Origin of the sequence: Sporosarcina cascadiensis (genome assembly GCF_009650995.1) — a bacterium.
GTDB classification, from domain to species: Bacteria; Bacillota; Bacilli; order Bacillales_A; family Planococcaceae; genus Sporosarcina; species Sporosarcina cascadiensis.
On the sequence record NZ_WHVV01000007.1, the window covers coordinates 115,344 to 164,952 of the forward strand.

Here is a 49,609-nt window from a genome sequence, read left to right on the forward strand (position 1 = left end):
TTTTCATTGGCAGTGGAAGCGGCAGTGCAGATGAAAGCTATTTTCGACCAATTTCAATTACAGGCATTTGTCAAAACCTCGGGAAATAAAGGGCTCCAGCTGTATATTCCCTTACCGTATGATCAGTTCAGCTATGAGGATACACGCGTGTTTACGAAATTCGTTTGTGATTTTCTGTGCGAGCAGGAGCCGCAATGGTTCACAACGGAGCGGCTGAAGAAAAACAGAGGAACAAAATTGTATTTAGATTATGTGCAGCATCAGGAAGGCAAAACGATTATCGCGCCTTACTCACCGCGCGGAAATACGGACGCATTGGTTGCGACCCCACTGGATTGGAGCGAAGTCACTCAGTCGCTACAGCCAAGTATGTTTTCCATATACTCTGTATTAGAGCGGCTGGAGACAACTGGTGATTTGTTCAGGAATTTCAGTGAAGCGGGGGAGAAGCAGCCGTTTCAAGACGTGTTAAACAACTTAAAAGGGTTGATGTGAAGAGGGATTCTGCAAAATGAAAGGGGTCTGACGGGAAGCTTGCCGGGACAGTTCCTTCTTTATTCGGCGATGATCATAAAACATCCGCTTATTTATGCTCATAGACGCTTTTGATGCCTGTATGTTTTCTATCATTCGGCAAAGGGTAGATAACTAATAAACAAATAGGCAGGGGACAATGAATGATGAAACTGCATATGGGGTCTTTATATTGGGAGTCGACATTTGAACGCACAGACTATGAAAACAATGAAAAAAAAGAAGTGTACGATGTAGCAATCATCGGAGGCGGCATGTCAGGAGCTCTTTGTTCCTATGTGCTGTCGCAAGAAGAGTATTCGATAGTTTTATTGGAACAGGAAAGGATCGGATCCGGCAGCACCGCGGCAAATACCGGTTTGCTGCAATTTTCCAATGATATTATGCTCCATGAATTGATCGGGCAGATTGGAGAAGAACAGGCTGTGGAGTTTTACCGGTCATGTAAACGTGCGCTTGAACAGCTGCAGAGTACGGCGGAGCATATGCCGTTTGATGTGCAGTTCCACACGCGTCAAAGTCTCTATTATGCCAGTACGGAAGCAGACGTACCGAAATTGCGCCGGGAATATGAGGCGCTCAGGAAGCATGGTTTTCCAGTCGAGTTTTGGGAGCGGGAAGATATTGAATCTCATTTTTCATTCTCCAAGCCGGCTGCTATTGTGACGAAAGGCGATGCGGAAGTAAACCCTCTCCGTTTATGCGCGGGAGCTGTCCAGTATGCTTATGAAAAAGGCATGCATGTCTGGGAACAGACAGAAGTTTTAGAGATTCAGGAAGCGGATGAAAACACAATCGTGAAAACCACTGCAGGAGATTTTTATGCACGTACAGTTGTCGTCACGACAGGATATGCACCGGCGCCGGAAATGAAGATTGAACAAAAAGATTTGAAAGTTACCTATGCTGTGGCAACCGAACCTTTTGAAGATCTTTCATTCTGGAAGGACCGCATGATGATCTGGGAAACTGAGCGCCCTTATTTATATATGCGGCTGACAGATGACCAGCGCATTGTGGCGGGAGGGCTCGATAAGGACACCGATCAGCTGCCGAAAACAGAGGAGCAGACAGCAGAGAAATTTAATGAATTAAGGCAAGAGCTGGAGAAACTTTTCCCTAATCATCCAATCAGGCTGGAGTATGAATGGACCGCATTATTCGGTGAATCGACCGATGAACTCCCGGTTGTCGGACATCATCCGGAAGAGCCACATGTTTATTATTTAATAGGCTTGGGGGGCAATGGGACGGTTTACAGTATGCTGGGCGCCCATTTAATCCGTGATGAAATGAAAGGGAAACAAAATCCAAATGAACCTATATTGGAGCTGGAACGCTGAAAACAGCAGGCCATGATGAATCTCATCATGGCCTGCTGTTTTTTCACAGACTAGTAGAATTGTTATTTACTTACAACATTACTCCGATTGTCGGGCAACATCAATATATATAGTCCAGTTACTCTAGATAATTATATCTTTTTGTCGAATTATATAAGTATATTGTAGGAGGGTGAAAACAATATAACGACACCTGCTTTTCAACGAGGATACAATTTTGCTTATACAGCCTTCACAATGTTCTGTTAAAATAAAAGAAGATCAAAGCACACTGTGAGAGGAAGATCATCGAATGAGCCGAATATCACTGCGAATGAAAATGTTCATTTTTTCATTTATTCTTGTATTCTTCTCCGTTGTGACGAGTGGAGTAATCATGATTCACAATATATCCGGGGCGTTTGAGAAAGAACTGGGGTCACGTGCTATTGCAATTGCACGCACTGTTGCTCAGCTGCCTGACATTAAGCAGGATATCGGAAAAGCGGACGGTGCATCCAGCATCCAGCCGATTGCTGAGCGTGTGAGACTGGCGACAGATGTCGATTATATAGTGGTATTTGACATGGATCGCATTCGTTATTCACATCCGTCCGAAAGCAAACTGGGTACCGTTTTTGAAGGCGGTGACGAGCAGGCTTCACTGTCAGAACATGAGTATGTCTCAAAAGCCCAAGGAGTAATGGGGTTTGCGATTCGTGCTTTTGTTCCTGTCATGGATCAAGAAGGGGTAAAACAAATCGGGGTGGTTTCGGTAGGGATACTTTCACCGACCTGGCAGAGTTTGTTGAATGATTATAAGAATGATATTTTGTTTTCATTGATGAGCGGACTGCTGATCGGCCTGATTGGCTCTCTGTTCATTGCCAACCATCTGAAAAAGCAGACATTAAATATGGAGCCATATGAAATTTCACGCTTGGTGGAAGAGCGGTCGGCCATGATGCAGTCGATGGACATCGGTATACTGGCAACGGATGAACAGGAAAGGATTGTCTTTTTGAACCGGCTGGCACAGGAATACACCGGTCTGGAGAATGAAATGATTGCTGTCGAGGAGGCATTCCCAAATACATGGCTGACGAAGGATGCTTTGCGTAAAGAGGAAGAAGTCGCATATCGTCCGTTACTGCTGCATGGAAAGATGATGCTTGTGAGAATTTTTCCGATTATCGTCAATGACAGGCGTGCAGGTTCGTTAATTATGATGACTGGTCAGAAAGAAGCGCATTCATTGGCGGAGGAACTGACCGGAATCAAGTCACTCGTAGATTCCCTGCGCTCGCAAAACCACGAATATATGAACAAACTGCACAGCATCGCAGGTTTAATACAGCTGGACCGTTCTCAGGAAGCGCTAAAGCTGATCATTGATGAGACGTCTGATGAGCAGGAAGTGATGCAGTTTTTGAAGGAACGGATTGCAGACTATTCCATTCTGGGGATACTCATCGGCAAGCGTTCCCGTGCAAAAGAGCTGGGGGTTTTATTTACCATTGATGACGAATCCTATTTATCGGAAGTGATGACCGGATTTTCAAGCGGGGATCTCGTGACGATACTCGGGAATTTAATCGATAACGCGATGGAAGCCTGCCTGCTGGAAGAGGAAAAGAACATTACTATTTTGATAGAGGGAGATCGGGATTTCCTGTTTATTGAGATAGAAGACAGTGGCTGCGGATTGCCGGCTGAAGCGGAAAAGATGTTTGACTACGGATTCAGTATGAAAGGAAAAGAAGGCAGGGGAATCGGTTTGGCTTTAGTGAAACAAATCATGGATTCCAATAAAGGAACGATTTCTGCGCGTTCACAATCTGTTGCAGGATCGATCATTACGTTGAAAGCGGGTGAACAAAATCATGGCTGAATTGGCTGTATACATCGTAGAAGATGACCCAATGGTGCTGGAAGTGAATAAGGGTTTTTTGCAGAAGCTGAATGGTTTTAAATTAATTGGAGAGTCAATGGAAGGAAAGCCGGCGATCGAACAGATTCGCGAGCTGCAGCCTGATTTGATATTACTGGATATGTATTTGCCGGATATGACAGGAATGGAACTGCTGAAACTGATTCGGGCGGAAAATGTCGCGAGCGATGTGATCATGATTACGGCAGCACGGGATGCCATTACTATTCGGGAAGCGCTCCGGTTTGGTGCCGTTGATTATTTAGTGAAGCCCTTCCGTTTCGAGCGGTTTCAGGAAGCGCTGTTGAAATTCAGTAAAAATTATTGGAAATTTCATTCGGTTGATAAATTGAAGCAGGAAGATATCGATGTATGGATGGGCAGTACAGGGAAAATTTCTGATCTGCCCAAAGGACTAAATGAATTTACAATGGAGCAGGTTTACTCAGGACTGAAAAGTGAAGGAGTGCCGCTCACTGCTGAACAGTTGGCTCAAAAAGTGGGAATGGCAAGGGTAACTGTGCGAAAGTATTTAGAATTTCTTTCGATTGATGGAAAAGTGCATATTGAGCTTCAGTATGGAAATATAGGACGTCCGACACGGTATTATTCCTCTAAATAGAATGTAAGGGCACAATAGGGAAATACCATAAAGACCATAATGTCCATTAACTTCTTAATATTGTATTTTGTCTAAAATTACTTAAAATAAAAATTATCAGATTAATGGTGATTGGGGAAGGAGCATGAGTTTCGATGTATGCTCTGAAAAGAACTTTTTTCATTGTCATGAGTTCGCTTGGAATAATCGTAATGCTTGCAGGCTGTCAGCAGACTCGGTATCCTGTCGATCATGAACAATTAAGTGGGGAAGAACGGCTGGTTATTCGCTTTTCACATGTAGTGGGCGAAGATACCCCGAAAGGTCTGGCAGCCAGAAGATTCGCCAGTCTGATGAAAGAGCGCAGTGATGGATATATCGAGGTGCAAGTCTTTCCGAACAGTATGTTGTACAAAGACGGCGAGGAAATGGAAGCGCTTTCGGATAATGATATCCAAATGATTGCACCTGCCACATCGAAAGTGACATCGATTGTACCGGAATGGTCTGTAATGGACCTGCCTTTTGCCTTTGACAGCTATGAAGAAGTCCATGCTTATATAAAGGGCAAGACCGGACAGGAACTGATCAGTAAGCTGGATCAGCAAGGTTTAGTTATGCTGGGGATGTGGGATAACGGTTTCAAACAACTGACAAATCGTGATTTTCCAATTAACGAGCCGACAGATATTAAAGGCTTGAATATGCGGATCATGCCGAGTGATATCATCGAGCAGCAATTTAATCTGTTCGGAGCATCCGCTGTGAAATTGGACTTTGATAATGTATTTCAGTCATTGGATGAGGGTTTGATCGATGCACAGGAAAATACGATGTCCAATATTACGAGTAAGAGTCTGCACTACAGGCAGGAGTATATGACTGTCAGCAATCATGGGTACTTGGGATATGTGCTGCTGATGAACAAGGAGTTCTGGGAAGACCTTCCTGATGAAGTTCGTTCATTGATTGAAGAAACACTGTCCGAAGTGAGTGAATGGCAGCAGGAAATTGCCCATAAGTTAAATGATCAGGAACTCTCCAAATTGGAAGAATGCAATTGCATTGAGATTACTCATCTCTCCGATGAAGAGAAACAACAGTGGGAAGAAGCTTTCAGCCCGGTTTACGATTTTTATCGGGGGCGGTTTGGGGCTAAAAATATAAATTCACTTCCGAAAATAAAAGGGGGAAATAAAGAATGAAAAAGTTTCTATTACTGGCGATAATCAGTATGTTTGCTATCGTAGCGGCAGCTTGTTCATCTGACAAAGAGTCTTCATCAGGTTCAGGCGACGGCGAAAAAGATACATCTTCTGATAAGCCGATCATCATCAAGTTTTCACACGTTACAGCAATTGACAGTGTGAAGGGGAAAGCAGCTGACCGCTTTGCTGAGTTAGTAGCAGAAAAGACTGACGGGAAAGCGAAAGTAGAAGTATATCCGTCATCACAGCTTTATGGGGATGCAGATGAGCTGGATGCATTGGTTTCCGGCAACGTTCATATGATCGCGCCGTCTGTTACAAAAATGGTGAAATTGGACCCTCGCTGGCAGTATGTTGATATGCCTTTCTTGTTTAAAGATCAAGATCACGCTCGCAAATTTTTCGAGAGTGACGTAGCACAAACGATTTTAAACAGTGATCAGCTGAACAGCAACGACATTATGGGATTAGCATTCTGGGAGAATGGCTTCAAACATTTCTCTAATAATAAGCACGAAATGAAAACACCTGAAGATCTTAAAGGATTGAAGTTCCGTGCACAGGCAGGAAAAGTACTTGAGTCTCAGTTCAACGCACTGAAAGCAGGAAGCGCAACGATTTCATTCGGTGAAACGTATGCAGCTCTTCAGCAGGGAACTGTTGACGGACAGGAAAATACATTCAACAACTTTGATACGCAGAAATATTCTGAAGTACAAAAACATTTGACAGTAAGTGAGCACGGCCGTTTGGACTACGCAATATTCGTTAACAAATCATTCTGGGACGGTATGCCGGAAGATATCCGCGGACAAGTGGAAGAAGCTTTGAAAGAAGCAACAGAGCTTGAGTGGCAGCTGGCTGATGAAGAAAACGCAGCAAGCTTCGAAAACATCAAGAACTCTGGAAAAGTGGAAGTTACGGAGTTGTCTGAAGAAGAGCGTCAGAAATTTGTTGATGCATTGCAGCCGGTATACGATGAGTTTTCAGATGACATCACGCCTGAATTGCTTGATGGGATCCGTGACTTAAAATAAGAAGTATGAACATCTTTGTGGGAAAGCGGAGATCATAATGCCTGTTATAAACAGGAATATGCATGCCGATCTGATAACCGGATCGGCATTTCTCTTTTCATTGGCACAGTGCATTACTTGTCGTCTTTTGAATGTGTTTTCCAAACGGGAGTTAAATTTGGAGGGACGACCAGTACTGCACTTGCAATTGTTTAATAGGTAAAGAAGGGGTGTGCTAGATAATGAAAACATTTCACAGGATTTGGAGAGGCATTGAAGAAATTTCAGCAGGAACATTTTTCTTTGGCGGTATCACACTCATTTTTTACGGTGTCATCATGCGTTATGGCTTCAACTCGCCTAAAGCATGGGTAGAAGAAGTGGTGCGTTATGTAATTATCTGGGGTGTGTTTTTAGGGTTTTCGATTGCGTTGCGGCATAATCAGCATATTCAAGTAGATCTGCTGTATGATAAGCTGCCTACGAAAATACAGAAAGTCGTTGATATATTTGCAACAAGCGTCAGCATTTTCTTCTGTCTGGCGTACACATACTACGGATACGTACTGGTAGAATCCCGTTTTCATTCGGGTATGGTATCGCTTGATGTAGGGATTCCAATGTGGATCATCTACTTGATTCTGCCGATTTCGGGTCTATTATTCACGTTGCGTTTCATTGAGAGACTTGTTCATCAGATACGCGGAAAGGATGTAAAATATGATAATCCTCTTACTTAGTATTTTCTTTATTTTGCTCCTTCTGCGCGTTCCGATTGCGATCAGTCTGGCTTTATCGACGATGGTTGTGCTGTGGCAGATCGACTTTAATATGACCATGGTGCCTCAGCGCATCTTTACCGCGCTTGACTCATTCCCAATGATGGCGATTCCAGGGTTTGTGCTTGCGGGAGTATTGCTTGCGCGAGGCGGGATTTCAAAGTATTTAATTGAGGCTTTGAAAACATGGGTTGGACACTTGCCGGGAGGCCTTTCGGTCGTAACCATTCTGGCTTGTATGATTTTCGCTGCAATTTCAGGATCAAGCCCTGCAACTGCCGCCGCTATTGGTTCCATCATGATTCCTGCGATGGTGAATGCAGGGTATGATAAAAAATATTCTATGGGACTCATCGCAGCTGCCGGTACGCTGGGCATCTTGATACCGCCAAGTATTCCATTGATCATCTATGGGATTACCGCAGAGGTTTCTATTGGTAAATTATTTATGGCCGGCATTATCCCGGGCATCCTTTTAGGAGGAGTCCTGATCGTTTCTGCTATTTTCTATGCTAAGAAAAACGGCTATAAGAGTGAGAATAAAGCGACTTGGGAAGAGAGAAGAAAGAGCTCGCTTAAAGCAATTTGGGGAGCATTCCTTCCATTCTTGATCTTGGGAAGTATTTACAGCGGAGTCGTAACACCGACAGAGTCTGCTGTTATTGCAGTATTTTACGGTATTGTAGTTTCCGCATTTATTTACCGTGAACTTCATTTCCGGGATATTCGCCCGATTATTATTGAATCGATCAATATAACTGCGATGATTTTCTTGATTATCGGTGCGGCAAGTCTGTTTGGCCTGTATTTGACAAATGCACAGATACCGCATCATATCGGTGCCTGGATTGCAGAAAGTGATATGAATAAATGGGTATTTATTTTAATCGTCAACTTGCTGCTGTTCGTGCTCGGTATGTTCTTGGAAGCTGTATCCATTATTTTGATCACGCTGCCGATCTTGCTGCCGATGCTGGTGCACTTCGATATCAACTTGCTGCACTTCGCGATCATTATGACAATCAACATGGAGCTGGGTATGATTACACCGCCGGTTGGTCTGAATTTATTTGTAGTGAGCGGGATAGCAAAGGAAAAACTCGGGGATGTTGTCCGGGGAGTCATTCCATTCATTTTCCTGATGATTCTCGTATTGGTGCTCGTCGTACTATTCCCGCAGCTTTCGTTGTGGCTGACAGAGCAAATGGATTAAAAAGCAGGTCCTTCAGTGCAGTTTTGTACTGGAGGGCTTTTTTGAATGCAGAAAAAGTTTAGTCATACAGTCAGGAAGGGAACAGTAAGGGCAGAGGAGTGACAAGAGATGGAGATCTATACGGTTGGACATTCTACACACACAAAGGAAGAGTTTTTGAAGCTTCTGGATGATGCAGGCATAGAAAAACTAGTCGATGTGCGGGCCTTTCCCGGCAGCCGGAAATTTCCTCATTTTCACGAGGATCGAATGAAAGAATGGCTTCCTGAACATCAGATTGCGTATGAACATTTTGGCAAGCTTGGCGGCCGTAGAAGAAAGTCGAAAACGGTTGATCCGGAAATAAATGATGGCTGGAATAACCAATCATTTCATAACTATGCGGACTATACGCTGTCGGACGAATTTCTAGAAGGAATCGATCAGTTAATGAAAGAAGCGAATGATGACAGGATTGCAATTTGCTGTTCTGAACGTCACCCGGCCAGGTGTCACCGGATGGTCATCAGTAATTGGCTTGCAGAACATGGCTGGAAGGTGAAACATATTATCGATGGTCCGAAAGAAAAAACACTTATTGAAGACCACGAGATCGGAAAGTGGGGTCCCCACGATGTTGTGCTTGAAGATGATGGCTCCGTTACGTATCCTGCAGAGCCGGATGAGGAAAAGGAATGATTCATAACTGTCGGGATGAAGGTCCGGGCAGTTTTTTGCGTCGTGAGTCTGGCGGAGTAATGAAAATCGTCTAATACGGAGGGGGGCGCTCCAAAAGCACGCCGGCCGCGCGTAAGTCATCGCTGAGCGAGCGAAACGACGCCGGACCCGCGCGTAACTTGAGCTTTCGCGCAACAAAACCCTCCTGCCGCGCTCCAAACTCCGTGTTTGCCACACCAATCGCGCTATCAGACGGAAACTCATCGCGTAATTTTGGCACGATGATCATACTACCTTCGTGCCTGATCATAGATGTCATCTGCGTGCTCATATTGTCGGGCGAACCGCTCATTCAGCACCCGTTCGCGCTCATGCCATTCTCCCACTTGATCATACATACCTTTCGCGTGATCATAGGACATTATAAAATTGTCGCGCTGCCGAAAAAGTTGCACAAAGAACAGGGCTGCCTTGGAAATCAGACGGAATGATTTCCAAGACAGCCCTGTTCGATTATTCATACAGCGTTTATCTGTCTTCAAAACAGATAGAATGCCGTCATGTTACATATTCATGTGCTTGAACAGTTGAAGACAAACTTTTATTTTGCTTTAAAATTATCCTATGCCAGAAACTCCGGGCTTACCGCGAGCACAGAGTTTCTGGACACTCATTTATCTTTTTTATATATTCAGATGAACTAGAAAATGTCTTACTGGCGATTATTCAAGTACTAGTTCCAGCTCCAGTTCTTTCATATATCGGTAAACAGGCACTTCATCTTTCACATTTACAGGAATAAAGTTGAATGCAACATAGCTGTCTACTGATTCAGGTTCTAGTGAGAGTGCAACGAGATTTGCAGTTGGTTGAGCCATGCTGATTACGTAACTGCCTGCTGGGAAAAAGATTGTTTTCTTGGATAGTTCAGCATCCACATTTGCAAGCATATGACCTTCATATAGGTTAGTATCTACTTTTTTATCTGTAATGACATAGCGCTCAACCTCAAGCCTTTGAGCATTTTTTGTTTTAGCTACAGTTGCCCCCTGCAGTGTAAGCTTGTCCGCAATATGATGGTAAGCGGGCGGTAAAATATAAGCGGTAGGACGGATTCTTTCTAAAGTTGGGACTCCATTCGTTGCGCTATTATAGCTGACAGGTATTTCTTTTACGGTTCCTGTAGCGACATCTACAACTTCAAGTGATTGATTTTTAACTTCTGTTCGGTCGCTTCGTAAAATAACTGTATCTTGGTCAGAGACTGATTTTCCTTTAGTAACGATTTCATCACGGGCGTCTTGTATCATCTTCTTAACGCCCTGAGCATTTTTTGCTGTTGTCTTTAAAATACTTGAATGTGTTTCAACTTGCGAAGCGACTCGTCGAACAAAGTTTTCTTTGCCAATGCCAATGCCACGGCTTTCAACTAGGAAAGAAAAGCTGGGCTGTAAACCATTTGCATTACGTCCGATTCTAGCTTCGGCACCGCCTTCATTTAACGTAACATGGCCATTCTTAGAGCCATCAGTAAAGTATTCTCTGTTTGAATAACCTTTTTTATCAAGTGCTTCAAAGACATTTTTACCGAATAAATCATCGGATTTGTCCCGTATTTGCTTAGGAATATTTAAGTTTTTACCTGATAATAATAAAATATCATGGTACTTGATAGAACCTTTTTCTCCGAAGCTCTTGAATACTGATTCACTTAATCCATATTCATGTGCGTCAACAATGACTTCGGGATTAATCTGGTTGATTGCTTTATGAAGAGCCTGTGTTTCAGGAAGTTCTAATTTCACGTGGTCCCGGTTCGCATCTAAGCGCAGAGCTGTTTGCCGCTGGAAGTATTGGGCGCCATCCGGGTTAATACGTGGATAAATGATGACGTTTATATCATCGAGTACTTCATTTCCGAGATTACCATTGGCTAACTCATTGGCCATAACGAGCATCGATTCACCGCCTGCCGGCTCATTTCCATGTACATGTCCTTGCAGCCAAACAGTTGGCTTTGCCTTAAACTCTTCTGTATCTTTGCTGCCGGCAGTTGTGAAGATCAACATAGGCAACTCTTCGCCTTCAAGAGAGTGACCTGCAATTTCCATCGTGACATTTGGATTTGCTTCCGCAATACCTTGTAAATAACGCATCATATCCGGATTGTTTGTCATCCACTTGTCTTTTTTCATACCTGGCGTTACTAATTCCATTTCAGGTTCCTTATACAACTCTAAGATCTCAGAAGACTGTGCATAAAAAGTGCTTGGCGCATAAGGTGTATACGGGAACGTTTGGCCGGCGGCTGGAGGAATGGAAGACTCGGTGGTTGCAGCAGATGAATATACAGGTGCTGCGACAAGAGTTGCTATGAGTGCTGGTAGTAATAGTTTTTTCTTTAACATGAAAATCCCCCTTAGTTAGTTAATTAGCTGGTAAGCGCTTACAAATTCAATTTATATTAGAAGCATCATGGATTCAATATAAGATACTTATATTCGAAAAATTTCGTCCAATTAGTCTAGATTATTAAAATACCATACTACTCTTATCTCATAGTATTTAATTATTTCGAGTGTGGAGTAATAATTGTATAACTTTAGTAATATTTGAATGAAAAGTAATTGGTGCACGAGTTAGATGGGAAACCAGTAATCCGAACGGTAAACCATAAAGTTACTAACAACTCAGGCATGACTTAAGGAGCGGTTTCTACCCTTTATTCAAAAAGTGTGGCAGTGAGCAGTGGCCTTATCTTCCATAGTCTGCTATATGAAATGGAATAGGGAGGAGTTTGAAATATCGACGGAAAAATTTACAAGGGGAAAGGAAGAAAATCTTAATACGAACTTAACTAGCGCGTAACTAAGGCTTCCGAACACCAAAACACCTCTTTGGCGCTCAAAGCTCCGTATTTGCCATACCAATCGCACTGTCAGACGGAAGCTCATCGCGTAATTTTGTCACGATGATCATACCACCTTCATTCCTGATCATAGATGTCATCTGCGTGCTCATACTGTCCGGAAAAACCGCTCATTCAGCACCCGTTCGCGCTCATGCCATCCTCCCACTTGGTCATACATACCTTTCGCGTGATCATAGGGCATTATAATATTGTCGCGCTGCCGAAAAAGCTGGACAAAGAACAGGGCTGTCTTGGAAATCAGACGGAATGATTTCCAAGACAGCCCCTGCTTGATTATTCATACAGCGTTTTTTCATGTGTTCCATCTGTCTTAAAAACAGATAGAATGCCGTCATGTTCATTTACATATTTTTTCGCTTTATCCAACAGCTCCGTTTTAGTGTCACCTTTGTAAATCACGTGGTCACTATTCGGCTTTTTGAATACCCATTCGTCATCGCGCGGCTTTACTTCATAATGGGGACGGCTGTCACTTTTACCTTCTACGTATTCATGTGCTTGGGCAGTAGCAATCGAGATGGCACGGCCTTCTTCATAGTTTTCCCTCAACAAAGCATTGGCAATTTCAATGGCTTTATTACGCACATCGGAATCCAAATTTTTCATGGACGGCGGATAATCATTTTTACTCCATGGCATGAATCGTCACCTCCTTCCATATAAATTCCCTTTTTTAGTAGAATGTAAACGCGTAATATGAATGACAAGCAGCTCTCTAACCGCACATTAATTTCTCGGAAAATAGAAGAATTATAGTACTTATTTATCAACCTATTCTAATTAGTTTGATAACTAACAAATTAAATGATAAAATCTATTTGATAACTAAGTAAGTTTGATCTCACTAGGGTATTCCTATGAAGATAAATAAAACAAAAGGAGTGAATGCATTGTCTCTATCCGTTAAGCAACTACTAGAGAACAAGGGGATTCAGGCTAAGCCGGAACATTTGGAGATCTTGGAAAGTCGCTGGAAGGGTATGCAAGAATTAAGAGGGACATTAGAAAATATGAATATCGAGGACGCTGACATAGGGCTTCGTAATATTCCTGGAGGTGATCATATTGGCTAAAGAATTGATTCGGAAATCTGTAGAAGAATTGGCCCCGTTATTGCAAAACGGCTCATTGTCACCGGTTGAACTGACTGCGGCGGTTTTGGATCATGCAGAAGAGACACAGGATACGATCAATGCCTATATGACATTTTACCGGGAAGAAGCAGAGCAATCAGCACGTGAAGCAGAAAAAGAAATTAAAGACGGCAACTATCGAGGCATGTACCATGGAATTCCAATGGCCTTGAAGGACAATCTGTATTTTAAAAATAAAGTGACTACGATGTCATCCAAGATTCACAAAGATTTTGTTCCGGATGATGACGCGACGGTCGTCAGCAAGCTGCGTGAAGCAGGAGTGATTTTTACCGGTAAGCTGAGTATGCATGAATACGCTTGGGGAATCACGAACAATAACCCTCATTACGGGGCGGTCCGCAACCCGTGGGATACGGATAAGATTCCAGGCGGTTCGAGCGGAGGATCCGGAGCGGCGGTTGCGATCGGTTCAAGTGTTGCATCGCTGGGAACGGATACTGCTGGATCCATCAGAATTCCGTCTTCCATTTGTGGAATTATCGGATTGAAGCCGACACATGGACGAGTCAGTAAATACGGCTGTTATCCGCTTGCCTGGACGTTGGATCATATTGGTCCGATGACAAAGACAATCAAAGATGCGGCAGGAATGATGGATATTATTTCTGGTTACGATCAAAAGGATCCTACTTCGGCTGATGTGCCGGTCGACCAGTATTTACAGAAGATTCAAGGGAATGTGAAGGATTTAGTGATCGGTGTAAATGAAGAGTATTTCTTTAAAGAAGTGGACAATGAAGTAGACCAGATCGTGCGCGGAAATATTCAAGCACTCGTGGATCAGGGAGCTAAAGTAGAGGTTGTGAAAATTCCTTCCTTAAAGTACGCAGAATGGGCGGAATTAGTCACATCACTTTCAGAAGCTTCTACGATTCATCATGAAGATATGCTGAAGCGACCTCAGGACTTTGGCGATGATATCCGCATGCTGTTTGAACTGGGTGAACTGCCTTCGGCTGTAGATTATTTGCAGGCTCAGCAAGTTCGCCGTCAGCTGAAACAAGAATTCCAGCAGGCTTTCCAGAAAGTTGATGTGCTGATCGCACCGACATTGCCAGTAGTGGCGAGCACCATTGGAGATGATACAGTAGACTTGAACGGTAAGCAAGTGGATCTGATTGATAATATCATCCGCTTCACAGGACCAAGTAACTTGACAGGATTGCCTGCGTTGTCGGTGCCCGGTGGACTGAAAGGTAATCTGCCGGTAGGTGTTCAGATTATTGGGCCTGCATTTTCAGAAGCTCTTCTGCTGGATGTCGGATACGCGATCGAACAGACGAATCCAATGAAAGGCAGAACGGCGCCGTTATTATCAAGAGCGTAAGATTATATAGATTCCAGTTGCGATAAGGAAAGACACTTTGCAATACAAATAAACCAAAAACTCCGCGATCAACCCAAGATCGCGGAGTTTTTGGTATGTATCCGCTCTTCGACTAAGCGGTACAATTGTATTCGACGTATTAGTTTCTTCGCTATCACAAACCCAGCTGCACCAAACTTCAACCCAAATCCGTTTGTGCAATTGGTGTTACTAGTAGTATAGCCTGTGAGGAACAGAATAAACGTAAAACTTCGAACTGTGAAGAATGTCATGTGACTGTAGTCTTTGGCATGAAAATGAGATAAATTACAGGAACCTTACAGCTACCTTTCATTACGTTAAGATATGAAAAACCTCCTAACTTTATGCATAAAAGTTAGGAGGTTTTCTTACATTAATTTTGAAATAAACATCGTCGCAATTCCGAAATAGATTAACAAAGATAGAATGTCGTTAATCGTAGTAATGAGGGGACCGGACGCAACTGCCGGGTCCACTTTGAATTTATTTAGGATCAGCGGGATGACAGTTCCCGCAATGGTACCGATGATCAGCGTAGCGACCAATGATGAACCTACTACCAGTCCCAGTGTAAAACTGCCTTGCCAGACATAGGCGATAACGGAAATCACAGCACCGCAGACAACACCCAGAATAATACCAACAATTAATTCGCGGGATATTAGGTGAAGCGACTTTTTCATTGTCATATCTTCGGAAACTAAACCGCGGACGACAACAGCGAGTGATTGCGTACCCGTATTACCGGTCATACCTGCAATCATTGGCATAAAGAAGGCGAGTGCTACAACAGCTTCCAGTGTTTCTTCAAAACGAGAAATAATACTTCCTGAGACCAGTCCAATGAACAGCAGCAAAATGAGCCAAGGCAACCGGCGATAAGCAGCGGTCAGGGCAGGGGTGTGAAAGTCGATTGATTTTCCGGAAGCAAACAGCATCTCGATGTCTTTATTAGCCTCCCGTACAACGATATCCAGTACTTCGTCCGCTCGGATGATCCCTACTAAGATGTTATTTTCATTGACGACAGGAAGAGAGACGAAATCGAAACGTCCGATTAACTTGGCAACCTCTCCCTGATCGGTCGTGTCGTGCACTTTGGCGATGGACATTTCCATAATATCCTTCACACAGGTATCTTCCTCTGCGAGCAATAAATCTCTGTAAGATAAGACTCCGACAAGTTGTTTATCGTCATTAATAATATAAATATAATTCAGGTAATGGGCGAATGCTTCATAATGTTTTAATTTTTCCACAGCCTTGCCCACTGAGTAGGATTGATGTACCCACACATATCTCGTTGTCATAATACGGCCTGCAGAGTTTTTTGGAAATTTTCTCTGCTGCCGGATATTTCGTTTTTCTTCCTGGCGCATTTCGGCAATCAATTTTTCTACTTGCTTATCAGGAAGATCTGACAGTAAATAAGATAAGTCCTCGCTCTTCATTTTATCGAGTAATTCTGTCGCACGGGCAGGGCCTACAAGTTCCAGTGCGCGCAATTGTTCATTTCTAGTTAAGAATCCCAGCATTTGAATTAACGTATCAGTTTCCAGTATTTCTAAAAATAGTGTATGACGCTTTCTGGGAAGACGCCGATATTGAGCTGCCACTTCAGCAGGCTCCAGTTCATGAACCGCTTTTTTCAGGGAGTCCATATTCCCGTCTTTGATCAGCTTGATCATCGCTCTTGAAATATCATCTCGATTATTTGTCAATGGCATGTTCTGCACCCCGTTTACATGTAAATAGTAGTTATCTATCTAGTTATCCCCCAAATAACTAGAAAAGAAACAAGAAATAACTGACGACTGACAAAATGCCATAAAAAAAGAGCCTCCGTTTAAGGGAAGCTCCTTCGTAAGTCTATCAGATTAATGGTCCTCTGCCCCGTGGCTTAGGATCAGTCAAAGGATCGCGAGTTTCATTTCGATTGACCATTGGATTGGGATCGATTAACGGGCTGCGTTCTGTATCCGCATTCGTGCCTGTACGATCTGTTCCTGTTAATGGATCATAAAGCTCTGAATCAACTAAAACTAAAATCTTGCCGTGTTCGAAGTGTTCATTATAGCGGTGTGCTTCTTCGTCAGGGATTCCCATTCCGATCAAAGCTCCGGCCAAGCCGCCTACACCGGCACCGGCTGCTGCCCCGGTAATACCGGCAATAATCGGTCCGGCGGCGATGATCGGTCCGACTCCGGGAATTGCCAGTGCACCCAATCCGGTTAATACACCGCCGAGTCCTCCGAGCAAGCCTCCGGTGGCAGCGCCGGTAGCAGCGCCTTCGCCTGCATGAGTATCTGTTTCTTCTACTACATGATCCACCTCGGCTGCATCCTTACTGATGACGGAAATTTCATCTGCCGTGTACCCTTGACGTTTCAAGTTCTCAATCGCTGCAATCGCTTCTCTGTCTGTGTCATAAGTTCCTACTACATGTCGTTTCGCCATAATTAGTTCCTCCTCTAATTTTTTGCTGCCTATTTTCTTACTACTAAAAAACTACCCTGTTTTCTATAACGTAAAACGTATTGGGGAAATTGGAGATTCGACAGGAGAGGGGGGAGTACGAGAAAAGCTCGACAGAATATCCTTATTAGATACAATTTTCTTTCTTCAGGACATGCTTGTAACATAAGTCTTTTCTTTGTAATGCACTCGACTGATAACTGTAATGAAACTGTAACAAAGGGTTGGTAAGCTGTACCTAATCAAAAAAATTAGGGGTGGCATATTGAAGAAGGTTTTATTTTCGTTAGCAGTAGCCATGATGATGACAATCTTCACGAGCGGAATGAACGAGACATCCGCGGCAGCTTCTGTACACACAGTTAAAAAAGGTGATACATTATATAAAATTTCGCAGATGCACAAAGTGTCTGTTACCAATATAAAGAAATGGAATAACTTAAAATCCTCAGTGATTAAGCCGAATCAAAAGCTTCGCTTAGTGAAATCATCAAAAGTGGCTTCCAGCACATCTTCGGCAAAATTACCTTCACGCAATGATGATCAGGCAGTGAAGGAGTTCACGGTGAGTGCAACAGCGTACACAGCACACTGTAACGGCTGCACAGGCTTAACTAAAACAGGCTTGAACTTACGCAAGAATCCGGATTTAAAAGTCATTGCCGTCGATCCGAATGTGATTAAATTAGGAACGAAAGTACATGTCGAAGGGTATGGCTATGCAGTAGCCGGCGATATTGGCAGTGCGATCAAAGGCAATAAGATTGATGTATTTATTCCAAATAAAACACGTGCGTACCAATGGGGCCGCAAAAACGTTACAATTAAAATTCTTGATTAATTAAAAAAACTGGACCGCCTATATAAAGCGGGTCCAGTTTTTTGTTTTGAATAGGAATATGGAGTCTGCACCAAAATGTGTGCTTGACAGGCTATTTCATGAGCAGTTTGAGACTGGACTGTGATTGCGCAATATAGGGTAAGTGGGAAGAGACCGTTTCCCTGCCTTAATTTCTGCGCTCTTTGCAGAAATTAAGGCAATACAGAGTTCCTTCTGCACGCTATTTTCGCTTCGCTCCCGCAAGTTGTCTCACCTGTCGGGCTGATCCTCCCAGAGTCGCCTAAAACCAGTGCTCCTAACGCTGCGCTTTTACTCGCAAAAGCCGTTCTTCGTGACGGCTTTCACTCCGGTACACTGGCTGGTGTTTCAATATTTTTTGTGTGAGTGGCATATGAGCATACTATTTGAGACTGTCATAATAGGTATGGTGTTCATGCAATGCTTAGTATATTGCAAAGGCTTAGATTTTGGTGATCAATGCGTTTGCAGAGTCGAGTAACGAAAACTATAGCAACGAAATACGCACTCTGCAAAAAAGCAGCATGTCATACATTCTACACGCCAGCGAAGGCGCAACTGCGGGGTCGGCCTTACGCTATGAGCCTGCTGGCACGTTCTTCGCCAGTAGGCTCATAGCGTAAGGCAATCCCCCAGCGTCGAAGCGGGTTTAAACTGCAAACTCACACTTCAATTAAAATCCCTACAAAGTCGAGAAACGAAACCCGCATATATTAAATCCACACACTACCAAAATGCAGCAGGATTTTCGCAATACGCAGGTGACAGGTTGTCAAGAACAGATTTTGGCGTAGACTCGGAATATGAATTAAAAAAACATGAATCTTTCTACTGAAAGAATTCATGTTTCGATTATACAAATGAAACTACTTGATTTTTTCCATTACGTTTTGCTCTGTACAAGGCTAAATCCGCTAAATGAAATAAATCTTTAAAACTTCTCACATCGCGCTTCTGATTATCAGCCAGACCCATACTAATGGTAATTTGATCGGAAATATCTGGGAGTTCCAATGAGAGCGCTTCCACCTTATTTGCGATATCCAATGCTTTTTTCGTGGCATCCTCCAGAGTGATGCCTTTCATGACTAAAACAAATTCATCTCCGCCGAAGCGTCCCAGCACATCATCTTTCCGTATTGCAGAAGAGCAGATCCTTGCCACTAATTTAATGGCTTCATCACCAGCCAGATGGCCGTATGAATCATTAATAACTTTCAAGTTATCCAGATCAAATGCAATACATACAATCGTATTTTTTGTGACAGCAGAATCTGTTAGCCATCTATCAGTTGTTTCTTCCAGATACTTACGATTATATACACCTGTCAAAAAATCGATATGTTCGTACTTCTGTACTGTAGAATTTTGTAAACGAAGTTTTAATTCCAGTGAAGTTTTAACCCAATTTTGATTTTCGAGTTCGTGCAGTAAATCAATGTATTCTTTTTGAATGAGTGCCAATTCATCAAAGCTGCATAGTTTTTCTGCCAGAGCAATCCTCTTTTGCTGGATTACCTTTAATAGTACATAGTCATGAAGCAGCTCCTCTTTCTCCTTCGCGAGAGTGTAGAATTGAAATGCCTCGGCAGGGTGTTCAAGCATCTCATGAAGACGGCCTTTTAAGATTGTCAGGAATGCTTTCTCACGCGGGAAATCGTCCAGCTCAGATAGTTGGTTCAAACAGTTTATGCTTGTCAGCGCCACGTCGCTGCGTTCCAGATTGAGAGAGGATTCAATTAATTGCAAATGAGCACGGATAGAAAGAATCAATCGGTCTTTTGCATACAAATTAGCAAATTTCACGGCTTTCTGCGCTGCTTTCATTGCTTCAGGAAACTTTTTCAGTTTGTTCAGCGCATTGCTGAGGTTGCTGTAAGCGATACTCGCATAGATAAAGTCCTCGGTTTCCAAAGCAATCGACAGAACGTCTTCTATCAATTTTCTGCCATGTTCATAGTCGGCAGCAAATGCACTTACAAAATATTGTAAGTAGTAGGAACGCATCCAATCCGATTTTGTTCCATATGACAGGCAGCCTTCATGATGCGCTTCAATATGAAAGAGTACTTTTTCGAAGTTGCCTGTATAGTAATAGGCCAATGCACTGCTATAATGCGCCGATAAAATCGCTTCAGCATCAGAAAAACGAATTCCTTTTTTCAATAACTCCTCAGCAGCTTCAGCTACTTTGTCATAATGTCCTTCGTTTCTATATTGACTAATCGAGCGCTGCAGAGAGCTGATCTCATCTTCAAAAAGCATATTAGTCCCTCCCTCATTATCTATTTATTGTAATTAAGGACTAAAGTTTTAAAAGGTGCATGTCTTATTTGCTATCATTATAACACATCTTACCATAAATAGAGTGGAGAAATAGAGTTATTTAAGAATAGTTAGACTTATTTAACAGCCTTCTAGTTTTTTGTACCCCACTCCGATAATAGATAAACGTCCTATTTTAGAAATGAGAGAATTATTGTTTTTAGTAGGAAGGTTCTAGTTTACTTACGCTGAATAGTTTTAAAGTGCCGGATGAACAGCTCAGGTTCATCAATTATTTCGAAAGTGAATACTCCCTCGTGTGTATGAAGGTAAAAGAGCCCTGTTTGACCGGAAAAGGGGCGATAAGACAAGTCGAAAACATCCTTGAGAGGAAAAGTGCGGTGGGAAGTAGTGATGCGATCCTGAAATAAACTAATGGAATGAAACGATTTATGGTAGGTCTGTTCCAAACGGTCAACGACTCGCTGGATAGAAATGTAGGAAAGAGATTGAATTAGCTGTTCTGAAGAATGACTCATATGAAAACCTCCTGTTCGCAGTATCATGGTAAGGATCAACTAGTGTAAACGACAATTCTGCTGCAGAACTAAGTGCGCCGAATGGAATGAATAAGCTGTGCTGCACCCGCAAACAGAAGGAAAACAATAGCTCCTGTCATATCTAAGTAAACATCTTGTATAGTAGCAGTGCGGCCGCCTGTAAATGATTGATGCAATTCATCCGCACAGGCTAAAATCAAGGTGATAAGGGCGGCTCCAACTAAGCGTCCTTTGCGTTTGGGGAGCAGCCAGTAAATGATGAGAGCTAAAAAGCCGAATGTTAGAAAATGAGCGGACTTTCGAATTAAGAATTCCACAAAATGATAGTAACCGCGCTCTTCAACTGTAATAGGACGGTCCCAATAAGAAAACTCCAATTTAGCAAGCAGGTTTTTCCCAGGCTCACCGGGAAGGAGTTGTTCAAGAGTGGTCACAAGGGATTGCTGTTCATACGTCTGGCTTGATGAAACAGCTAACCCGATTAACAGGGAAAGCAGCAGTAGAAAGACGAGTAATTTTTTCATACTTGAATTGTATCATAAAAACTTTCATGGATAAATTTTTTAGGAAGAGAAGGTCTTCAGTTAAAATATGCAACTGAAGACCTTTATATTAGTCTATTTCGGATTGGTTCATTCTATTGACAACGCGTATGTCTTTCAGTCTTCAGGCTATCGTTTCGCTTCCATTCCGCGAGACTTTCAAATGAATTTAAAAGAAGGATAAGAAGATGGTATACATAGTTGTTTCAACGTGGAACTGTTCTGGCAACAATCTATCAAATTGTTTTCCTTCTATATAGTAGACTAATTGCAAGAGGATATGCAGACCAATATTTTTGTAGAGTAGTAGATACCATTTAAAGACAACTAAAACCTGAAATTTCCATTACCAATTGTGAAAGTATATGCTAGGATTTAACTCGGATGGTTAAAAACTTCGACTTTTAAACTTCTTCCTGTTAGTAATTATTTTTGGGACAAAGTGAATGATTAGTAAATTGTGAAGAGGGTATAAGAGTGGAAGAGCGTTTTTATTTAAACCGCTCCATGTGTCATCAACCAACAGTAAAAGCATTAAAGGAGGAAATTAATTAATGAAAGTTCAATCGAAAAAATACTCTAAATACTTAACAGGTGTAGCGTCAGCAGCATTAGTCGCATCCGCGGTGGCACCAGTTGTCAGTGCAGCAGACTTTAACGACGTGGCCGATACAAACTCACACAAAGCGGCAATTGACGCATTATCCAATGCAAAAGTAATCTCAGGATATCCTGACGGTTCTTTCAAGCCGAATAAGACATTGAGCCGTTCTGACGTTGTAAAATTGATGGGTAAATGGCTTGTATCTATGGGATATGAAATTCCGAAAGACTATAAAACGAATCCAAGATTTACAGATTTAACGTCTAAATCAAACGATGAACTATTACAATCTGCAGCTATTGTCAGAGACAATAATGTATTTAAAGGCTATGAAGACGGTTCTCTTAAAGCAGCAGGTTCCATTACTCGTGAAAATATGGCGATCGTCTTGGTGCGTGCGTATGATGCTGTGAATAAAACAGACCTTATCTCATATGTAAAAGAACAAAAGTTTGATAAAGATGTTGTAGATTTAGCAAAAGCGAAAGCGGAAGCGCGTACTGCAATCGACGTACTCGATTACTTCGACATTACAAATCCAGCTGCACCGAACTTCCGCCCGAAAGAAACAACAACACGTGCGCAGTTCGCTTCATTCTTATATAAGACCAGCCAAGTAGAGAAGCCGGGTGAAGAAACACCTGAAGCTCCTGCAGTGGCGGAAGTTACTTCTGTTGAAGCAGTTGGCGAGAAGGAATTGACAATCAAAGGAAAAGATCTTGGTAACCTGAAGGCAGAACAGCTGACAATCGAAGGAAATGAAGTTGCTTCATTCACAGCTAATGCTAACGGCACTCAAGGAACAGTGGAATTGAAGAATCCACTGACATCCGGCAAAGAAATGACTCTGAATTACACAGTGAAAACTGAAGGAGAGCCGGATCAAGTCACACCGTTTAAGTTTACTTATACGTATGAAGTAGCAAAAGTTGTTGCTACGACTACACAAGTGAACGCAGGAACTGAAGGTCAAGTATTGGGCTTCAATGTGAACGGAGCACCAGCTGACATGAAAAAGCTGAAAGAAGCCGGCTATACGGTGGAATTCCAAGCTACGAAGGACGTATTCGCTAATAAAGCAACGGGAGAATTGAATAAGGATAAGTTAGTAAAAGGTACTTCATTCTCTTATAAAGTTACAGTTTCAAAAGATGGCAAGCCTATGGAATCTGAATTAGTAGACGTTAAAGTAGTAGAATACGGCTCTTATGTTTCTTCTATTGATGAAGTGACAGTTACACAAGATGGAGTTACTGTGAAGAACGGTAAGTTGGCTCTTGGCACTACTGCAACAGTAAAAGCTACAAAAGCAACTACTGTGAACGGCACGGTTGTAACTGATCCTGCAAATGCTACTTATTCATCATCGAAGCCGAGCGTAGCGACTGTAACATCTAATGGAACGATTACGCCGATCAGTACAGGTGATGTGAATATTATTGTTAAAGTCGGAGATGTGACTAAAGAAGTTTCATTATCCGTTGTAGCCGGCAGCAGAACACCTGCGAAAGTAGAAGCAGCTGCTTCAAATGTTCTCGAAGGTAAAACACAGGATATCAACCTGACAATTACTGACCAGTATGGTGATATGTTTAAAGGTGATGTAACTTTAGAATCTAAAGACAGCACTGTTGGAACGGTATTACCAAGTGCGCAAACTGTTACTGATGGTAAAACAACAATTAAGGTGACAGGCGTTAAAGCAGGCACAACAGAGATCCAAGTTAAATTCGGCGGCAATGTAGTCGGTACAGTTCCTGTTACAGTATCTGACGATGCTCAAGCTGCAAATACTAAACTTGAGCCAGCAACTGCGGGCAAAGATTTAACACTTGATATTATGAAAGGTTCCCAGGATAGTACAGTAGACTTGGTTTGGAACAAATACAATCAGAATGGCACATTGGTTGGGCAGGATCCAATTAAGGTGGATACGTACACGATCGTATCATCTGATCCATCAGTAGCTAAAGTTGGTGCGAAAACAGCTGCCGGTGTCGTAACGATCGAAGGTGTTAAAGCAGGCACTGCAACTATCCAAATTAAAGAAGGCGACATTGTTCGTGCTTCTGCAACAATTACAGTCAAAAATTCTACACCGACAATCTCTGCTGTGAACTTTGAAAATACACAGACGGTAAAAACAACTGCTTTGGATGTAAAAGTTCTAAAAGAAGCTGGTATTACTCTTACTTCAACAGAGCATAAAGCTAAAATAGACGGCAAAAACATCTATATTGATCTTGGTGGTACAACAGGTAAATATGACGAGGACGCTGATATTCTAATTGGTGAAATCAACACTAGTTTCTCAGGTGCATCTGATGCGATTACCGATATTGTCATTGAAGACGGTTCTATTAAAGGTAAGGTTAAAGCGGGTACTGAAGGTACTCTAGTCGTCAGCGTGACAAATGCTGAAGATAGCAGTAAAGTAGCAACGAAAGATGTCTCTGTAAAAGTTCCTGTTCAATAAGACATTTAAAACTATTAACCCATTCCCCAATTCGTTTAGGGGAATGGGTTTTTTACGTTTACTAAGCCGCTTACCAAGGGTACAGATAAAGTAGAGCAGATAAGCTTTAGAGAGGAGTGGGAGTATGAGTTGGTTAGAAGGAATTAATTTTACGACTTCATTGGTTATTTTACTGATATTGGCTGTGCCGATCAGCATCATAATATTCTTGTATTTTTTTGACCGGAGTCAAAAGCAACATGCAATTTTACGTAACTATCCTATATTAGGCCGTGTGCGTTATATGTTTGAGAAGGCGGGTCCTGAAGTCAGGCAGTATTTATTTAACGACGATAACAGCGGAAAGCCATTCAGCCGGGAAGAGTATTTACATATGGTTATGCCTGGCAAATACTTGAGCAGTGTCATAGGCTTTGGATCTAAGCGGGACTTTCAGGAGCCGGGACACTATATCCGAAATTCTATGTTCACTATGCAAAATGAAGAAATGCGTGTGGACAATGAAAATTTGTTGAAAACGATGCGCTATGAAGTGGATTCCGATAATTTATTTTCCCGGAAAGAGCACCGTGAGGAAGTAACGACACTTCCTTGGCTGCTTCCTGAAGATGATGCCATTGTTTTAGGACCTGACTGTGAGCAGCCTTTTATTGTACGCAGTCTGTTAGGCCAGTCTGGTATGAGTTACGGTGCTTTGGGAGAACATGCGATTACCGCGCTCTCAAAAGGAATCGGCATGGCTCAGGGTGCATGGATGAACACAGGGGAAGGCGGTGTGTCGGATCATCACTTGGCAGGAGGCGCGGATATCATTGCGCAGATTGGGTCTGGTTTATTCGGGTTCCGTACGGAAGGCGGAGACTTCGATATAGAAAAAGTGAAAGAAAAGGCCAAGGTTGCGCAAATTAAAGCTTTTGAAATCAAGCTGGCGCAAGGTGCAAAAATGCGCGGCGGACACGTAGAAGGAGAAAAAGTAACGGAAGAAATTGCGGCGATACGGAATGTTACACCGTTTACCTCCATCAACAGTCCGAATCGTTTCAATCAATTCAATGACTTTGCGACATTATTTACTTTTATAGAAGATATTCGGACAGCAGGAGGAAAGCCGGTAGGCATTAAAATCGTTATTGGCGGAAAGCAGGACGCCGAAGAACTTGCCGCGCATATGGCGGAGAGCGGAATGGGACCTGATTTCATTTCATTGGACGGGGCAGAAGGAGGCTCTGGCGCCACTTATCAGGATTTAGCCGACAGTGTGGGCTTGCCGTTGCGTTCAGCGCTTGTTTTATTAGATGATGCTTTGAGAAAATATGAGGTCCGTGATCGAGTTAAAATTATTGCCTCAGGTAAGATTATTACTCCGGATAAAGCGGCGATTGCTCTTGCGCTGGGGGCAGATCTCATACAGGTTGCACGAGGTTTTATGATTTCAGTAGGGTGCATCATGGCAGAGCGGTGTCACACCAATACTTGTCCTGCAGGGGTCGCCACAACCGATAAACATCTGCAGCGCGCGCTTGTTGTGGAAGAGAAAAAGTTCCGCGTCACGAACTATATTTTGACGATGCGCGAAGGATTATTTCGTGTAGCAGCAGCGGCAGGACTGGATTCACCGACAAAGTTTGAGCGCCATCATGTGATTTATAAAGATGAGCGGGGCCGAATTCACTCAATAGAATAAAAAAAGGACCCGATGAGTAATTCATCGGGTCCTTGATATATTAAATTCTTCTAAAACTATTAAATTTAGATTTCCAATACGGGTTGCTCAGGCTGACAACTTCGGATTTCTTTCCGCCGGCATGAACAAACTTATTATTACCTACATAAATACCTACATGAGAAATTCCTTTTCGGTATGTATTATGGAAGAATACTAGATCCCCTGGTTTTGGCGAGGAAATTTTAGAGGACTGTTTATACTGTCCTGTTGTTGTTCTAGAAACAGATTTTCCGTTCTTTTTGAACGAATACTGAATGAAACCGCTGCAGTCAAAACCTCTTGTAGTCGTGCCGCCAAAGCGATAAGGAATACCGCGCAGGTTCATTGCTGTTTTCACAACACCAGAACCGGCTTTAACAGGTGCAGAAGCTGCTACTGCTGTCGTCTTTTTCAAAAGTGAACTCAAAACATAACCTTTTTTTCCGTTAATCTTTACTTTGTACCACATTTCATTGCCTGCACTTTTTTGGTGAGTTAATTGAACCCGTGTGCCTTTTTTTAGAGAGAAAACTTTTCTATGTTTTGTGCCGGCATCTGCCCGGACATTTATATTGTTAGTCGTTATGTATGTACCGCTTTTCGCTGTTGCTTTACTTGCCGCATCAGCACTTCCGCCCGTGAACCCCATAATCATTACCGCTGCCATCAACATTGAACACAAAAACTTCTTCATTCTGATTCTCCTTCGGAATAATGTATGTCTTGCTCTCTAGCTGCAAGATACATATTACACGAGATAAAGAATCTAAACATTACGTTCTGATTAAGAAGGGGTTACAGAGTTGTAATCTTGTAATGAAACTGTAATATAAAAAATCAGCCGCCTCGTTTTGAGACAGTTGATTTTCTTATAGTACTATCTTGGAAATTTACTTTAGAGCATCTGTAATGATAGAGACTGAACCGTCGCCGGTAATATCATTTTCAGCAATCAGTGGCTCATTTGGACTCTCCATGTCCTGTACATCAGAAGCTAATACTTCTGGTGGGACGGGGTTTTTCAACGGTTCGTATCCGCCGTATGAAGGCTCAGTTTCCTCGAAGTTCTGCAGTTTTTGAGAAATTCTCTCCTGCATGAATGAATCGGGTCTGCGATCCCGGTCAGTTACTGGTTGGGAAGCAGCAGGGGACAGCCCGTCAGTGTAGAATGGCTCGTTTTTCGAATAAACACTGTAAGCCCACCCCTCATCAACGTACAACAGCATCCCGCCATGCTGGACTTCTTCGTAATACTTATTAGTCTCCTCATCATCCATCCCGACATCATGCATCATTTGTCTAACTTTATTCTCACCGGAGATTAACCCGATAAAACGGTCTGTCCACGATTCAAATGCAGAATTCACGTCCGCCGCTGTTTGACTGCGGAGCATGCTTACATCCACTTCATTTTTAGCAATCACATAAATATTATCGTCAAGATAGCCTGTCAGCTTTAATTCTTCAATCTTGTCCAGAAGGTCAGAATGGTCATAATACACACCGATAAATGTCTTGTTATTCATTTCATCCATTGTATTGCCTCCTCTATTATTTCAGATTGGGTAGTATTGATATCATACCCCCTTGTGAAATATGAAAACCTGGAGCAAGCAGGGAATTAGAGAGAAAAAAACCGGCAAGAGCATTAGACTCTTTGCCGGTTTGGGCAGTTATCTTTGAATAGTTACTTTTCGCTCTCCGACCAATCTGCCGTTTTGATCATAAGCAAGGAAAGTGGCATAAGAAGCCAGTTGGAAATCCCTGATTTCATATTGTCCTTTATTCATCATGTAAATATTATGTCCTCTGTGGGCAAGTTCATAATCAAGGTCTCCCGAATGTGAAGAGAAACGGACGATGACTTTGCCGATTGTGCCACATGCATTGGATACTTCCGTTTCCATCAGCACGTCATTATTTGTTACTTTGACGGAAGGGAAGTCAAAAACAGTTGCAGTAAGAGAACAGGTCGGCATGGGAACACCGCAGTTGATCTCTTGCAGAATAGACTGATAGACCATTGGCAGTTCGATGCTGTCTTGAATGTGGTGATAGCTGCCGCGTGTGTCTCTCGCGATTTCTTTCAAAAATGCTTCATCCACATCTTTTCCAAGACCGATTACGAAAATCCGGATGTCCCGGCTTTGCGCAATCTTTACTTGTTTACGGACGTCTTCTTTAGAGGATTTGCCGTCTGTCAGCAAGACAACATATTTCTTTCTGTCGGTTGTGAACCGGCTGAAAGCTTCAGCTAACCCTTTGGAAATGTCTGTTCCGCCTGCTTCTCTGACACCATCTACTGAGTTGGCAACGATCCAAGGAAATCCTTTACTTAAGAACATCCCTCTATTCGTAAAGTGTGTTGCAATATTATCGTCTGCATTTAATGCATAGATAAATTCTTTTGTTTTATCTACCCGAAAACGTTTTGGATCATTCCGCTTCATGCTGCCTGATGAGTCGATTACGAATCCGATTTCCGGCTTATCAGCAGTACATGTTGTATCTGCGATGATTGGAGGCGCGAATGAAACAGGAATCGAAAACTTTTTATTAAGAATGGAGTAGAGTGTATCCTCGTCAACACTTGACCGAGAGATGGCAGTCGCAGTAATTTCATCCTTTACCGCATAACGCGGTGTATTGAATACAGCAGTGGCCTGCCCATTATAGAAATTTGGATTTGAATTCTCAAACGGCAGTCCATTCAATGATTCGAGTTTCAAGTAACCATTGAATCCGTAGATTCTATCTCCGCCTGGCCGGGCAAGTGTTGCCGTCACGGTAGTCTGGCCAGTTCTTGGATAGTCGTTTAGAACATCCATCTGAATCTCTGCTTTCGGTTCATAAGTCAGAGTGGCGGCAGCAGCCGGGAGTATGCAGCTTCCTGTTTTGACTACAGGCGTTACCGTGATGGTATCGCTCGTCAGCTTTGTTGTCTTTGGAGCTATCACTTTAAGAGTTAATTCGGGACCATCTGATGTAACAATCGCCTGTTTGGGATAAGTCAGATATCTGCCAATATATTTATCGTTGTTCCAAACCTCTTCATATCTTTCTATTTCAAAAGTTGCACCGCTTGCAGAGCTGACCTCAAACTCCATTTCCTTTTCATATGGAATCAAATTACCGTTACAGTCTCTGAATGTAAAAGTAATGAAAGTAGAGTCCCTTCCATTCGCAGTCAAAACAGGTTTCTCGATATCCACTCCTACTGTATTTCCAGGATTATTACCGCCTGTTCCAGGAAGAGAAGGCTGGCTGGGACGTTCAAAATTCATTTCATCATCCTTAACGAAATTGGCGGGATACTGAAATTTACTGTTATCTTTTCCAGTAGCTTTGGAACTAAGTCCCTCCAGCTCACAGCCTTCACTGCGTGACATTTTATATAGGTAATACACCATTTCAGCACGCGTCAGCTCATCTGCCGGTCCGAAGTCTGCGTAATCATTTTTACCAGTAAGTCCGTTGGCAATGTCGTTTACATATAAGTAATAGACTGCCTCATGCTTGGACAAATCGAGTCCCTGATAGGCAGCAAAAATCCGTGCTGCGTCAGCTTTTTTTACGGAAGCATCTCTCGCATAACGGTTCGTGAATCCATTCAGCGGCAAAAAATGACTTCGTAAATAACGGTAATTGCCCATTGCCTTATGTTCGCCGGGCAACGCGGCGAATGAATTCGGTGAAGTACAGTCAAACCGGACGAGCATAGTCACCAACTGTGCTTCTGTGATCGCCTTGTCGGGTCTGAATGTTCCGTCCTGATACCCCGAAGTCAGTCCTTCATCCTTCGCCCACTGGATTGCATCTTTTGCCCAGTGGCGGTCAGGTACATCTGTAAATGAACTTTTGGCGGAAACTTGCGTTGGCACTAACAGAAATAAAGCAAGCAGCATTCCCCAAATATAGGTGTTACGAGTTTTCAATTGAGCCGGCCTCCATTCTTATTGGAAGAAAATATCATCCCGATAATTTTGTTTTAAATCATTCTCAAGGAAATCCAGGAAACGAGATGTGATCAGTGCAGCTTGTGCTCTCGTCAATTGCTGCTGCGGGTTAAAACGGTTGAATTCATTACCTTGAATGAGACCCAGCTCCGTCGCAACATACACACTGTCTTTCGCCCAGCCCGAAATTTTATGATCATCGACATAGTGTGTCTTAAATCCGGGACTTGGAGCTCTGCCTTCCATTCCAAGAGCGCGTACGAGTATCGCAACAGCCTGGACTCGTGTAACCGGGCTGTCCGGCTGGAATAAATCAGGCGTTACCCCTGTAATGATGCCTTGCTCGACAGCGCTCTCGATATACATATAGTCAGGGTCTTTTGTGGATAAGTCCTTAAAAATCGGTACTCTCGGAACTTTGCTTTTCTTCGGTTCTTCCAAAACACGCAAGTCTACAGCTTTTAAAATACCGACTGTATACTGGTACCGTTTCATTGGTGTATTCGGTGAGAAAAACTGAGATTTCTCATCAAAGATCCCCAATGAATACAGTTTTTGAATTGCGTCTTTTGCCTGATGGCGGTCCAAGTCACGGAATTTAGGGACGATCAGACGCTCAATTTTCGGTGTGTTTTTCTTCTGCAATTCTACTTTGCCTTTCCCGGCACCGAATGGAATATTATATTCATACTCACTGACCATATCGGAAGAACTCACGACGGAGTGACCGCCGGTGAAGCTGGAGAGAGAAGGGTCAAATGGTTCATAAACCAGCACTCTGGATTTACTGTCAGAAGCTTTGCTTGTGACAAAGGCAGAGCCGCGCGGTGTAACGATTTCTGAGTCCATTAATTGAGTTTCAGTAGCGCCCCAGAAGTTTTTATAACCCATACTGCGGCCGTTTAAATGAACCGTAATGATCTCTTCCTTTTTTGCAGTAGTATCTTTAAATTTGTAAATTTTGCGGCCGACCATATTGCCGGAGTAGTAGCTTGAAGCAGGCTGATTGTCAGAGACAGTGCCCTCGGAGTATTGATAATCTTCCAAAGTGTACGTATTTTTCCCGATCGTCACTTTTTCCGAGTAACTCTTTACTTCAAATTGTGCGGTAGTCTGTCCTTTTCCGGCATGATCACTGACGTTCGCCGTGTAATTTACGCTTCTTGTCAGTTTATCGCCATTTGCACTCGTCAGCGTAAAACGATTGGTGCGTGTCAGGGTATTCTTATTTTCCTTTTCTGTGACGACCGCTTTACCGGAAAATTGAATAGGATAGCCGGTCAGGAAAAACAATTCTTTGTACTCGTATTCATTCATCACGCCGCCGTTTACGTCGACAGGGCCTGCTGATGCAGGAGATGTGTGAAGAGTCAGCGTCGCGATGAAAATAGAAAACAGAAAAAACATACTGGCTTTTTTAAAGAATTTCATTGCATGCACCTTCTTTTTAGGCAGCAGGAGTAGGATTCCTGCTGCCTTATTTTTAATCAACGATAATCATTCTGCCTTTGACGATATCTTCAGCCACTATATAGAGTCTGTCATTAATGCGTAAATCTTTTGGATGGATTACTGCGCCGTTTTTAATGAAGGTAGCTTGCTGGATATCCATTTTATTAATGAAGCCCTGCGTTGCCCAGGCACCATTCCTCCACTGGCTGACATTGCGTACATCTATCATTTTTGCATCGGGGGAGACAGCAGACAATCTGCCGGCAGACACGATGAGGTTTGAGTGATGATCCGTGAGATGCGCAGCGATGACTTGATTCCCTTTCATATAGAAGTATCCATAGTTATCCATCTGGAACTTTAAATCCATTTGAGGGATCAAATCATAATAAACGCGTCCTGTATTCTTGACTGCATATGTTTCATTATTGAACTCAAAATCTTTGTCTGCCGAATGAACCCAGACATTATTTTTCAATTCCTTCAATGCAGACAAGCGCAGCTGATAGCCAAGCACACCTGATACTTTTCCGTAGAAAATAGAATGATCAGCCAGGTTTGGACTGTCCAATCCATCATTGCTGATATGTATGATGTTGGCGTATTGCTTGTTCATTGGGCCGGCTGCTGCGACGAATGCAGTTCCGTACGCACCGAGGGCTTCCGGTTCGACCAGTCTGCCATTACGGATCAGAATAGTTCCGGCATGATAATGAAAACGTTCAGAATTCATTAACGTGATTTGTTTTTGGCTGCCATTAAAGCTTTTTAGCGGTTCATAATAAGTCCGCTCACTATCCTTCTGAATGATGATGCGTTCCACTTGTTCTTTACCATGCTTGCTGACTGTTGCGAGATACACTTTATGATTCTGATATTTTCGCAGCTGGTTGTGGGGGACAGGTTTGTCATCTAAATAAATAGGTGTCTGTGCGGCATAATAATAGCTGGTATTACTGTTCTTTTTCGTCGGGAACCAATACCAGTCCCTGAATTGCGTTTCATCACGCATAATGATTTTTTTGCTGATAGGATCAATGCTGTGAATGGTTCCTTTGTACAGTCCCGCCACTTGAACGCCGGGCTCCATAATTTCAAGCATCGTTATATAATTGGAGTTATACTCGGAAAACTTGAGTTTGACACGGTCTCCTTCATATAAAGAACCGATATCTGTCAGCTTGCCTTTTTTGAAAACTTCCGTGTCTGCATTCAAGTAGACATTTTTTACGCGGCCGTCATCCAGCTTGACTGTCAGTCCCTTTAAACTTCTTTCCATATAAGAGACGACACCGCTGTATACTTTGCCATTTTCTTCAATGACTGCTGAAGGGGTGTCAGTTTTACCGTTCATCGTCTTGATTCGCCGGAAATCAACATCTGCTTCGATTTCCATACCGAGCTTGAATGCTTCGATCTTCACAGGTACCGTATCGACAGAAAGCTTCGCGTAATTGTCGATGGATAACGTAATCGTGCGTCCGGCTTCATTTTTAATCGTAACTTTACTCAATACATCTTTAACTGTATCTTTGTCCACTTGAATCTCATCATAATGTGCCTTGACGAATGTACCGGTTACGAGTTCACTTGCCTCTGTGCTGGCTGGCGTCATAAAGAAAATCCCTATAGCGACTCCCAGACTGCAAATGAAAATGGAAAACCATTTCTTATTCAATTTATGTACACCTCCAAATTAATTACATCATTTATATATCGGTAGATTGCTGAGTTTTTCAAGAAAAAAGACTCATGTTTTTATGTGGGCAGTTAGCCGTCCTGCTAACTGTTCGTTACTTCGCTGTCTATCGAATTCTTTGTCAGGGTTTTACATATATGATAGGATAATTTTAGAGCTTATTACAGAAAGGGTCGGTTTTATAATGAAGAAAAGACAGTTAATGGCGCCGCTTGGTTTATCTCTTCTATTATTAGGAGCTTGCAACGGAGATACCGAAGAAGAAAAAAAAGCGGATCAGGAACAAACCGAACCGGCTGAAAACAAAGCACCAGATGCAGTAGATAAATCAGATACGACGTCTTCAGACGAGGATCTGAAGGAAGAATTTTCTAAAGAAGAAGGCGTTTCCCAAGTCAGTCTGATCATTACCGAAGATGCCGGCGGATATGTGCTGTTGGATTTCGAAGTAACTGAGGATATGAAGGAAGAAAAAGCGAAAGAAATCGCGAAGAAATTCTATGAGCGTATTGAAAAAGAATATCCAGACCATAGCATAGATATCCAGGCACGTAAGAGCGGAGAAACATTCGTTCAGGAAACGAAAGAAGCAAAATAAAAACATTGCAGAGAATTTCTCTGCAATGTGGTAGAATCAGGTTGTGCGTTCTGGTCAGGAACGATACAGCAGGGCAATCATTCGGGTCAATCCGGATGATTGCTTTTTTATTCGACAGAAGACTTTGCTACACGGACATCCACCGCATTTTCAGGAGGAGAGGCCGCAGCTTTGGCGGATAGAGTATAGAAGGTAAAAGCAATGAAGATCCCGATAAGCCAAGCAATATCCATACCGTTCATTGCTTTGGAAAGCGGTCCTTGATAGATCTCTGTATTAATGAAAGGAACCTGGCAAAGAATCGTAAATAAATAGATTCCCATCGTCCGGAAATTTAATCTGCCGAACTGTCCGTCCTTCTTCATGAACTCTTCGTGGTGGTATCTTCTCTTCAATATATAAAAGTCCGTCAGATTAATGACACTCCATGGGATGATGAAGAATAAAACAAAGCCCAGGTATATTTGAAAGTTTGCCATGAAATTTCCAGCACCAGCCGTTGCAGCAAATGCGACGACGATCCCGATCAGTACAGAAATGATGACACGCAGTCTGCCCGAAGTCCGGAACGTCCAGAAGTTACTCGCAATCGAAAGCACAATAATCCCTGCCCCGTAAATATTCAGTGAATTGATTACCAGCACGCCCAATGAAAGCAAAATGACGATCGAGTAGCCAAGTACGCCGCCCATATTCTTAATTTCACCCATGACATTACCGTTGACGACCATCGTAGCGATGGCGGCACCAATGACCATCAGCCATGCCGAACTCAGAAAACTGCCGCCAGCCGAATAGAAGAACGTTTTGCGGGCATCATTCGGTTTCATAAACCGGGAATGGTCGGAAACATAAGGACCGTACGTAATCTGCCAGGTCACACAAATGGATACGGCAAGAATGAAAGCAGTCCAGCTGAACGAACCCTGACTCAGTAAATCCATGGATAATTGGCTGATGACCAGCACAGTGAGGATCAGGAAGATCACTGTATAGCCGATCGTATACAGCTTCATCGATTTTTGAATGATGTTCTGCCCATAGACTGCCAGCAGAACCATCGGAATCAAACTGACCATTACGGTAAGGTTGATGTTAAAACCAAGCGTTTCCTGTACACCTTGAGCAACTAAAATCGTGTTCATGGCCCCATAGCCGAAATACATCGTCAAAATAATGAGCATGGGCAGGATGACGCCAAAGTAGCCGAATTGAGCACGACTCTGCAAGACTTGTGGGATCCCCAGTTTCGGTCCCTGGGCGGAATGCAGCCCCATGAACACGGCGCCGATCGCATGTCCGAGAAGGATAGCGAGTGTTGCCCACCAAAAATTCAGCCCGATGATAATCGCCAATGCGCCGGTGACCAGCGTCGTGGATACGGTACTTGCAGCAAACCAGGTGAAAAACAGTTCTTTCGGATTTCCTTTACGATCTTTCTCAGGGATAAATTCGAAACCGACTTGCTCAATTGATTTTGATTTAGCATTCGCCATGGAAACGCCTCCTTTGATTTTAGAACTGATGAAGGAGAGAAGCAGTTCTCTCCTATTTAACTGACAAAAGGACGCAGTACAGACCAAAATTCTTTCTGCACATCAATTACTTCATCAATCGCCTCTTTTTGATTGGCATATAATTGATCGGGATATCCTTGTGCTCCGGATGAGTATGGATCGGTCACATCGGTTTCAATGCCGCTTAAGCGTTCGATGATTTTTAGTGTGCAGAACGGCACGTAAGCATTGCTGTAGCCGCCTTCATGACAGAACACGATTTTTCCGCCGCAATGCTTGCCTGCAATACGCAGCATAATATCGGTCAGCTTGCCAAATCCTTCAGCTGTCATCATCATCCGGCCAAGCGGATCAAACATGCCGGGATCCTGTCCGGCGGATATGATAATTAATTCTGGCTTGAATTCATCCGCAATCGGTTCGATAATCGATTCGAACGCATGGATATAGCCTTTATCCCCAGTTCCCGGCGGCAATGGAATATTGACGTTATATCCTTTTCCTGCACCTTCGCCGGTATCTTCCTTGTAACCCGTGTCACTAGGGAAGCTTAAGTGCTGGTGAATGGAGAAAAACAGGACATTTGGATCTTCATAGAAAGCCTGCTCCGTTCCGTTTCCGTGATGCACATCCCAATCTAACACCATGATTCGCTCCAACCCGTATTTTTCACGCGCATATTTCGCGGCAATCGCCACATTATTGAAAATGCAGAATCCGATGCCTTTATCTTTTTCAGCATGGTGACCCGGGGGGCGTGTCAGCGCATAGACATTATCGGCTTCGCCTTCCATCACCGCGTCAACGGCACGCAGCGCACCTCCTGTAGAGAGAAGAGCGATTTCGTAGGAACCTCTGCCGACAATGGCATGATCTCCTGCATCTCCGCCAGTCGTATCGCTTAAATGCTTCACTTTTTCCACATATTCAGGGGTATGAAAATATTCAATTTCGTCTTTAGTGGCGGGACGGGGCTCAATTTGATTGAGCTGTTTCATTAAACCGCATCGTGCCAGGAGATTATTGACGCGTCTCTTTGTTTCAGGGTGTTCCACAAACACATCAGTCTGCATATATCCTCCTGAAGGTAAAAAAAGCGTTCCGCTGCCCGTGTCGTGCCAGAAGTAACTTTCATCAAAAATATAGCCAGTGTTCATTTGTATCCCTCCAAAATAGTGTATATAGGTAGATGAATGAATATCAGTCATTCGAAAATATAAGGCGAACCCGAGTAAGCGTTTTCATTTACACTTCAAATTTGCCGCTCTATTGTGATAAACTTAAGTAAGAAGTCGGCAAAGAATCATTGTCAATGAAGCGGGAATTGTGTCCGGATGGTGACATTCCTTCTCTCTGAGTACAAACAATAAATGAATATCAGTCACTTGTCAACTGCAAATTTTGTATAATTTAAAAAAGTTTACAACGGCACTCACTGTCAAAAGGAAAAAGAGGGGCGAGTTGTCAGAAAAGAATGTTTGAGATATAATATTAAAAATCTATAGACAGAGAGCGTGGGGAGTTTATTGGGAAAGAAAACAGCGATTGTTCAATCCGCCATACAGGTTTTTAAAGAGCAGGGAATAGAGAAGACGAAAATCTCAGATATCGTCAAGCGAGCGGGAATCGCACAAGGAACTTTTTATTTGTATTTTCCTTCGAAGCTGTCTTTAATGCCGGCTATCGCAGAAGTGATGGTGGTCAAAACTATGGATATAGTAAAGCACACAGTGGATGACCAGGCTCCTTATCCTAAACAATTCGAGCAAATGGTGGATGCCATATATGAAGTGAATAAAGAATATTATGAGATACTGGCCGTCATCTATTCAGGACTGGCCTCCACTGAGCAAATCCGCGAGTGGGAAGCAGTGTACGCGCCGTTTTATAAATGGGTCAGCGAGAAATTGAAAGCCGCGAAAGCCGCAGGGGCAGTCCGCGATTCCATCAAGCCTGACCGGACAGCTAAAATTCTCATCGGGCTCATCGAGTCGACTGCAGAGCAGGTTTTTCTGTATGCCAGCCATGATGAAAATGAAGCAGACCGTCAAAAGTCAGAGGTTCTCGACTTCATGAATTATGCACTTCAGTTTCAAACGGTAAAAAGCTAATGGAAGAATAGGCAGGGAGGGGCGCCTTTCCATCCGCCCCGTCTTTTTTTCTGGTAATAGTGACTGTGGAAAAATTGTATCGCATTAAATCTTTTATTGTGGTAAAATGAATGACAGTCAGTCAAAAAAGATATTTCAAGATAGAAAAGTGGAGGGGATATTATGAATAAAGCCTGGTTATATGTGGCATTGACTAGCTTCTTTGAATTAGTCTGGATTTTTGGCTTCAATACAGCAGATCAATGGTGGCATTGGATTTTTATCGTAGGCTTTATATTTGTCGATTTTCACTTCTTAACGAAAGCTTGTGAAGGCCTGCCGACTGGAACAGTATACGCAGTATTCGCAGGAATCGGCACAGTCGGGACATCTTTAATGGATGTATTTTTTTTCGGAGAGGATATAAGTTTAGGGAAACTATTTTTCATCTTCATCCTAGTGATCGGCGTGGCAGGACTGAAAATAGCAGATGGCATGGATGAAAAGAAAGCGTTGAAAGGAGTGGAGGAGAATGGGATGGATACTGGTGTTCTTGGCGGCACTAAGTGAGCTCATCGGTGTAATCGGATTGAAGAAGTTCAGTGAGAATAAGAGCTTGATGATGGGATTAATATATTACGGAGGCTTCGGCACGGCATTCTTCTTCCTATATAACTCTTTCAAGTATCTTCAAGTCAGTACTGCCTACGCGGTGTGGATTGGTATCGGTACGGCAGGCGCCGTGATCATAAACATGATTTTCTTCAACGAATCCAAAAGTACAGGCCGTGTAGCAAGCCTCGCGTTGATTGTTGTTGGAGTTGTAGGATTAAAAGCATTGTCATAAATAAAAGGAACGTTCGCGTCATATAGCGAACGTTCCTTTTTTTACTGACCAAGCAGTTTCTTTTCGAAATCTTTCAGTGACATACCCGAATGAACGCGTTGGCGGTTCAAATGAAACGGTGAGTCGCCCTGGAACACATTGCCTTCTGTAATGGTGAAGCCGCTTTTAATGCCGGCGACTTTACTGGCGCGCAGAGCTTCTGTATTACGAAGACCATATGGATAGGCAAGGGCCGATACTGAAGGTTGCCGCGGGACGATTTCATGAATCGTCTGGCTGGCTTTTAACAGATCTTCGTAGATCAGCAGCCTGGGTGTGTATTCCAGCAGTGCCAGTCCCGTCATTGAATTAAAGCCATGTAAATCATATGTATGGCTCTGATAAGAAATGACGTCCTGTGTTGCCTGCATTTGTTGCTCAGTCAAGTAGCCTAGGCGGTTAATTCGGCTGGCAATCAAGAAGGCGGTTGCTTTTAATTTGTTTGCCTTAAGAATTGGATATGCTAAATCTGCTGTAGAGGAATACCCATCGTCAAATGTAATCAAAACGGATTTTTCAGGAAGCTTTATTTTCTTTTGCAGCCAGAGTGTCAATTCTTCAGATGTAATGGTACGCCATCCGTTGACTTTTAAATAATTCATTTGCTCTTTAAACTTACTTACTTCCAGAATGGACAAATTATCTCCGTCTTTATTCTTCACGAGGTCGTGATACATGATAACAGGGAGTCCTTTTTGAACTTCGATATCTTTTCTATAGATGTAACCCGTTTTACCGCCGAAAATAACTGGATAAAAATCGCCTTTCAGCCTCTGAACAAAAACGGTTTGCTTTGACTGCAGGTGACCGAATTGAACTGCTTTTACGGAAGGTTTTGAATAGACCGGTACACTTTTTTTCGTCATAATGCGAACGGGATTTGCACTTTTCAGCTGTTCAGCGTCCTGAGATACTGGATGAGCGTGCTGTTTTGAGAACTTTACTTCCAGGTCACCGATTTTAGAATAGTAAAAACGCTCGTCAGATCCCATAACTGTGTGAACAGAGCCTTTCGAAAAAACAGCGATTTTCTGGGTATCTTTAAAAACAGGGGAAGCGGCAGCGACTTTCACAACTTGACGGTCAGCAGCATGGGTGAGGGGGGCGGCAAATAAACAGCTGCAAAAAAATACAGCCAATACTAGTAACTTCTTCATTCGATGTATGTCTCCTATTCTGTATGCACTTTTTTAATAGTAAGTTGTCGCAGGCGGGAAAGCAAGGTGAATTATGAGGAAAGTCTTGCAGTTTTGTGAATGACAGAGATAAAAGAAGTTAATGATATAAGCAGAATAATTAACCTACTAAAAAGGACTGTTCTGCATGTGCACAGAACAGTCCTTTTCTACTGTGGAAGAGAGAGGGAGCGTCAGAGGCGGGACAACTTTAAGGAGCGCTTCTGTATCTCTCTTTCAAGCATGACAATGAATTCATTGTTTAGTTTAAGTCTCCGGGCCTGTTGGTATGAATAAATCAGCAATTGATCCGATAATTGAAGCATAATAGAATCGCCTCCCCTTAAATGAATAGAAGTCCTCCAAGCTGCATATACTCTCAAGATGTTAATTATGATATTACCAGAGGCATCGGGAAAGAACAACCGTTCGTTTTATCCACATGGCAGGTGGATAAGTTGTTAGTATTATGTGAATAGAGAAGGTAAACACACTGATATTACAGGGTATTATGTGTATAGAGTTATAAACAAAAAAATAGTTGTCGAAAAGTGTCGAAGAGTTTTCTAAATAGTTTAATTTATATATAAGGCTCTTCACCAAAAAATGTGCTTGACAACCTGTCACATGGATGTTGACAGTGTGTGGATTTAATATGTGCGGATTTCATTTCTCAACTTTTTATGGATTTTAATTGATGTGTGAGTTTGCAGTTTAAACCCGCTTCGGCGCTGGGGGATTGCCTTACGCTATGAGCCTACTGGCGAAGAGCATGCCAGCAGTCTCACAGCCACGGCCTACCCCGCAGTTGCGCCTGCGCTAGTGTTGGAGAAAGTACAATGTACTGATTTTTTTGCAGAGTATGAATTAGCTTGTCTTGTTCCGCATCTCGAGTTTGTAAATGCATCGATCACAAGAATCTAAGCCTTTGCAGGATGATAAGTATTACATCAAAAATCATCCCCATTGTAATAGCCCCAAATAGTGTGCTCATACTGCCTGCTCACACAAAAAGTCTTGAAACACCAGCCAGTGTGCCTTCGTTCCAGGCAGCCTAAGAACGCCGACAGGTGATGACAACTTAGGGAGCGAAGCGAAAAAAGATTGTAGAATGAACTCTGTATTGCCTTAATTTCTGTAAAATACACAGAAATTAAGGCAAAGCAAACTCTTCGCTGTTCGCTTGGCTCACCGCGGGCCCGCAAGACAAGCGTCCGCCTGGAACGGAAATCAACGGTACTAAGTAATTTGTAGAATGCTTATTTATTAATTCAACTTATATAGTTGAAGAAAGTAAACTATGAAATCCACTAAAAGAATAGAGTCTAAAAGAGAATGTCTTGGAAGTCTTAGAAAACATAAAAAAACTTTTGTTAATCTTGATATGCAATATATCGCGATGTATTGCATATGTAAGCGTATTCAGTGGTTTTTCATTAGTCACAATTGAGTAAAAACTTTAATAATACGGTTGACCTTTATCTTTATACAAGATATGATAGCAACAATCTAGTTCATAGCCGTGTGGTTCTATACATTGGCTATTCAGAATATTCAACTGAATGCAATTGATTGATAATTGGTTCGTTCGATTAGTTTAGGAGAGATTGCAATGAGAAGTGACATGATTAAAAAAGGGATCGACCGGGCACCGCACCGCAGCTTACTTTATGCAGCCGGTGTTAAAACGAAAGATATGAACAAACCATTTATTGGTGTATGCAACTCATATATTGACATTATTCCAGGACATATGCATTTGAACAAATTTGCTGAAGTAGTCAAGGAAGCGATTTGGGAAGCGGGCGGTGTACCATTTGAATTCAACACGATCGGTGTGGATGATGGAATCGCAATGGGGCATATCGGTATGCGCTATTCACTGCCGAGCCGCGAACTGATAGCAGACTCAGCAGAAACGGTCATTAACGCACACTGGTTTGACGGTGTCTTCTATATACCGAACTGCGACAAGATCACACCGGGCATGCTGATGGCGGCAGTACGGACTAACGTACCTTCCGTATTCGTTTCAGGCGGACCGATGGAAGCTGGCGTATCAGCAACTGGAGAAGCTCTTTCACTAACATCTGTTTTTGAAGGGGTCGGAGCATATAAGAGCGGAAACATGACATTGGAAACGCTGAAGGACATTGAAGAGAATGCTTGTCCGTCGTGCGGATCATGTTCAGGAATGTTCACAGCGAACTCCATGAACTCTCTGATGGAAATGCTCGGTATGGCATTGCCGGGAAATGCGACAATTCTTGCAACCTCTGACGAACGTCATAAGCTGATCAAGAAGGCAGCGAAGCATTTAATGGAATGTATTGAAAAAGATATTAAGCCAAGAGATATTATAACTAAAGAAACAATCGATGATGCATTCGCGCTGGACATGGCAATGGGCGGTTCCACTAATACAGTCCTCCATACACTGGCCATCGCACATGAAGCAGAGATTGACTACAATATTGAAGATGTAAATGAGGTAGCAAAACGAGTACCGTATCTGGCGAAGATCATGCCGGCATCAGATTATTCTATGCATGACATTCATCTGGCCGGAGGTGTAAGCGCAATTGTCAATGAATTGTGTAAAATTGACGGGGCCATCCATAAAGACCGGATTACCATTACAGGGCAGACAATTGCGGAAGATGTAGCAGGACATGAAATCACGAATACAGATGTCATCCGGACGAAAGATGATCCGTACAGCCCAGTCGGCGGCCTGTCCATTTTATTTGGAAATATTGCCCCTGAAGGCTCTGTTATTAAAGTCGGTGCTGTTGATCCTTCTATTAAAGAGTTCAAAGGCGAAGCGATTGTCTTTGAATCACAGGAAGAAGCACAGGATAGAATTGATGATGGCACTGTGCAGGCAGGGCATGTAGTAGTCATCCGTTACGAAGGTCCAAAAGGCGGACCGGGAATGCCGGAAATGCTTGCTCCAACTTCCGCCATTATGGGCAGAGGGTTAGGAAAAGAAGTGGCACTCATTACAGACGGCCGTTTCTCCGGTGCATCCCGAGGAATTTCCATCGGACATATTTCACCGGAAGCTGCAGACGGCGGGCCGATTGCTCTTGTCGAGAATGGTGATATCATCGAAATTAACTTGACGAACCGTACGATTGAACTGAATGTGCCTGACGAAGTTCTTGCAGAGCGCAGACATGCTTTGAAGCCATTTGAACCTAAAATCAAAAAAGGATATCTGGCAAGATATTCAAAACTTGTTACTTCAGCCAGTACAGGCGGAGTAATGAAGATATAAGCTGAGAGTTTTAAGTTGAATAAAGATAAAACGTTGATGAGGTTAAAGCAGATAGAAAATTGTATTCACAGAGAGCCGGTAGCGCTGGAAGCCGGCAGTACAACTATTTGCGACATCCCCTCGGAGTGGACTGCTTAAAGGTTAGGCCGATTAGGCAGTCCCGGGCTCAAGAATTTGGGCTCGTTAGCAATGAGAAAGCGGAGTTTAGGCTTGCTTTCTCATAAGGTGACGATTGTCACGAACTAGGGTGGTACCATGGAAGCTTTTTCATCCCTATGTGAAGAAAAGAGATTTCTTTGCGTGGGATGAAAAGGCTTTTTTTTAGGAGAAAACAACATTGATGAGTTTGAATATTTGAAAAATGCAAGGAGGAGTCCATTATGAGTGCTGAAGTAAAAGAAAAACAAACAGCCGCCGCAGCGAAGCCAATGGAACTTAATAAGAAATCTTTAGACGGATCCGCCATCTTAATCCAGGCGCTGAAAGAACAAAATGTTGAAGTCATCTTTGGTTATCCGGGAGGCGCAGTGCTTCCGATCTATGACGCGCTTTACAACGATCCTATTCCTCACGTTCTGGCACGTCATGAACAAGGGGCAATCCACGCAGCAGAAGGATATGCACGTGTTTCAAGGAAAACAGGCGTTGTCATCGCGACGTCAGGTCCGGGAGCGACGAACTTAGTAACGGGTATCACAGATGCCATGATGGATTCATTGCCGCTGGTCGTAATCACCGGGCAGGTAGCGAGTACTGTAATCGGTACAGATGCTTTCCAGGAAGCAGACATCATCGGCATTACACAGCCGATTACGAAACATAATTACCAGGTGCAGAATGTAGCAGACCTTCCGCGGATCATCCGCGAAGCATTCCATATTGCTTCTACAGGAAGACCGGGACCGGTTGTTGTCGATGTTCCGAAAAACGTTGCAACAGATCTGTTCGTACCAGTTGAAAAGGAAAATAAAGAAGTGAATTTACCTGGCTACCAGCCGACTAAAACGCCGAATTACCTGCAAATTCAAAAAGCTGCAAAAGCTATTTCTACAGCGAAAAAGCCGATGATCCTTGCAGGAGCCGGGGTGCTTCATGCAGGCGCAACAAATGAACTGAAAGAACTTGTGGAAAGACATCAGATTCCTATAGCGAACACATTGCTGGGTCTGGGTTCTATTCATGGAGATCATGAATTATTTGTCGGAATGGCTGGAATGCACGGACTGGCAACTGCCAACTACGGTTTGAATGAGTGTGATGTTTTGCTGAATGTCGGTGCCCGTTTTGATGACCGGCTGACAGGGAACTTGCAGTCATTCCTGCCGAACGCACGTGTGATTCACGTAGACATCGACCCGGCAGAAATCGGCAAGAACGTTGTAACTGAAATTCCGATCGTCTCGGATGCAAAAGAAGCATTGGCGGCATTGCTGAAAGCGGACTTCAAATCGCCTGATTCATCGGAATGGGTACAATACTTACAGAATATGTCGAAAGAATATCCGCTGTGGTACAAAGAAGACGACAAGGATCTTCTTCCACAGCAGGCACTGGAAATTGTGCACCGCATAACAAAAGGTGATGCGATTGTAACGACTGACGTGGGCCAGCATCAAATGTGGACGGCGCAGTATTACCGCTTGAATAATCCGGACAACTGGGTAACATCCGGCGGCCTTGGCACAATGGGCTTCGGTTTCCCGGCAGCTATCGGGGCGCAGATTGCGAAACCTGATGCGCGTGTAATCGCAGTTGTCGGGGATGCAGGTTTCCAGATGACGGCGCAGGAACTTTCATTGCTTCAGGAACTGCGGATTCCCGTTAAAGTTATCATTCTAAATAACGGTGCACTGGGCATGGTCCGTCAGTGGCAGCAAACATTCTATGAAGAACGCTATTCGCAGTCGCTGATGCCGGTTCAGCCGGACTTTATCAAATTGGCTGAAGCGTATGATCTGAAAGGATACCGGATCAATACGCTGGAAGAAGCAGAGAGAGTTTTTGAAGAAGCTTTATTATCAGATGAGCCGGTTCTAATTGACTGCCGGGTAAAACAGCTGGAAAACGTTTATCCGATGGTAGCGCCAGGTAAAGGCAGTGCAGAAATGATTGGAGTGAGTCCTAAATGAAACGAATCATTACCGTAACAGTTATCAACCAAAGCGGAGTGCTGAACCGTGTAACAGGACTTCTCATGAAGCGTCAATTTAACATTGAAAGTATTACAGTGGGTCCTACTGAACAACCAAATAGATCAAAAATGACGTTCCAGGTTCATGTGGAAGATGAAAACAAAATCGAACAACTTGTAAAACAGCTGCAGAAGCAGATAGATGTTATTACAGTTAAAGATATAACGGATAAAGCAATTGTGCTGCGTGAGCTCGCCTTAGTCAAGGTGATCTCGCCGCCGCAGATCCGTGCTGAAATGAACAGTATTGTTGAACCTTTCCGGGCGACCATTGTCGATTCAGGAAAGAATGTAGTAACTTACCAGGTAACGGGTGACCCAGACAAAATCGAAGCTTTCATCGATTTGCTGAAACCATATGGCATCAAAGAGTTAACACGAACCGGCGCGACGGCATTTGCCCGTGACATGCAAAAGGTTCAAGCACCACAGCTGTCGATTTTAAAACAATAATTCACACACACACTAGGAGGAAATGAAAATGACAAAAATGTATTATAACCAGGATATCAATGAAGGACTATTACAGGACAAAACAATCGCAATCATCGGGTACGGTTCACAAGGACACGCACATGCTCGTAATCTAAAAGATTCAGGCTTCAACGTAGTAGTCGGCGTACGCCCGGGTAAATCGTTCGATCAGGCAAAAGCTGACGGATTAGAAGCATTGACTGTTAAAGAAGCATCTGAAAAAGCAGATTTGATCATGATCCTGCTTCCTGACGAAAACCAAAAAGCAGTATACGAAGCAGAAATCGAGCCGGCTCTTGCTAAAGGTAAATCACTGGTATTTGCTCACGGTTTCAACGTTCACTTCGGCGAAATCAAACCTCCTGCTGATGTAGATGTATTCCTTGTAGCTCCAAAAGGACCAGGACACTTAGTACGCAGAACATTTGAAGCAGGCGGCGGTGTTCCGGCACTATTCGCAGTGTATCAAGACGTTTCAGGCCAGGCGAAAGACGTAGCTCTTGCATATGCAAAAGGAATCGGATCTGCACGCGGCGGCGTATTGGAAACAACATTTGAAGAAGAAACAGTTACAGACCTTTTCGGAGAGCAGGCAGTACTTTGCGGCGGCTTGACTTCATTAGTAAAAGCTGGATTCGAAACGCTTGTAGAAGCTGGATATCAGCCTGAACTTGCTTACTTCGAAACATTGCACGAAACAAAGCTAATCGTAGACTTAATGTACGAAGGCGGAATGGCTGGAATGCGCTATTCCATCTCTGATACAGCTGAGTGGGGAGATTTCGTTTCTGGACCGCGTGTTATCGATGCAGATACAAAAGCACGGATGAAAGATATTCTTACTGATATCCAATCAGGTAAGTTCGCAAAAGAATGGATTGAAGAAAACAAAAACGGACGTCCTAAATTTAACGCAATCGAAGAAGCTGAATCTAAGCACCAAATCGAAGAAGTTGGACAAAAGCTTCGTTCTATGATGCCATTCATCAGCGAAGGAGCTAAGTCGAAAGAGGAAGAAGTGGTAGCGAGTGAGAAAAATTGATATTTTCGATACCACTCTTCGCGACGGTGAGCAATCTGCAGGTATTAATTTAAATACAGTAGAAAAGTTAGAGATCGCCCGCCAACTTGAAAAACTCGGGGTTGCAGTCATTGAAGCAGGATTTCCTGCTTCTTCCCCCGGGGATTTTGAAGCCGTTCAGCGTATCGCTAATACTGTGAAGAACTCAACAGTTACAGGCCTTGCAAGAGCGATGAAGAAAGATATTGATATATCATGGGAAGCCCTTCGCGGCGGCGTCCAGCCTCATCTCCACGTTTTTTTAGCAACATCGCCGATTCATATGGAATATAAGCTGAAAAAATCTCCGGACGAAGTGGTTGACATAGCAGTAGATGCGGTAAAATATGCAAAGCAGTATTTCCCTCTCGTTCAATGGTCAGCAGAAGATGCTTTCCGTTCAGAGCCTGAATTCCTCGTCAGAATCATTAACAAAGTAATACAAGCCGGAGCTACCACAATCAATATTCCCGATACTGTAGGCTATGCAACACCGCAGGAATATGGTGCTCTTTTCAAATACTTGAAAGAGAATGTTACCGGAATCGAGAAAGTAAAGTTGTCTGCACACTGTCATGATGATTTGGGGATGGCTGTGGCCAACTCCATCGCAGCTGTGGAAAACGGTGCAGATCAAGTGGAGTGCACGATTAACGGAATCGGAGAACGTGCAGGAAACGCTTCATTGGAAGAAATTGCGGTAGCTATGCATATCCGCAACGACTTCTATAATATGGAGACCGGCATCAACTTACAGGAAATTAAACGTTCAAGCCAGCTGGTAAGCCGTTTGACAGGTGTAGTGATCCAGCCAAATAAAGCAGTTGTCGGCAAAAATGCATTCGCCCATGAATCCGGTATACACCAGGATGGCATGCTGAAAAATCGGCAGACGTATGAAATCATCACACCGGAATTGATTGGGGAAACGGATATTCCGTTAGCACTCGGTAAACACTCCGGACGCGCTGCATTTAAGGATCGCGCAGTCACGATGGGGTTTGAACTGACTGACAAGCAAATCAATGAGGCATTTGATGACTTCAAAAAGCTTGCAGACCGTAAAAAAGAAATTACAGAAGACGATTTATTCGTACTGTTTACCGGCCAGCAATTGGCTGATACCGATACTCCAATTTATGAATTGCACAACGTACAGGTTCAGTACGGTACATCCAATATACCTACAGCGACGGTTACAGCTACTGTACCAAGCGGCGAAACCGTTACCGTTGCGACAACTGGCGCAGGTTCTGTTGAATCCATTTTCAACGCATTAGAACTTGTGATCAAAGGTGAGGTTCTGATTCTCGACTACCGTGTAACATCCATCGGTAAAGGCCGGGATGCACTGGGAGAAGCGCTTGTTAATTTGACTTATAATGGCTTGGAACTGAAAGGCCGCGATGTGGCACAAGACGTATTGGAAGCATCTGCAAAAGCTTATCTAAATGCAATTAACCGCCAATTAGTACGTGAGAAAATGCGTAAACAAGAAGTAATTAATTGACTTAATTAACTGCATTTTTAGTGGACAGGAAATATAAAGTGAAGAGGATATTCTTTAGAAAATAGTAAGTAGGATCGAAGCGAAAGACGGTCGACTCCGGGAGGATCAGCCCGACAGGTGAGACAACTTTGGGGAGCGAAGCGAAAATAGCGTGTAGAAGGCACCCTGTATTGCCTAAATTTCTACAAAGGACGCAGAAATACGGCAAAGCGAACACTTCGCTGTTCGCTTGGCTCACCGCGGGCCCTCCGGAAAGCGTACCGTCTGAAGCGCAGATCCCAAACTGCGTACTAAGTATGTCCGTAGTACAGGTTTAGGCAGGGAACATTTTAAATAGAGGATAGAGTATTCGATCGAGTGATACGAGATTGATCAAGGAGGAGAAGTTCTATGGAAAAGAAAATAGCAGTATTGCCGGGCGACGGCATAGGACCAGAGGTAATGGCAGAGGCTGTTCGAGTGCTGGAAGTGATCGGCAGACGCTTCAACCATACATTCCATACTGAGTATGGACTAATTGGCGGAGCGGCAATTGATGACAAAAATGATCCGCTTCCAAAAGAAACAATTGAATTATGTGAATCAAGTGACGCCATTCTCCTCGGAGCTGTAGGTGGGCCGAAGTGGGATCAGAATCCGTCTGAATTACGGCCGGAAAAAGGGTTGCTCGCAATTCGCAAACACTTTGATCTATTCGCGAACCTCCGCCCCGTTGCAGCTGTTCCTTCTTTAATCCATGCTTCTCCTCTAAAAGAAGACATTGTAAAAGAAGTCGATATGCTGATTGTGCGTGAATTAACCGGAGGACTTTATTTCGGTAAACCAAGCAGGCATACAGATCAATCTGCAGTAGACACACTGGTATACACACGTGAGGAAATCGAACGTATTGTCGACAAAGGTTTCGAACTGGCCAGGTTGCGTAAAGGCAAAGTAACCTCTGTGGACAAAGCGAATGTACTCGAGTCAAGTAAACTGTGGAGAAAAATTGTAGAAGAAAAGAAAGCTGATTACCCGGATGTTGAGGTGGAGCATCAGTTAGTGGATTCCTGTGCCATGAAGCTCATTACGAATCCGGCTGCATTTGACGTCATCCTAACGGAGAATATGTTTGGTGACATTTTAAGTGATGAAGCTTCCGTAATTACAGGATCACTCGGCTTATTGCCTTCCGCAAGTGTCCGCTCCGACGGATTAGGCCTATACGAACCGGTACACGGTTCAGCACCGGACGTGGCAGGCCAGGGCGTAGCCAATCCGGCAGCGGCAATTCTTTCAGTGGCGATGATGCTGAAGTATTCATTCGGACTGGAAACAGAAGCAGCAGCAGTAGAAAAAGCAGTAAATACCGTGTTTGAAGAAGGACACTTCACTGCAGACTTAGCCGGCAAAGACCAGCGCTCATTATCCACAAAAGAATGGACAGATAAAATCGTAGACGAACTGGACCTTCAGTTTGTGTCTAACAGTATTATGTATTCTTATATTTAATAACCAAAAGCGGAGACGGCCGTTTAGCTCCGACAGGCGTTGGAAGG

The 49,609-nt window shown here is 43.2% G+C and carries 41 protein-coding genes (1 of these 41 running past the window's edge); 24 read left to right on the forward strand and 17 right to left on the reverse strand.

Annotated features, from left to right (window positions below; all coding sequences use genetic code 11):
* The 9 genes from GDZ68_RS09405 to GDZ68_RS09445 form a co-directional block, all read left to right on the forward strand.
* A protein-coding gene (locus GDZ68_RS09405; protein WP_330583162.1) for a DNA ligase D crosses the window boundary here: on the forward strand, nt 1-495 show its end. 1,335 nt of this gene lie to the left of the window's left edge; the window shows 495 of its 1,830 coding nt (coding positions 1,336-1,830); the start codon falls outside the window, past its left edge; the stop codon is at nt 493-495.
* A gap of 182 nt (nt 496-677) precedes the next feature.
* The gene (locus tag GDZ68_RS09410) at nt 678-1,877 is read left to right on the forward strand and encodes an NAD(P)/FAD-dependent oxidoreductase (RefSeq protein WP_153722039.1); all 1,200 of its coding nucleotides are present in this window, start codon (nt 678-680) and stop codon (nt 1,875-1,877) included.
* 292 nt (nt 1,878-2,169) lie between these two features.
* Nucleotides 2,170-3,747 (forward strand): ATP-binding protein, encoded by a 1,578-nt coding sequence (locus GDZ68_RS09415; RefSeq protein ID WP_153722040.1) that lies wholly within the window; start codon nt 2,170-2,172, stop codon nt 3,745-3,747.
* On the forward strand, nt 3,740-4,408 hold the full coding sequence (locus GDZ68_RS09420; RefSeq protein WP_153722041.1) for a response regulator: 669 nt from the start codon (nt 3,740-3,742) through the stop codon (nt 4,406-4,408). Before GDZ68_RS09415 ends, GDZ68_RS09420 begins: the two co-directional genes overlap by 8 nt.
* Before the next feature lie 134 nt (nt 4,409-4,542).
* The gene (locus tag GDZ68_RS09425) at nt 4,543-5,592 is read left to right on the forward strand and encodes a DctP family TRAP transporter solute-binding subunit (RefSeq protein ID WP_153722042.1); all 1,050 of its coding nucleotides are present in this window, start codon (nt 4,543-4,545) and stop codon (nt 5,590-5,592) included.
* Nucleotides 5,589-6,632 carry a DctP family TRAP transporter solute-binding subunit gene (locus GDZ68_RS09430; protein ID WP_153722043.1) on the forward strand — a complete coding sequence of 348 codons (1,044 nt, stop codon included), beginning with the start codon at nt 5,589-5,591 and terminating at the stop codon, nt 6,630-6,632. Before GDZ68_RS09425 ends, GDZ68_RS09430 begins: the two co-directional genes overlap by 4 nt.
* A 221-nt stretch (nt 6,633-6,853) precedes the next feature.
* Complete coding sequence (locus GDZ68_RS09435) at nt 6,854-7,351, forward strand: TRAP transporter small permease (protein ID WP_153722044.1); 498 nt, start codon at nt 6,854-6,856, stop codon at nt 7,349-7,351.
* Nucleotides 7,332-8,603, forward strand: coding sequence for a TRAP transporter large permease (locus tag GDZ68_RS09440; RefSeq protein WP_153722045.1), 1,272 nt, complete (start codon nt 7,332-7,334; stop codon nt 8,601-8,603). The genes GDZ68_RS09435 and GDZ68_RS09440 overlap by 20 nt, the downstream gene beginning before the upstream one ends.
* 108 nt (nt 8,604-8,711) lie before the next feature.
* Nucleotides 8,712-9,281: a DUF488 domain-containing protein gene (locus GDZ68_RS09445; protein WP_153722046.1), complete on the forward strand. Its 570-nt coding sequence runs from the start codon at nt 8,712-8,714 to the stop codon at nt 9,279-9,281.
* Nucleotides 9,282-9,550: 269 nt separating this feature from the next.
* Here the strand turns inward: GDZ68_RS09445 and GDZ68_RS09450 are convergent, their stop codons facing one another.
* The 3 genes from GDZ68_RS09450 to GDZ68_RS09460 all read right to left on the reverse strand — a co-directional run bounded on the left by GDZ68_RS09450 (nt 9,551) and on the right by GDZ68_RS09460 (nt 12,831).
* Complete coding sequence (locus GDZ68_RS09450; RefSeq protein ID WP_153722047.1) at nt 9,551-9,781, reverse strand: hypothetical protein; 231 nt, start codon at nt 9,779-9,781, stop codon at nt 9,551-9,553.
* 201 nt (nt 9,782-9,982) lie between these two features.
* A complete protein-coding gene (locus GDZ68_RS09455; protein ID WP_153722048.1) occupies nt 9,983-11,668 on the reverse strand; it encodes a M14 family metallopeptidase in 1,686 nt (561 codons plus the stop codon).
* A 797-nt stretch (nt 11,669-12,465) separates the two neighbouring features.
* The gene (locus tag GDZ68_RS09460; RefSeq protein WP_153722049.1) at nt 12,466-12,831 is read right to left on the reverse strand and encodes a DUF2188 domain-containing protein; all 366 of its coding nucleotides are present in this window, start codon (nt 12,829-12,831) and stop codon (nt 12,466-12,468) included.
* A gap of 218 nt (nt 12,832-13,049) precedes the next feature.
* On the opposite strand from GDZ68_RS09460, the gene GDZ68_RS09465 reads away from it, so the two are divergent.
* Both GDZ68_RS09465 and GDZ68_RS09470 read left to right on the forward strand, forming a co-directional pair.
* Entirely contained in the window at nt 13,050-13,265 is a 216-nt protein-coding gene (locus GDZ68_RS09465) for a hypothetical protein (protein WP_228551067.1), read from the forward strand.
* Nucleotides 13,258-14,676 (forward strand): amidase, encoded by a 1,419-nt coding sequence (locus tag GDZ68_RS09470; protein WP_153722050.1) that lies wholly within the window; start codon nt 13,258-13,260, stop codon nt 14,674-14,676. The genes GDZ68_RS09465 and GDZ68_RS09470 overlap by 8 nt, the downstream gene beginning before the upstream one ends.
* A gap of 389 nt (nt 14,677-15,065) precedes the next feature.
* Here GDZ68_RS09470 and mgtE read toward each other — a convergent pair whose 3' ends face one another.
* Nucleotides 15,066-16,424, reverse strand: a complete 1,359-nt coding sequence (gene mgtE, locus GDZ68_RS09475) for a magnesium transporter (protein ID WP_153722051.1) — start codon at nt 16,422-16,424, stop codon at nt 15,066-15,068.
* Nucleotides 16,425-16,569: 145 nt separating this feature from the next.
* Nucleotides 16,570-17,154: a general stress protein gene (locus GDZ68_RS09480; RefSeq protein ID WP_153722052.1), complete on the reverse strand. Its 585-nt coding sequence runs from the start codon at nt 17,152-17,154 to the stop codon at nt 16,570-16,572.
* Between the two features lie 283 nt (nt 17,155-17,437).
* Between GDZ68_RS09480 and GDZ68_RS09485 the strand changes: the two genes are divergently transcribed.
* Nucleotides 17,438-18,013 (forward strand): 3D domain-containing protein, encoded by a 576-nt coding sequence (locus GDZ68_RS09485; protein WP_153722053.1) that lies wholly within the window; start codon nt 17,438-17,440, stop codon nt 18,011-18,013.
* An 870-nt stretch (nt 18,014-18,883) separates the two neighbouring features.
* Here GDZ68_RS09485 and GDZ68_RS09490 read toward each other — a convergent pair.
* The 3 genes from GDZ68_RS09490 to GDZ68_RS09500 all read right to left on the reverse strand — a co-directional run bounded on the left by GDZ68_RS09490 (nt 18,884) and on the right by GDZ68_RS09500 (nt 21,380).
* On the reverse strand, nt 18,884-20,296 hold the full coding sequence (locus tag GDZ68_RS09490) for a GGDEF domain-containing protein (RefSeq protein WP_153722054.1): 1,413 nt from the start codon (nt 20,294-20,296) through the stop codon (nt 18,884-18,886).
* Nucleotides 20,297-20,535: 239 nt separating this feature from the next.
* On the reverse strand, nt 20,536-20,835 hold the full coding sequence (locus GDZ68_RS09495; RefSeq protein ID WP_153722055.1) for a hypothetical protein: 300 nt from the start codon (nt 20,833-20,835) through the stop codon (nt 20,536-20,538).
* 68 nt (nt 20,836-20,903) lie between these two features.
* Nucleotides 20,904-21,380: a VanZ family protein gene (locus tag GDZ68_RS09500; protein ID WP_153722056.1), complete on the reverse strand. Its 477-nt coding sequence runs from the start codon at nt 21,378-21,380 to the stop codon at nt 20,904-20,906.
* Nucleotides 21,381-21,952: 572 nt separating this feature from the next.
* On the opposite strand from GDZ68_RS09500, the gene GDZ68_RS09505 reads away from it, so the two are divergent.
* Nucleotides 21,953-24,478, forward strand: coding sequence for an S-layer homology domain-containing protein (locus GDZ68_RS09505; protein ID WP_153722057.1), 2,526 nt, complete (start codon nt 21,953-21,955; stop codon nt 24,476-24,478).
* A gap of 124 nt (nt 24,479-24,602) precedes the next feature.
* Nucleotides 24,603-26,162 (forward strand): FMN-binding glutamate synthase family protein, encoded by a 1,560-nt coding sequence (locus tag GDZ68_RS09510; RefSeq protein WP_153722058.1) that lies wholly within the window; start codon nt 24,603-24,605, stop codon nt 26,160-26,162.
* A 40-nt stretch (nt 26,163-26,202) separates the two neighbouring features.
* Here the strand turns inward: GDZ68_RS09510 and GDZ68_RS09515 are convergent, their stop codons facing one another.
* The 5 genes from GDZ68_RS09515 to GDZ68_RS09535 all read right to left on the reverse strand — a co-directional run bounded on the left by GDZ68_RS09515 (nt 26,203) and on the right by GDZ68_RS09535 (nt 33,269).
* Nucleotides 26,203-26,877, reverse strand: coding sequence for a C40 family peptidase (locus GDZ68_RS09515; RefSeq protein WP_153722059.1), 675 nt, complete (start codon nt 26,875-26,877; stop codon nt 26,203-26,205).
* A gap of 196 nt (nt 26,878-27,073) precedes the next feature.
* Nucleotides 27,074-27,718, reverse strand: coding sequence for a general stress protein (locus tag GDZ68_RS09520; protein WP_153722060.1), 645 nt, complete (start codon nt 27,716-27,718; stop codon nt 27,074-27,076).
* Between the two features lie 138 nt (nt 27,719-27,856).
* A complete protein-coding gene (locus GDZ68_RS09525; RefSeq protein ID WP_153722061.1) occupies nt 27,857-30,118 on the reverse strand; it encodes an S-layer homology domain-containing protein in 2,262 nt (753 codons plus the stop codon).
* An 18-nt stretch (nt 30,119-30,136) separates the two neighbouring features.
* Complete coding sequence (locus GDZ68_RS09530) at nt 30,137-31,570, reverse strand: S-layer homology domain-containing protein (protein WP_228551068.1); 1,434 nt, start codon at nt 31,568-31,570, stop codon at nt 30,137-30,139.
* A 52-nt stretch (nt 31,571-31,622) separates the two neighbouring features.
* Complete coding sequence (locus tag GDZ68_RS09535) at nt 31,623-33,269, reverse strand: hypothetical protein (RefSeq protein ID WP_153722062.1); 1,647 nt, start codon at nt 33,267-33,269, stop codon at nt 31,623-31,625.
* A gap of 205 nt (nt 33,270-33,474) precedes the next feature.
* On the opposite strand from GDZ68_RS09535, the gene GDZ68_RS09540 reads away from it, so the two are divergent.
* Nucleotides 33,475-33,888, forward strand: a complete 414-nt coding sequence (locus tag GDZ68_RS09540; protein ID WP_153722063.1) for a cation transporter dimerization domain-containing protein — start codon at nt 33,475-33,477, stop codon at nt 33,886-33,888.
* Between the two features lie 107 nt (nt 33,889-33,995).
* On the opposite strand, the gene GDZ68_RS09545 is transcribed toward GDZ68_RS09540, so the two are convergent.
* Complete coding sequence (locus GDZ68_RS09545) at nt 33,996-35,384, reverse strand: purine-cytosine permease family protein (protein ID WP_153722064.1); 1,389 nt, start codon at nt 35,382-35,384, stop codon at nt 33,996-33,998.
* A 56-nt stretch (nt 35,385-35,440) separates the two neighbouring features.
* Complete coding sequence (locus GDZ68_RS09550) at nt 35,441-36,562, reverse strand: class II histone deacetylase (RefSeq protein WP_228551069.1); 1,122 nt, start codon at nt 36,560-36,562, stop codon at nt 35,441-35,443.
* A 369-nt stretch (nt 36,563-36,931) separates the two neighbouring features.
* Here GDZ68_RS09550 and GDZ68_RS09555 point away from each other — a divergent pair, with 369 nt between their 5' ends.
* From GDZ68_RS09555 to GDZ68_RS09565, 3 genes are all read left to right on the forward strand, one after another.
* Nucleotides 36,932-37,516, forward strand: coding sequence for a TetR family transcriptional regulator (locus tag GDZ68_RS09555; protein ID WP_153722066.1), 585 nt, complete (start codon nt 36,932-36,934; stop codon nt 37,514-37,516).
* A 159-nt stretch (nt 37,517-37,675) separates the two neighbouring features.
* Nucleotides 37,676-38,065, forward strand: a complete 390-nt coding sequence (locus tag GDZ68_RS09560) for a DMT family transporter (RefSeq protein ID WP_153722067.1) — start codon at nt 37,676-37,678, stop codon at nt 38,063-38,065.
* Nucleotides 38,028-38,342 (forward strand): DMT family transporter, encoded by a 315-nt coding sequence (locus tag GDZ68_RS09565; RefSeq protein WP_153722068.1) that lies wholly within the window; start codon nt 38,028-38,030, stop codon nt 38,340-38,342. Before GDZ68_RS09560 ends, GDZ68_RS09565 begins: the two co-directional genes overlap by 38 nt.
* A gap of 41 nt (nt 38,343-38,383) precedes the next feature.
* Here GDZ68_RS09565 and GDZ68_RS09570 read toward each other — a convergent pair whose 3' ends face one another.
* Both GDZ68_RS09570 and sda read right to left on the reverse strand, forming a co-directional pair.
* Nucleotides 38,384-39,538: a polysaccharide deacetylase family protein gene (locus tag GDZ68_RS09570; RefSeq protein ID WP_153722069.1), complete on the reverse strand. Its 1,155-nt coding sequence runs from the start codon at nt 39,536-39,538 to the stop codon at nt 38,384-38,386.
* Between the two features lie 212 nt (nt 39,539-39,750).
* Complete coding sequence (sda, locus tag GDZ68_RS09575) at nt 39,751-39,882, reverse strand: sporulation histidine kinase inhibitor Sda (protein WP_153722070.1); 132 nt, start codon at nt 39,880-39,882, stop codon at nt 39,751-39,753.
* Nucleotides 39,883-41,168: 1,286 nt separating this feature from the next.
* Between sda and ilvD the strand changes: the two genes are divergently transcribed.
* From ilvD to leuB, 6 genes are all read left to right on the forward strand, one after another.
* The gene (gene ilvD, locus GDZ68_RS09580) at nt 41,169-42,836 is read left to right on the forward strand and encodes a dihydroxy-acid dehydratase (protein ID WP_153722071.1); all 1,668 of its coding nucleotides are present in this window, start codon (nt 41,169-41,171) and stop codon (nt 42,834-42,836) included.
* A gap of 380 nt (nt 42,837-43,216) precedes the next feature.
* Nucleotides 43,217-44,965, forward strand: coding sequence for a biosynthetic-type acetolactate synthase large subunit (ilvB, locus tag GDZ68_RS09585; RefSeq protein WP_153722072.1), 1,749 nt, complete (start codon nt 43,217-43,219; stop codon nt 44,963-44,965).
* On the forward strand, nt 44,962-45,480 hold the full coding sequence (gene ilvN / locus GDZ68_RS09590) for an acetolactate synthase small subunit (RefSeq protein WP_153722073.1): 519 nt from the start codon (nt 44,962-44,964) through the stop codon (nt 45,478-45,480). Before ilvB ends, ilvN begins: the two co-directional genes overlap by 4 nt.
* Nucleotides 45,481-45,508: 28 nt before the next feature.
* Nucleotides 45,509-46,543 (forward strand): ketol-acid reductoisomerase, encoded by a 1,035-nt coding sequence (gene ilvC, locus GDZ68_RS09595; protein WP_153722074.1) that lies wholly within the window; start codon nt 45,509-45,511, stop codon nt 46,541-46,543.
* Nucleotides 46,530-48,071 (forward strand): 2-isopropylmalate synthase, encoded by a 1,542-nt coding sequence (locus GDZ68_RS09600; RefSeq protein ID WP_153722075.1) that lies wholly within the window; start codon nt 46,530-46,532, stop codon nt 48,069-48,071. The genes ilvC and GDZ68_RS09600 overlap by 14 nt, the downstream gene beginning before the upstream one ends.
* 390 nt (nt 48,072-48,461) lie before the next feature.
* Nucleotides 48,462-49,562 carry a 3-isopropylmalate dehydrogenase gene (gene leuB, locus GDZ68_RS09605; RefSeq protein WP_153722076.1) on the forward strand — a complete coding sequence of 367 codons (1,101 nt, stop codon included), beginning with the start codon at nt 48,462-48,464 and terminating at the stop codon, nt 49,560-49,562.
* The last annotated feature ends 47 nt before the right edge of the window (nt 49,563-49,609 follow it).

Excerpts from the sequence above, each read along its gene's own strand:
- GDZ68_RS09410 (WP_153722039.1), top strand. The coding sequence starts at position 678 with ATGATGAAACTGCATATGGGGTCTTTATATTGGGAGTCGACATTTGAA.
- GDZ68_RS09415 (WP_153722040.1), top strand. The coding sequence starts at position 2,170 with ATGAGCCGAATATCACTGCGAATGAAAATGTTCATTTTTTCATTTATT.
- GDZ68_RS09420 (WP_153722041.1), top strand. The coding sequence starts at position 3,740 with ATGGCTGAATTGGCTGTATACATCGTAGAAGATGACCCAATGGTGCTG.
- GDZ68_RS09425 (WP_153722042.1), top strand. The coding sequence starts at position 4,543 with ATGTATGCTCTGAAAAGAACTTTTTTCATTGTCATGAGTTCGCTTGGA.
- GDZ68_RS09430 (WP_153722043.1), top strand. The coding sequence starts at position 5,589 with ATGAAAAAGTTTCTATTACTGGCGATAATCAGTATGTTTGCTATCGTA.
- GDZ68_RS09435 (WP_153722044.1), top strand. The coding sequence starts at position 6,854 with ATGAAAACATTTCACAGGATTTGGAGAGGCATTGAAGAAATTTCAGCA.
- GDZ68_RS09440 (WP_153722045.1), top strand. The coding sequence starts at position 7,332 with ATGATAATCCTCTTACTTAGTATTTTCTTTATTTTGCTCCTTCTGCGC.
- GDZ68_RS09445 (WP_153722046.1), top strand. The coding sequence starts at position 8,712 with ATGGAGATCTATACGGTTGGACATTCTACACACACAAAGGAAGAGTTT.
- GDZ68_RS09450 (WP_153722047.1), bottom strand. The coding sequence starts at position 9,781 with ATGAATAATCGAACAGGGCTGTCTTGGAAATCATTCCGTCTGATTTCC.
- GDZ68_RS09455 (WP_153722048.1), bottom strand. The coding sequence starts at position 11,668 with ATGTTAAAGAAAAAACTATTACTACCAGCACTCATAGCAACTCTTGTC.
- GDZ68_RS09460 (WP_153722049.1), bottom strand. The coding sequence starts at position 12,831 with ATGCCATGGAGTAAAAATGATTATCCGCCGTCCATGAAAAATTTGGAT.
- GDZ68_RS09465 (WP_228551067.1), top strand. The coding sequence starts at position 13,050 with ATGAAGATAAATAAAACAAAAGGAGTGAATGCATTGTCTCTATCCGTT.
- mgtE (WP_153722051.1), bottom strand. The coding sequence starts at position 16,424 with ATGCCATTGACAAATAATCGAGATGATATTTCAAGAGCGATGATCAAG.
- GDZ68_RS09480 (WP_153722052.1), bottom strand. The coding sequence starts at position 17,154 with ATGGCGAAACGACATGTAGTAGGAACTTATGACACAGACAGAGAAGCG.
- GDZ68_RS09490 (WP_153722054.1), bottom strand. The coding sequence starts at position 20,296 with ATGCTTTTTGAAGATGAGATCAGCTCTCTGCAGCGCTCGATTAGTCAA.
- GDZ68_RS09495 (WP_153722055.1), bottom strand. The coding sequence starts at position 20,835 with ATGAGTCATTCTTCAGAACAGCTAATTCAATCTCTTTCCTACATTTCT.
- GDZ68_RS09500 (WP_153722056.1), bottom strand. The coding sequence starts at position 21,380 with ATGAAAAAATTACTCGTCTTTCTACTGCTGCTTTCCCTGTTAATCGGG.
- GDZ68_RS09505 (WP_153722057.1), top strand. The coding sequence starts at position 21,953 with ATGAAAGTTCAATCGAAAAAATACTCTAAATACTTAACAGGTGTAGCG.
- GDZ68_RS09510 (WP_153722058.1), top strand. The coding sequence starts at position 24,603 with ATGAGTTGGTTAGAAGGAATTAATTTTACGACTTCATTGGTTATTTTA.
- GDZ68_RS09515 (WP_153722059.1), bottom strand. The coding sequence starts at position 26,877 with ATGAAGAAGTTTTTGTGTTCAATGTTGATGGCAGCGGTAATGATTATG.
- GDZ68_RS09520 (WP_153722060.1), bottom strand. The coding sequence starts at position 27,718 with ATGGATGAAATGAATAACAAGACATTTATCGGTGTGTATTATGACCAT.
- GDZ68_RS09530 (WP_228551068.1), bottom strand. The coding sequence starts at position 31,570 with ATGAAATTCTTTAAAAAAGCCAGTATGTTTTTTCTGTTTTCTATTTTC.
- GDZ68_RS09540 (WP_153722063.1), top strand. The coding sequence starts at position 33,475 with ATGAAGAAAAGACAGTTAATGGCGCCGCTTGGTTTATCTCTTCTATTA.
- GDZ68_RS09545 (WP_153722064.1), bottom strand. The coding sequence starts at position 35,384 with ATGGCGAATGCTAAATCAAAATCAATTGAGCAAGTCGGTTTCGAATTT.
- GDZ68_RS09550 (WP_228551069.1), bottom strand. The coding sequence starts at position 36,562 with ATGAACACTGGCTATATTTTTGATGAAAGTTACTTCTGGCACGACACG.
- GDZ68_RS09565 (WP_153722068.1), top strand. The coding sequence starts at position 38,028 with ATGGGATGGATACTGGTGTTCTTGGCGGCACTAAGTGAGCTCATCGGT.
- GDZ68_RS09570 (WP_153722069.1), bottom strand. The coding sequence starts at position 39,538 with ATGAAGAAGTTACTAGTATTGGCTGTATTTTTTTGCAGCTGTTTATTT.
- sda (WP_153722070.1), bottom strand. The coding sequence starts at position 39,882 with ATGCTTCAATTATCGGATCAATTGCTGATTTATTCATACCAACAGGCC.
- ilvD (WP_153722071.1), top strand. The coding sequence starts at position 41,169 with ATGAGAAGTGACATGATTAAAAAAGGGATCGACCGGGCACCGCACCGC.
- ilvB (WP_153722072.1), top strand. The coding sequence starts at position 43,217 with ATGAGTGCTGAAGTAAAAGAAAAACAAACAGCCGCCGCAGCGAAGCCA.
- ilvN (WP_153722073.1), top strand. The coding sequence starts at position 44,962 with ATGAAACGAATCATTACCGTAACAGTTATCAACCAAAGCGGAGTGCTG.
- ilvC (WP_153722074.1), top strand. The coding sequence starts at position 45,509 with ATGACAAAAATGTATTATAACCAGGATATCAATGAAGGACTATTACAG.
- leuB (WP_153722076.1), top strand. The coding sequence starts at position 48,462 with ATGGAAAAGAAAATAGCAGTATTGCCGGGCGACGGCATAGGACCAGAG.